At 52.1% G+C, this 57,671-nt stretch carries 52 protein-coding genes, 1 tRNA gene, 1 rRNA gene and 1 other annotated feature (1 of these 55 running past the window's edge); of the genes, 1 reads left to right on the forward strand and 53 read right to left on the reverse strand.

Translation table 11 applies throughout. From position 1 onward, the window contains the following. The 52 genes from RB298_RS01390 to RB298_RS01645 all read right to left on the reverse strand — a co-directional run. Nucleotides 1-202 (reverse strand): 16S ribosomal RNA (locus RB298_RS01390); the annotation flags it as partial. 442 nt (nt 203-644) lie between these two features. Continuing rightward, nucleotides 645-2,387, reverse strand: coding sequence for a LysM peptidoglycan-binding domain-containing protein (locus RB298_RS01395; protein ID WP_096775416.1), 1,743 nt, complete (start codon nt 2,385-2,387; stop codon nt 645-647). A gap of 163 nt (nt 2,388-2,550) precedes the next feature. Beyond that, the gene (gene ilvE, locus RB298_RS01400) at nt 2,551-3,435 is read right to left on the reverse strand and encodes a branched-chain-amino-acid transaminase (protein WP_015734030.1); all 885 of its coding nucleotides are present in this window, start codon (nt 3,433-3,435) and stop codon (nt 2,551-2,553) included. Beyond that, entirely contained in the window at nt 3,436-4,323 is an 888-nt protein-coding gene (pheA, locus tag RB298_RS01405; protein ID WP_009594007.1) for a prephenate dehydratase, read from the reverse strand. Continuing rightward, nucleotides 4,320-5,288 carry a homoserine kinase gene (gene thrB / locus RB298_RS01410; RefSeq protein WP_486045386.1) on the reverse strand — a complete coding sequence of 323 codons (969 nt, stop codon included), beginning with the start codon at nt 5,286-5,288 and terminating at the stop codon, nt 4,320-4,322. The genes pheA and thrB overlap by 4 nt, the downstream gene beginning before the upstream one ends. Beyond that, complete coding sequence (thrC, locus tag RB298_RS01415; protein ID WP_009594024.1) at nt 5,285-6,358, reverse strand: threonine synthase; 1,074 nt, start codon at nt 6,356-6,358, stop codon at nt 5,285-5,287. The genes thrB and thrC overlap by 4 nt, the downstream gene beginning before the upstream one ends. 61 nt (nt 6,359-6,419) lie before the next feature. After that, complete coding sequence (locus RB298_RS01420; RefSeq protein ID WP_015734027.1) at nt 6,420-7,706, reverse strand: homoserine dehydrogenase; 1,287 nt, start codon at nt 7,704-7,706, stop codon at nt 6,420-6,422. Between the two features lie 58 nt (nt 7,707-7,764). Beyond that, the gene (locus tag RB298_RS01425; protein ID WP_009594028.1) at nt 7,765-8,202 is read right to left on the reverse strand and encodes an ACT domain-containing protein; all 438 of its coding nucleotides are present in this window, start codon (nt 8,200-8,202) and stop codon (nt 7,765-7,767) included. A gap of 236 nt (nt 8,203-8,438) precedes the next feature. Continuing rightward, nucleotides 8,439-9,098 carry a hypothetical protein gene (locus RB298_RS01430; RefSeq protein ID WP_096775414.1) on the reverse strand — a complete coding sequence of 220 codons (660 nt, stop codon included), beginning with the start codon at nt 9,096-9,098 and terminating at the stop codon, nt 8,439-8,441. 48 nt (nt 9,099-9,146) lie between these two features. Continuing rightward, nucleotides 9,147-9,896 (reverse strand): hypothetical protein, encoded by a 750-nt coding sequence (locus RB298_RS01435; RefSeq protein ID WP_486045389.1) that lies wholly within the window; start codon nt 9,894-9,896, stop codon nt 9,147-9,149. A gap of 24 nt (nt 9,897-9,920) precedes the next feature. Next, nucleotides 9,921-10,679, reverse strand: coding sequence for a hypothetical protein (locus tag RB298_RS01440; protein WP_486045391.1), 759 nt, complete (start codon nt 10,677-10,679; stop codon nt 9,921-9,923). Nucleotides 10,680-10,699: 20 nt separating this feature from the next. Further along, nucleotides 10,700-12,007, reverse strand: a complete 1,308-nt coding sequence (locus RB298_RS01445) for an SPFH domain-containing protein (protein WP_096775412.1) — start codon at nt 12,005-12,007, stop codon at nt 10,700-10,702. A 279-nt stretch (nt 12,008-12,286) separates the two neighbouring features. Beyond that, nucleotides 12,287-13,597, reverse strand: coding sequence for a GTPase ObgE (obgE, locus tag RB298_RS01450; protein WP_096775411.1), 1,311 nt, complete (start codon nt 13,595-13,597; stop codon nt 12,287-12,289). 13 nt (nt 13,598-13,610) lie between these two features. Further along, the gene (locus RB298_RS01455) at nt 13,611-14,351 is read right to left on the reverse strand and encodes a Spo0B domain-containing protein (RefSeq protein WP_228468774.1); all 741 of its coding nucleotides are present in this window, start codon (nt 14,349-14,351) and stop codon (nt 13,611-13,613) included. Nucleotides 14,352-14,521: 170 nt separating this feature from the next. Beyond that, nucleotides 14,522-14,833: a 50S ribosomal protein L27 gene (gene rpmA / locus RB298_RS01460; protein ID WP_015734021.1), complete on the reverse strand. Its 312-nt coding sequence runs from the start codon at nt 14,831-14,833 to the stop codon at nt 14,522-14,524. 17 nt (nt 14,834-14,850) lie between these two features. After that, entirely contained in the window at nt 14,851-15,183 is a 333-nt protein-coding gene (locus RB298_RS01465) for a ribosomal-processing cysteine protease Prp (protein ID WP_015734020.1), read from the reverse strand. Nucleotides 15,184-15,196: 13 nt separating this feature from the next. Then, nucleotides 15,197-15,508, reverse strand: a complete 312-nt coding sequence (gene rplU, locus RB298_RS01470) for a 50S ribosomal protein L21 (protein WP_006208810.1) — start codon at nt 15,506-15,508, stop codon at nt 15,197-15,199. A gap of 161 nt (nt 15,509-15,669) precedes the next feature. Continuing rightward, entirely contained in the window at nt 15,670-16,905 is a 1,236-nt protein-coding gene (locus RB298_RS01475; RefSeq protein ID WP_486045395.1) for an Rne/Rng family ribonuclease, read from the reverse strand. Nucleotides 16,906-17,023: 118 nt separating this feature from the next. Continuing rightward, complete coding sequence (locus tag RB298_RS01480) at nt 17,024-17,887, reverse strand: M50 family metallopeptidase (protein ID WP_192569324.1); 864 nt, start codon at nt 17,885-17,887, stop codon at nt 17,024-17,026. Next, complete coding sequence (locus tag RB298_RS01485; RefSeq protein WP_486045397.1) at nt 17,880-18,788, reverse strand: peptidoglycan DD-metalloendopeptidase family protein; 909 nt, start codon at nt 18,786-18,788, stop codon at nt 17,880-17,882. The genes RB298_RS01480 and RB298_RS01485 overlap by 8 nt, the downstream gene beginning before the upstream one ends. A gap of 172 nt (nt 18,789-18,960) precedes the next feature. Further along, the gene (gene minD / locus RB298_RS01490) at nt 18,961-19,755 is read right to left on the reverse strand and encodes a septum site-determining protein MinD (RefSeq protein ID WP_009594006.1); all 795 of its coding nucleotides are present in this window, start codon (nt 19,753-19,755) and stop codon (nt 18,961-18,963) included. 3 nt (nt 19,756-19,758) lie between these two features. After that, the gene (locus RB298_RS01495; protein ID WP_015734015.1) at nt 19,759-20,421 is read right to left on the reverse strand and encodes a septum site-determining protein MinC; all 663 of its coding nucleotides are present in this window, start codon (nt 20,419-20,421) and stop codon (nt 19,759-19,761) included. A gap of 85 nt (nt 20,422-20,506) precedes the next feature. Then, the gene (mreD, locus tag RB298_RS01500) at nt 20,507-21,031 is read right to left on the reverse strand and encodes a rod shape-determining protein MreD (RefSeq protein WP_090910437.1); all 525 of its coding nucleotides are present in this window, start codon (nt 21,029-21,031) and stop codon (nt 20,507-20,509) included. Nucleotide 21,032: 1 nt separating this feature from the next. Then, nucleotides 21,033-21,908 carry a rod shape-determining protein MreC gene (gene mreC / locus RB298_RS01505; protein WP_090910438.1) on the reverse strand — a complete coding sequence of 292 codons (876 nt, stop codon included), beginning with the start codon at nt 21,906-21,908 and terminating at the stop codon, nt 21,033-21,035. 57 nt (nt 21,909-21,965) lie between these two features. Then, nucleotides 21,966-23,000 carry a rod shape-determining protein gene (locus RB298_RS01510; protein WP_009593998.1) on the reverse strand — a complete coding sequence of 345 codons (1,035 nt, stop codon included), beginning with the start codon at nt 22,998-23,000 and terminating at the stop codon, nt 21,966-21,968. A gap of 38 nt (nt 23,001-23,038) precedes the next feature. Further along, nucleotides 23,039-23,728: a RadC family protein gene (gene radC / locus RB298_RS01515; protein ID WP_009593994.1), complete on the reverse strand. Its 690-nt coding sequence runs from the start codon at nt 23,726-23,728 to the stop codon at nt 23,039-23,041. An 84-nt stretch (nt 23,729-23,812) separates the two neighbouring features. Next, nucleotides 23,813-24,424 carry a Maf family protein gene (locus RB298_RS01520; protein WP_192569327.1) on the reverse strand — a complete coding sequence of 204 codons (612 nt, stop codon included), beginning with the start codon at nt 24,422-24,424 and terminating at the stop codon, nt 23,813-23,815. Nucleotides 24,425-24,449: 25 nt separating this feature from the next. Then, nucleotides 24,450-24,692, reverse strand: a complete 243-nt coding sequence (locus tag RB298_RS01525) for a DUF4321 domain-containing protein (RefSeq protein WP_486045402.1) — start codon at nt 24,690-24,692, stop codon at nt 24,450-24,452. A 127-nt stretch (nt 24,693-24,819) separates the two neighbouring features. After that, nucleotides 24,820-26,214, reverse strand: a complete 1,395-nt coding sequence (locus tag RB298_RS01530; RefSeq protein WP_486045404.1) for an SPOR domain-containing protein — start codon at nt 26,212-26,214, stop codon at nt 24,820-24,822. 205 nt (nt 26,215-26,419) lie between these two features. After that, nucleotides 26,420-27,796, reverse strand: coding sequence for a UDP-N-acetylmuramate--L-alanine ligase (murC, locus tag RB298_RS01535; protein ID WP_036662695.1), 1,377 nt, complete (start codon nt 27,794-27,796; stop codon nt 26,420-26,422). A 6-nt stretch (nt 27,797-27,802) separates the two neighbouring features. Beyond that, nucleotides 27,803-29,206: a bifunctional folylpolyglutamate synthase/dihydrofolate synthase gene (locus RB298_RS01540; protein WP_096775435.1), complete on the reverse strand. Its 1,404-nt coding sequence runs from the start codon at nt 29,204-29,206 to the stop codon at nt 27,803-27,805. Between the two features lie 8 nt (nt 29,207-29,214). Continuing rightward, nucleotides 29,215-31,884 (reverse strand): valine--tRNA ligase, encoded by a 2,670-nt coding sequence (locus tag RB298_RS01545; RefSeq protein WP_486045406.1) that lies wholly within the window; start codon nt 31,882-31,884, stop codon nt 29,215-29,217. 111 nt (nt 31,885-31,995) lie between these two features. Beyond that, nucleotides 31,996-32,294, reverse strand: a binding site (T-box leader). Nucleotides 32,295-32,323: 29 nt separating this feature from the next. Further along, nucleotides 32,324-32,518, reverse strand: a complete 195-nt coding sequence (locus RB298_RS01550) for a hypothetical protein (RefSeq protein WP_009594017.1) — start codon at nt 32,516-32,518, stop codon at nt 32,324-32,326. 24 nt (nt 32,519-32,542) lie between these two features. Continuing rightward, nucleotides 32,543-33,892 carry a LysM peptidoglycan-binding domain-containing protein gene (locus RB298_RS01555; RefSeq protein ID WP_486045408.1) on the reverse strand — a complete coding sequence of 450 codons (1,350 nt, stop codon included), beginning with the start codon at nt 33,890-33,892 and terminating at the stop codon, nt 32,543-32,545. 163 nt (nt 33,893-34,055) lie between these two features. Then, the gene (locus RB298_RS01560; RefSeq protein ID WP_192569330.1) at nt 34,056-34,964 is read right to left on the reverse strand and encodes an RluA family pseudouridine synthase; all 909 of its coding nucleotides are present in this window, start codon (nt 34,962-34,964) and stop codon (nt 34,056-34,058) included. Further along, nucleotides 34,961-36,256 (reverse strand): glutamate-1-semialdehyde 2,1-aminomutase, encoded by a 1,296-nt coding sequence (gene hemL / locus RB298_RS01565; RefSeq protein WP_486045411.1) that lies wholly within the window; start codon nt 36,254-36,256, stop codon nt 34,961-34,963. The genes RB298_RS01560 and hemL overlap by 4 nt, the downstream gene beginning before the upstream one ends. A gap of 36 nt (nt 36,257-36,292) precedes the next feature. Then, on the reverse strand, nt 36,293-37,291 hold the full coding sequence (gene hemB, locus RB298_RS01570) for a porphobilinogen synthase (protein WP_096775398.1): 999 nt from the start codon (nt 37,289-37,291) through the stop codon (nt 36,293-36,295). Nucleotides 37,292-37,346: 55 nt separating this feature from the next. After that, on the reverse strand, nt 37,347-38,906 hold the full coding sequence (gene cobA, locus RB298_RS01575; protein ID WP_486045413.1) for a uroporphyrinogen-III C-methyltransferase: 1,560 nt from the start codon (nt 38,904-38,906) through the stop codon (nt 37,347-37,349). Between the two features lie 4 nt (nt 38,907-38,910). Further along, nucleotides 38,911-39,867, reverse strand: coding sequence for a hydroxymethylbilane synthase (gene hemC, locus RB298_RS01580; RefSeq protein ID WP_145038565.1), 957 nt, complete (start codon nt 39,865-39,867; stop codon nt 38,911-38,913). 3 nt (nt 39,868-39,870) lie between these two features. After that, nucleotides 39,871-40,527: a precorrin-2 dehydrogenase/sirohydrochlorin ferrochelatase family protein gene (locus RB298_RS01585; RefSeq protein WP_096775395.1), complete on the reverse strand. Its 657-nt coding sequence runs from the start codon at nt 40,525-40,527 to the stop codon at nt 39,871-39,873. 6 nt (nt 40,528-40,533) lie between these two features. After that, nucleotides 40,534-41,364: a cytochrome c biogenesis protein CcsA gene (ccsA, locus tag RB298_RS01590; RefSeq protein ID WP_009594011.1), complete on the reverse strand. Its 831-nt coding sequence runs from the start codon at nt 41,362-41,364 to the stop codon at nt 40,534-40,536. Nucleotides 41,365-41,382: 18 nt separating this feature from the next. Then, the gene (hemA, locus tag RB298_RS01595; RefSeq protein ID WP_009594030.1) at nt 41,383-42,789 is read right to left on the reverse strand and encodes a glutamyl-tRNA reductase; all 1,407 of its coding nucleotides are present in this window, start codon (nt 42,787-42,789) and stop codon (nt 41,383-41,385) included. 340 nt (nt 42,790-43,129) lie between these two features. Continuing rightward, nucleotides 43,130-43,528: an adenosylmethionine decarboxylase gene (gene speD / locus RB298_RS01600; protein ID WP_006208786.1), complete on the reverse strand. Its 399-nt coding sequence runs from the start codon at nt 43,526-43,528 to the stop codon at nt 43,130-43,132. A gap of 355 nt (nt 43,529-43,883) precedes the next feature. Further along, nucleotides 43,884-44,474, reverse strand: coding sequence for a hypothetical protein (locus RB298_RS01605; protein ID WP_015734002.1), 591 nt, complete (start codon nt 44,472-44,474; stop codon nt 43,884-43,886). 213 nt (nt 44,475-44,687) lie between these two features. Continuing rightward, nucleotides 44,688-45,332 (reverse strand): ribosome biogenesis GTP-binding protein YihA/YsxC, encoded by a 645-nt coding sequence (yihA, locus tag RB298_RS01610; RefSeq protein WP_096775393.1) that lies wholly within the window; start codon nt 45,330-45,332, stop codon nt 44,688-44,690. 17 nt (nt 45,333-45,349) lie between these two features. Beyond that, a complete protein-coding gene (gene lon, locus RB298_RS01615; protein WP_486045418.1) occupies nt 45,350-47,686 on the reverse strand; it encodes an endopeptidase La in 2,337 nt (778 codons plus the stop codon). An 84-nt stretch (nt 47,687-47,770) separates the two neighbouring features. Further along, nucleotides 47,771-49,480 carry an ATP-dependent protease LonB gene (gene lonB / locus RB298_RS01620; protein WP_374705900.1) on the reverse strand — a complete coding sequence of 570 codons (1,710 nt, stop codon included), beginning with the start codon at nt 49,478-49,480 and terminating at the stop codon, nt 47,771-47,773. Between the two features lie 691 nt (nt 49,481-50,171). After that, nucleotides 50,172-51,281: a flavodoxin-dependent (E)-4-hydroxy-3-methylbut-2-enyl-diphosphate synthase gene (gene ispG, locus RB298_RS01625; RefSeq protein ID WP_009590416.1), complete on the reverse strand. Its 1,110-nt coding sequence runs from the start codon at nt 51,279-51,281 to the stop codon at nt 50,172-50,174. 114 nt (nt 51,282-51,395) lie between these two features. Then, a complete protein-coding gene (clpX, locus tag RB298_RS01630) occupies nt 51,396-52,661 on the reverse strand; it encodes an ATP-dependent protease ATP-binding subunit ClpX (RefSeq protein WP_009590414.1) in 1,266 nt (421 codons plus the stop codon). A 14-nt stretch (nt 52,662-52,675) separates the two neighbouring features. Beyond that, nucleotides 52,676-53,266 carry an ATP-dependent Clp endopeptidase proteolytic subunit ClpP gene (gene clpP, locus RB298_RS01635; RefSeq protein ID WP_009590407.1) on the reverse strand — a complete coding sequence of 197 codons (591 nt, stop codon included), beginning with the start codon at nt 53,264-53,266 and terminating at the stop codon, nt 52,676-52,678. Nucleotides 53,267-53,540: 274 nt separating this feature from the next. Next, entirely contained in the window at nt 53,541-54,863 is a 1,323-nt protein-coding gene (gene tig, locus RB298_RS01640) for a trigger factor (RefSeq protein ID WP_036662679.1), read from the reverse strand. Nucleotides 54,864-55,008: 145 nt separating this feature from the next. Then, the gene (locus RB298_RS01645) at nt 55,009-55,851 is read right to left on the reverse strand and encodes a hypothetical protein (protein ID WP_192569334.1); all 843 of its coding nucleotides are present in this window, start codon (nt 55,849-55,851) and stop codon (nt 55,009-55,011) included. 361 nt (nt 55,852-56,212) lie between these two features. Here RB298_RS01645 and RB298_RS01650 point away from each other — a divergent pair. Then, nucleotides 56,213-56,286: transfer RNA gene (locus RB298_RS01650), tRNA-Arg, on the forward strand. A gap of 724 nt (nt 56,287-57,010) precedes the next feature. Here RB298_RS01650 and RB298_RS01655 read toward each other — a convergent pair. Continuing rightward, nucleotides 57,011-57,671, reverse strand: the 3' portion of a protein-coding gene (locus RB298_RS01655) for a DEAD/DEAH box helicase family protein (protein ID WP_486045422.1). 2,141 nt of this gene lie beyond the right edge of the window; the window shows 661 of its 2,802 coding nt (coding positions 2,142-2,802); its start codon lies off the right edge, out of view; the stop codon is at nt 57,011-57,013.

The following is a 57,671-nucleotide window of genomic DNA, read 5'->3' on the forward strand; positions in this document are numbered from 1 at the left end:
CACAATGCTGCAAAATAAATTATCCGGTATTAGCTACCGTTTCCGGTAGTTATCCCAGTCTTGAGGGCAGGTTGCCTACGTGTTACTCACCCGTCCGCCGCTAACCATCAGGAGTGCAAGCACTCCATCAGGTCCGCTCGACTTGCATGTATTAGGCACGCCGCCAGCGTTCGTCCTGAGCCAGGATCAAACTCTCCAATAAAGTTTGACTTGCTCATTTATTAACTGACGAGAATTTGTTCAATTCTCTATTTCAACGTCCCACCGAAGTGGTTCGTTTTACTCACTCGTTGTTCAGTTTTCAAAGATCAACTTCTTCGTCGCCAGCGAATCTCGTTCGCATCAGCAACTCTTATAATATATCATGTTTGTTTCGATAATGCAAGAGGTTTTTTTAGGAAGTTTTTAATTTCATTCATCACTCTCGGCTGACCTCTGTTCCAGCGCAACCTTGCGTTTCGCGACTGGATTTATAATGTATCATATTTATCGATTCGAAGGCAATACACAATTTATTCCAAACAACAATTCTTTTATATTGCCTGCTAGCGATGAAGAGATTCATAGACAATTCATCGTACAGCAAACAAAAAGAGACCGAAAATCGGCCCCCTCTTGTTTAACTATAATCACAACACAATGATTTAACCCCTTATCCAAGGATTGTCGCGCTTGGTTCTGGCAGAAGATTGCGGCTTGCGCGATTTCTTGGCTGCCGGTCCTGTTTTGGCTTGCTGACGATGGACTTTGGCTTTCGGCTTGTTATTCTCTTCAATGCCGGCCTCTCCGGATATGGATGGCCCCGTACCGTTTTCAAATTCACTGCTAACCGTCACATTGCTTTGCTTCGTTTCGAAAGGAGCAGTAGCATTGAATTCGGAATCGATCGGCTGGTCATTTTGTCGATCATTCCAGTTCGGTTCATATGGATTTACAAATGAAGGATAGGCTCCATGTGTTCCCATAGGTACAGACGGAGAGCCGTATGCACCAGCATTGTAGTTCATTCCCCCCTGCCACGGTTGGTACGGTGCCCCCATGTCAGGCGCGTACGGACGATGCCCATGTTGTGGGTACCCGAAATGCGGCATGTGATGGTGTGAACCCACTTCTCCCCCGTGGCATCCGCAAGGAGACGGAACATAACCATATGTCATTGCGGTATGATGATGCTCAGGATATGGATGGTAGTCGGAAACCATATTCCCTGTATAAGATTCCGTGATCGAGAACTGGGAATATTCCATGCTCATCGGCTGTTCAGAAAGACCCGGATATCCTGAAACTGTACTTTCCCAGCCTTCATTGTAGGAAACAGGCATCGCTTCCTGCGGCATGTTGTGATACGGATGGACGGCATTGCCATAATCGGCGCCCGGCCATTTCATAGGCTCATGACACCCGCAGGGACCTTCATGAAGACCGAATGGAGGCATTGCAAATGCGGGTGCCTCTTTAAAAGGAAACTCCGGACACGGATGAGGCATCATCTGCATCGGCATCTGGGCAAAAGGCGGACATGGTTCGGCTATGGGATGAACAGGATGCGGTAACGGCATGGTTTTGACAGGATACGTATACTCCGGCTCCATAGGTTTATATGGAGATATGAATTCTGGTTTAAACTCTGGCTTGAACTCCGGTTTGTATTCTGGTTTGTATTCTGGTTTGAATTCTGGTTTAAACTCTGGCATGATTACGGGCATTTTAAATTCCGGCATCACTTCCGGTTTTTTCACCTCTGGCATAATCTCTGGTTTCTTGATTTCCGGCATGATGATCGGCTTCTTGATCTCAGGTAATATCTCCGGTTTGTATTCCGGTTCCATTTTCTTAGGCTCCTCGGGGAAAGGCGAAATCTCCGGAAGCTTCGGCAGAATCGGCGGCTCAGGCTCCTTAACCTCAGGAACGACCGGAGGCTGCTCGATCGGCGCTGTTATTTCTTCCTTAACTCCGGTGTAATCCTTGCTGCCGGGTTTCTTCTTGCCTGCAGCTGCACCGCTGCCACTGCTCATGGAAACCCCGTCATCAACGCCGGACTCCATAGAACCGCCTGATGAAGGGATGTTGACGACTTCTCCCACCAGCAGGGCATTCGGATTTTTAAGCTGCGGATTGGCATTGATGATTTCCTTCAGAGTGACTCCCCATGCCTTGGACAGTTTCCAGAGGGAGTCTCCCTGCTTTACCGTATGCTTATGGATAATGGGTTGGCTGCCGTCGGGGACCTGAACGGGCTCAGTCGGAACTTTGATCTTGGCACCGACATCGAGCTTATTCGGATCCACCAGCTGTGGATTGGCATCGATGATTTTCGCTAAAGGTACGTCGTATTTTTTGGACAGCTCATATAGGGTGTCGCCTTCCTTGACGATGTGTATCTTCACGCCGCTAAAACCTCCTACACTCTTCTAGGCGTCATGTAATTCGCCCGCTTTCGTTACTACATCCTATGCACGGAATAGGCGATTGACATCCCTCTGGGCAAAAAAAATCCTTTCATCGACATGAAAGGATGGTTTAAGTCGTTTATTTAGTTGTCCTGAAACCCTAGGATTCCCATACTTTATAACCGTCTTGATCCACAATTTTGCGGAATTCCTCCAGCAATTGCAGCGTAACGGGACCAGCCTGGCCTTTTCCGATGATCCGTCCGTCGATTTCGCGGGCCGCAATGACCTCAGCAGCCGTGCCCGTAAAAAATACTTCGTCCGCAATATATACGTCATGCATGCTGAACGGCTCTTCCTTCAGTTTAATGCCGAGTTTCTCGCATAAATCGATAATGGCCTGGCGCGTAATGCCTTCGAGTGCGCCAAGATAGCACGGAGGCGTAGTGACCACGCCGTTTTTGACGATGAAAATGTTGTCCCCGGAGCCTTCCGTCACATATCCCTGCGCGTTCATCATAATAGCCTCATCCGCTCCCGCAAAGTTGGATTGGATCTTCACGAGGATATTGTTCAAATAGTTCAAGGATTTGATTTTCGGGTTAAGCGCATCCGGTATGTTACGCCGCTGGGCAACGGAGACGGCCTTCAGGCCATTGAGATAAGCTTCTTCTGAATAAATCGCCAGCTGCTCCACAATGATCAACACGGTCGGTTTAGGGCAGCGGCGCGGATCCAGCCCCAAATTGCCGGCACCGCGGGATACCACGATACGGATATACCCATTCCGCATGTCATTGCGTCGAATGGTCTCGGCCATTGCCTCCAGCAGTTCTTCATATGCCAGGGGGATGACTAAATCGATGGACTTGGCGGAATCATACAGCCGGTCCAAGTGCTCTTTGCACTTAAAGATGTTGCCGTTATATATTCGAATGCCTTCGAATATGCCGTCTCCGTACAGAAACCCATGGTCAAAAACGGATACTTTAGCATTCTCTTTCGTGACATATTCTCCATCTAAATAGATCCATTGCTCCGACATTTACTTAACCTCCATTTTCTCACTCTCATAGGCGTAGCCCGGATAAGAGCCCAGCACTCGAACCAGACATCCCAGCGCTTCAATCTCTCCCATGGCGGCAACCAACAGAACGGAATCCGCTGCGGCCATGACATCGATATAAAAATAGTAATTACCGAGCTTCTTCTTCGTTGGACGGGATTCGATCCGCGACAGGTTCAGGCGACGCCACGCAAAAGCGGAAAGCACCTGATGCAGCGCTCCCGGCACGTCTTCTGGAAGCGTTACGAGAATGCTGGTCTTGATATGTTCCGGCGAACGGTTGACCAATATCGGCTCGCGTCCGATCAGCACAAACCGTGTGTAATTGTTATCATGGTCGGTAATACGCTCGGCAAGCACGTTTAATTCGTGGGTAGCCGCGCCTAGCGAAGTGCCAATTGCCGCCCATCCCCGGCCGGGGTTCTCCTTTACGATCTTAACCCCTTCGGAGGTGCTGCCCACTTGCTCCAACTCAGCCTGCGGTGCAGCCTTCGCTAGGAACTGACGACACTGGGCTGTCGCAACTTGGTGGGACCAGATCTTTTTGATCTGACTGTAATCCATCGTTCCGTCACTTGAACGGAATTCGGCAGCATTACCGATCAGGTTCTGGATGGAGGGATAGACCCACTCCACCTGCATCGGCAGATCCACCTCATTGACCAGCCAATCCATATGAAGGCTTACGGAGCCTTCAATGGTGTTCTCGATCGGGATCACGCTGTAATCGCTTTTTCCTTCTACTGTTGACATAAATACATCAGAGATCAGTTTATGGTGGACAAATTCCACCGGCTCGCCATTTAGGAGATAAAGTATCGCTTCATGAGATACCGATCCTGAGGGCAACAAGGCTATTTTTTTCATGCGGTAACTTCCCCTCTAATCATATCCAAAAAGGATCTATTATTAATATCATCCAAGAGCTGGACGCCTTCCGCAACTGGATTCAATGGGTAGCACGAAGACTGGATGCCTTCCGCCTTCATCGTCTCCGTGAGATACGCGCCCAATTCTTCTGCACGCGGTTCGTTCCGGTCCACCAGCGCAATCATCGTCGGACCCGCTCCGCTCAGCGCGATGCCGAGTGCTCCATGATCAGGCGCATCGGCCAAAATCTTGGACATTCCCGGTACAAGCGGCGCACGATATGGCTGATGAATCCGGTCTTTCATCGCGGCACGAATCAAGTCCAGTCTGCCTGCCGAAAGAGCAGCGGTCATTAAGGAGGACCGACTAATATTATATACAGCATCCGCTAAACTGACCTGGGCGGGCAGCGCTTCCCTTGCTTTGGATGTCGCCAGCTCGAAATCGGGAATCACCACGAGCGTTCCAAGGTCCGCCGGAGGTTCAATGCGCATATAATCCGCATGGGATCCATCCCATACGGCGGCAATGATTCCTCCAAATAAAGAAGCCCCCACATTATCAGGATGCTTCTCAAGATTCGTCGCCATATCAAAAAGCTTGGAATCCGGCAGTGGTGACCCGATTAGAGCGTTGGCTGCAGCCAGCGCGCCTACGATCGCCGATGCGCTGCTGCCAAGGCCGCGGGTAAGCGGAATTTCGGAATACATGGAAATCTCGAGATCAGGAACTGCCTGTCCCGCTTCTTCAAAAACCATTTGAGCCACCTTATAGATCAGGTTGCTCTTATCGGTCGGCAGACCGCCCATCTCATCGCCATGAAGATGGAACACGGTCTTCTCCGACGCTTTCATCTCGATCCAGGAATACAGGGACAATGCCATGCCGAGCGTATCGAATCCGGGTCCCAAATTAGCCGTGCTGGCCGGAACCTTCACCCGGACGCCTTGGGACAAACTCATACCCGCGCAGCTCCTTCAAGCTTAGCAATGGCATCCATTACGGCCGATTCCGTATCCGATACGACGAGCGGTTCGGCGTTCACGGTAGAAATCGCGATATTCGGATCTTTCAGCCCATGTCCTGTCAGCACACAGACAACGGATTCCCCACCTTTAAAATATCCCTCTCGCTTCATTTTATAAACGCCTGCGATGGAGGCGGCCGATCCTGGCTCGGCAAAAATCCCCTCACGCGATGCGATTTTGCGGTATGCTTCCAAGATTTCCTCGTCCGTGACGTAATTAATTTGTCCGCCGGATTCCTCAGCCGCGGCAACCGCGGTTTTCCAGCTGGCCGGGTTCCCGATGCGGATGGCCGTCGCTACCGTTTCCGGATTCGGAATAGGCTCACCCTTGACGATAGCCATGGCGCCTTCCGCCTCGAACCCAAGCATCTTCGGCAGGGAAGTGGATTTACCCGCTGCGTGGTATTCTTTAAATCCTTTCCAGTAAGCGGAGATGTTCCCCGCATTGCCGACCGGAATGGCCAGTACGTCCGGAGCTTTGCCCAACTGGTCAACGACTTCGAATGCAGCCGTCTTCTGGCCTTCGATACGATAAGGATTCACGGAGTTTACCAGCGAAATCGGGTGCTTGGCCGTGATCTCGCGAACGATTTCCAGCGCGCGGTCAAAGTTCCCTTCAATCGCGATCACCTTCGCTCCGTAAATCATCGCCTGCGCGAGCTTGCCCAGCGCGATATTGTTGTTCGGAATGATCACGATGCAGTTTAATCCGCCGCGAGCGGCATAAGCAGCAGCCGCAGCCGATGTATTGCCCGTCGAAGCGCACATGATGGTACGGCTTCCTTCTTCCATTGCTTTCGCGACGGCCATGACCATCCCGCGGTCTTTGAATGAACCTGTCGGGTTCAGCCCTTCGAATTTGAAATGCAAATCGATTCCGAGCTCTTCGGATAGATTCACGGCTTTGATGAGCGGGGTATTCCCTTCCTTAAGCGTTAGCAGCGGGGTACGCTCATTTACCGGCAAATATTCTCTGTAGGTTTGCAGCAATCCTTCATACGGCATCTCTCATGTTCTCCTTTTCTTATGAAAAAATTATATATGTTGATTTAATGGATGCTAATCCTTATCCTTCAACGCGGTAAACACTTTTGATTCGGCGAATGACTTCCAGGCCTTCAAAGTGATTCAGCACTTCGTCCATGCTGGCTTTGCTCGCATTGTGCGTAACGATGATTATCTCTGCGTCCGGGTTGTGCTCGTTCGGCTGCTGAACAACGGACTCCAAGCTAACGTTATATTGAGCGAACACCTGCGTTATTTGCGCCAGCACTCCTGCTTTATCGTCCACATGAAGCAGGATGAAATTCTTGTACATGATCTGCTCATCGGTTTTGAGCTTCTTCGGTTTATAAGGAACGATGGCTTTCAGACCGTTAACGCCGAGCTTCAGATTCTTGATGACCGCCACCAGGTCTGCCACAACGGATGTCGCGGTTGGCATCTCGCCCGCGCCCGCTCCGTAGAACATCGTTTCGCCGACGGCCTCCCCGTATACATACACCGCGTTAAATACGCCGTTCACGGCGGCGATGGGATGACCTTTGCGAACCATCGTCGGCTGGACGCTGATGCTGAATTCATCGTCCTGACGCTCCGCGATACCGAGAAGTTTCATCTCGTAGCCCAGACGTTTGGCATAAGCGATATCATCTTTCGTAACCTGCGAAATGCCCTTGACGGATACATCCTGGAGCTCAACGTTCGTGCGGAAACCGAGGGTACCGAGTATTGCCATTTTGCGGGCCGCGTCCAAGCCTTCCACATCGGATGTCGGATCGGCTTCCGCGTACCCCAGCTCCTGAGCTTCTGCCAGGACATCCTCATAGGAGGCGCCTTCCTGGCTCATCTTGGTCAAGATAAAGTTGGTCGTACCGTTCACGATCCCCATGATTTTCATGATACGATCCGATGAGAAGCCTTCAATCAGCGTACGGATAATGGGAATGCCGCCGGCTACGCTTGCCTCGTAGAACACGTCGCACTGCTTTTCTTGCGCCTTGGCCAATATTTCGGCACCGTGCAGGGCCATCAGATCCTTATTGGCGGTTACGATGTGCTTGCCGCGCTCAAGCGCTTCGAGGATGTAGGTTTTCGTCTGCTCGATCCCGCCCATCACTTCAACGATGACATCAATCTCGGGATCGCGAATGACCGCCCAGGGATCTTCCGTTAATTTACTCTGATCCACATTGACGCTGCGGTACTTCTCCAAATGTTTGACGGCGATGCGCTCGATCGTAATCGGCGAACCGACCTGACTGCTCAAATCCTCCTGATGCCCCTCAACGATGCGGACAACGCCTGTTCCTACGGTTCCTAATCCCAAAAGCCCTACTTTGACCGGTTTCATTAATACACTACCTCCTGTATCCCATCACATAGATATCTATTTATTCGTCGTTTCTACCCTAACCTTGCCCTATCATCTGCACTCTTCTGACTCCGGCTATCCGCCTCAATCCGTCAAGCAGATCATCCAGCTCCTCATTCAGCCGGGAAACTTCGACGGAAATAACGACATTCGCGATTCCTTGCAGCGGGATGCTCTGATGAATGGTTAGCACGTTCCCGCCTTCACCCGCTACCAGCCCCAGCACCTCGGATAGCATGCCCGAGCGATGTTCCATATCGATGGAAATCGTTACGATTTCATCACGTTCCAATTGATTGATAGGGTGGATGCCGTCCTTGTACTTGTAAAAAGCGCTGCGGCTAAGCCCTACCTGCTCGACGGCTTCATGAACCGTCCTCACGTCTCCCGACGCCAGCAGTTTTTTCACTTGCATCGTTTTAACTACAGCCTCGGGAAGGATGTCTTCCCGGACCAGATAGTAGCGTTCCTTCACAAACGTCCTCTCCTCAAAGACTACTGTATTCGTATAGTGGACATTATACTGGATATACCCCGTAAGGGCAATACATAAGTGACCCATTTTTAGCGAGCCCGATATTTCCGGGCCAACCCTATAGCCTATACTATATCGCAATTCGAAACGGAACTCATCGGTATTCACGTCAAATTTGCAAATGATGCGTTAAAAAAACAGCCCCCGGTATTCCGGAGACTGCCGATCACTTCAAGCTAACTGGTGTATCTCATGGTCAAGCCGCAGTACTCGCACTCTTTTTCCTCATGCCGTGAAATCACGGTTCTTGCGCCGCAGCCGGAACATGCCACAGACTTGGATTCCGTCTTCGTTTGAGATTCAACGGGGTTTACCGGCTCTCTATGCAGCGAACGGATCACCAGCGCGCCATCCTCAATCTTCCCGGCAGGAAGCATGCGCTCCTTCAACATATAGTTCAAATCCCGGATCACATGGGCCGGACTTTGGTTCGCAACGATCGCGATATGCTCGATGTAAATTAGCCGCCGCTGCAAGACAGCCTCCCTGTAAATTCCGAGCAGCTTCCGGAATTTCTTGTCTAAGAAGTCGGCAGCAACCAGCAAAAACAACGCGGGGATTAATATACACAACGCCATCGCTAAATTATCGTTTAAGAACTGCTCGCTGGATTCGCTCGTCACTAAATTGATTACCAGGATAACAATATAAGTGCCGAACAATACCCATCCGACCAATCTAAGGTTCCTTCCCTGATAACTGTGATGCTGCTGCGTGGGCAGAATACGAAACGCAGCGATAATCAAAGCTAATGGAAAAAACACATACGTCAGTCCAATAATAAAATAATCGAATGAGGTAAATTGCGATTTAAAAGGCTTTACCGGAACGCTCATACGAAGTTCTCCCCAGTCTCTTCTCTTTTAAATGGTACATCCGACGTGCTATGCCACAATCACGGTACCGCAATACTCGCATTCCTTCCCCTCCACATGCGTTACGACCGTTCTTGCTCCGCAGCCGGGGCATTCCACGGATTTAGGAGCCGGATCGGACGCAGGTTCGGTTCGGGATATGGGGGCCGGACCTGCAGTCGTATCGCCCAATGAATACTGCACGCGCTGCCCGCTGCGCGAAACGAATTCGCCACGGAATGGTTCGGACTTTCTGTGCAAGGACGGGATGAGAACAACTCCGTTGTCGAGCTTTCCGTTAGGCAGCATACGCTCTTCAAACATGAACGTGATATCCCGGATCACGTGTGCAGGCGATTGTCTCGCCTCACGGGCAATATGTTCGACCTGGACGAGCCCTCGATGCAGGATGGCATTCGAATAGAATTGAAGCAAGCTGCCGAATTTCTTGTCTTCCTTATTGGCGATCACCAGCATGATCATGGCTGGGACCAGAATGATTACGCCCCAAACGACGGTGGCCGAATAGAGGCTTTCGATATCTTTGTCATCAATCGTCGCAAGAATCATGAGCAATTCTATGATTCCATAGGTAATGGCAAGCACCCAGCCGAAGAGACGGTTGTTCCTCCCCTTGCAACGGTTGTGCCGATGGGTGACAAGGACCCGAACGGCTGCCAGCACGATGGCCAGCGGAAAAAAAAGCACGGCCAACGCGATGATCGAACAATCCATTTTCATGAACTTAAGTTTAAAACGCTTCAGATTAGAAGCTCCCATATGCTATCCCCTCTATCATCTGCATTAGGTTGATCCCGCCTTTGCCTTCAGAAGCACCGTATTGCGATCCTGCACCGTTCGGAGAATATCGCGGATGATAGGAACGGTTTGCTCTGCCAGTTCCTTGCGCTGTTCAGCTTGCGCCTCGCCGATCAACGTTACTTGGTCCTCCAGCATCGCAATTTTTTGCTGAATCAACTGCTCCTCTTCATATAAGGAGGTATGTGATATGGGATCACTATAACGCAGCGTCTCTTCAAGCTCGGCGATCTGCCGTTCCAACGACGGCATGTTCTCTCCCGGCAGTTCGCTTAGCTTTCTGCGAATCTCCCCGATCCAGGCTACAGTCTCTCTCTTGACCGCGAGATGATCGCTTTCCTTTCGCTCCTGTGCGCCTGCATATTTTGCCGCCAGGAATACGAGCCCAAGAACAACGAAAAATCCAGAAAGCGTAATCAGATGAATCATGAAATACGAGGATACAGGCAGCTTAAATAAGTATCCCAGCAAAATAACCTCCAGCACAACGGACACCGTATAGATACCAATTATGATGCCGGAAGCAATATAAAATGGGGTGCCTGACGAAGCTGCCTTCCCCCTGCCGATGACAGAGCCGATAAATAGGAGAACGGCCGCTTCGGCGCATCCGACGGCAACCCCCGATATCCAAGAATTCGGCTGAAACATCCCGCCGATCCATCCAAATAAGAGGATCGTGACAAACGGAAGCGCAATGGCTGCCAGCCATGCCCCGTTTCGATCCTTGGTTCTTGTATTCACCTGATTCCCCCGCTTTCGCTTCACATCAATTTATGACCGCACTCCATGCAAAACTTCTGGCCCGGTTTGATCTCATGATCGCACCCCGGACATGTCAGCGCGTGACTCGACCCGCAGTGCGGGCAAAACTTGGCTTCGGCATCCACCAATTCTCCACATGCCCGGCAAGGCATCGGCAGCGGTGCACCGCAATCCGGACATTCGGCAGCGCCAGCCGGGTGATCATGTCCGCACTTCGGGCATGCATGGTAAGGGTCGCCGCAGTGAAGGCAGAACTTTGCATTCGGAGCCAGGGGCTGCCCGCAATCGTTGCACAGGATGGCTTTCGCCGGCGCTTCATCGGCCTGAGTCTGAAACGACTGGCCGCAGCCCGAACAGAACCGCGCTTCTTCCCCGTTCAGCATTCCGCATTTGGTGCATGCCTTCTGCTCGATTTGCTTATCGTTCTTCTCTTGAGGCTTGGCATGGTCAAACATATGGCCGACGGTCTCATACATCGGACCGACCATTCCGAGTCCCATGCCCAGCCCCGTCCCCATGGCCGCAGCCGGGCTTCCGGGATTCTTCGCCGCTCCCTCAAGCGTATTAAAGGTTCTTTCCTGATGGTAGGTATAACCGATGATATCCATCTCCGCTTTTTTTGCCAACGCTTCCTTGATTCGGACAGCTGCAGGATCATGCTCGGGTATATTGATGGAATCCACATAAAAATTCAGCAGGGTAATCCCCATCTCTTCAAATGAAGGCGCAATCGCTTCCATGATGTGCTTGGATATTTCCGCTATGTAAGCATTGATTTCCACAACGCTGATTTTTTTCCGAACGATATAGGAGGATATGATTTCCGTAATGTTGGACATCAGCACGCCGCGGTAATATTTGACCAGCGTTCCCTGATCAAAGGTTGGCAGGGTACCGACCATGGTTCCCAGAAACTTTCGCGGATCGCTGATTTGAACGCCGAATTGGCCAAAGGCTCGGAGCGATACGATGATGTTGTATTTCGGATCCTGCAGCTGGATCGGCGAGCTGGTCCCCCATTTCACGTCCAGCGAACGAAGTTTGTTCACAAACCAGACTTCTGCCGTAAAGGGAGACTTCCCTCCGAATGGAAGATTGATGACATTGGATAAAATCGGGATGTTTGCCGTACTCAGCGTATGCCGCCCTGCCGGGAAAGAGTCCAGTGCCTGCCCCCCCTTATACAGGATCGCCTCCTGCGTCTCATGAACAATAAGCTGGGTCCAGGTGCCTAACTCCTGATTCGGATAACGCCAGGCAAACACATCCGGCGGGCCTTCGTATTTTACGACTTCAATAATAGCCATAGTTCTACTCTCCTTTTTGCGCCGTTCCTTCCATCCTGAGATCTATGGAAAAGGTACTATTGTACTACTATTGTATACGATTTACCCGATAAGTGGATGCAAAATTTGGAAAGCTTGATCCGGCATTTCGAGCTAGACTCCCAGCCAATGGAATATACGGCTGCGCACGCTTGATTCACGATTTATGGGAAGCCTCCTTCGCTCACGAAAAAAAATACCGCCAAGCCTGCTGTAGACAGAACTTGCGGTATTTTTGTTATACATATATTCATCTGAACATCAATAGTAACTGCTGCCTTCGACAAATTCGAATTCGAAATCGCCGATCCGTACGATGGTGCCTTCCGTCGCGCCCCGTTTCCGCAGCTCTTCATCAATGCCCATATGACGCATCGTTCTGGCAAGCTTCAGGATCGCATCATGCGAATTCATCTGCATCCGTTTCAGCATTCGCTCAATTCGCTCACTGTGCACCACATACATTTCATTGTCTCTGGTGACGGTGAAGGAATTGTCGTTCTGCGCTTTGAATTTATACACCTTGCGCTCGGAAACTTCGGATACTTCTTCAATCGTCGGCTCATCCGGAATGCTCTCCAGCACATCGATCGTGCGGTAAAGAAGTTCCTGGATCCCCTGACGGGTCAGCGAGGAGATCGGCATCACCTCGATGTCAGGGCGAATCTCCTTCACCTTCTCTTTGAAGGCCGTTAAGTACTCCTCTGCTTCCGGCATATCCATTTTATTGGCGGCTACGATTTGCGGCCGTTCGATCAGAACCGGGTTATAGAGCCTGATCTCATCGTTGATTTTTTGCCAATCCTCGAACGGATCCCGTCCTTCCGTGCCTGCCATATCCACGACGTGGATAATGACGCGGGTTCGTTCCACGTGCCGGAGGAATTCGTGGCCAAGTCCCACGCCTTCATGGGCACCCTCAATCAGGCCAGGCAGGTCAGCCATGACGAAATTGCGCCCGTCGCCGACCTCAACCATGCCCAAATTCGGCGTGATGGTCGTGAAATGGTATGCCCCGATCTTCGGCTGAGCCGCGGATACAACAGACAACAGGGTGGATTTGCCAACGCTCGGGAATCCGACGAGACCTACATCAGCCATCACTTTAAGTTCCATGGTTACGTAGCGCTCTTCGCCCTCTTCTCCATTCTCGGCAAGCTCGGGCGCCGGATTGTTCGGCGTGGCAAAGCGGATGTTTCCGCGGCCCCCGCGGCCGCCTCTGGCAACAACAACCTGTTGACCGTGACGGGTCAAATCGCCAATCACTTCACCGGTATCGTCATCCGTTAAGATGGTACCCGGCGGAATACGGACAATCATGCTCTCCGCATTGGCCCCATGCTGGCTTTTATTGCGGCCCTTTTCCCCGCGCTTGGCCTTGAAATGCTTCTGGTAACGGAAATCCATCAACGTGCGCAGTCCTTCGTCCACCCGGAAAATCACGTCGCCGCCCTTGCCGCCGTCGCCGCCGGCAGGTCCGCCTTCAGGAACGTATTTCTCACGGCGAAACGCAATGAGCCCATCGCCGCCGTCGCCGCCTTTTACATATACTTTTGCCTTATCTACAAACATGAAATCACCTTCCTCAAGTCACAAACGGCAGATACAAGCGGTACGAGGTCTCCCCCGGCTCCGTCTGCTCCACCCGAATGCCTTCGCCTTTTACGGATTGTTCAATCTGAAGCTTCAAGCCCTCCGGGTCTCCAAAGGAACCTTCTCCTAGAGCCCATACGATCAGCTCTTGCTCCTGCTGCATAAATGTTAATGTTAACTGCCGGGTATCCCCCCATGACGCCGTTCCGCTCAATTGAAAGGCTCTCACCGTTTGAATGATCGCTTCGGTAAAAGACTCTGCCGTTTGTGGCGATACTTTGTCTTCCAGCTGTACCTGGTCCACCACTTCAACGCAGAGCTGCAGGTTGCTGCTGTACGTTCGGTATGAATGTAAATAAAAAACCAGTGAAGGAATGCCAAGCTTGGAGATCCTGCTCTCCGTCGCCATCCTGTCCTTTATTCTTTCCACAGAACCCACGGTTTTATCATGCTTCCCCAGTTGAATGTAGCCGTACAAAATTTGAAGCTCATTCATCCAATCATGACGATGGTGATTCAACATCTGAATCGCCGTCTGCTCCATATTCCGAATGATGGCTTGCTGCCTGCGCTCGTCCGATTTACGGACAAGCCATGCTCCGCAGGCAGACGCGGCGACAGCCCAAGCCGTCAACACTGCTCCTGCAGCCAAGGATGGTTTCCATACCATCCATGCCACCGGTATTACGGAGGTTAACCCCGCCACAGCTGCTATCCATTTCCAGGATTTCATCGCTTCTCCTCGTCTTTCAACAGCAATTGGTTACATTCACCAAATCCCAGTATATCATAGACTTTCAGGACGGTTCATCCCCTGGATGATCATTCTTTGCGCAATTTACAAAAAAAGAAGCCCCGGCAACGATGCCGAAAGGCTTCTTCTGTATGCAGCATAAGAAACGATTAAGCTTCAACTGCAGCCGCTACTGGAGCGACATCAACCGGGTAGACGCTCACTTTCTTGCGATCACGACCCCAACGTTCAAATTTCACAACGCCGTCAACTTTCGCAAACAAAGTATCGTCTTTACCGATACCCACGTTCGTGCCTGGATGAATTTTCGTTCCGCGTTGACGAACCAAGATGCTGCCGCCAGTCACTGCTTGACCGTCTGCACGTTTCACGCCAAGACGTTTCGATTCGCTGTCACGACCGTTCTTTGTGGAACCTACACCTTTTTTCGATGCGAATAACTGAAGATCCAATTTCAACATGTTGTCTACCTCCTTCTTCAAGTAGTCAATTCTTGTATTCTTATATACTTGCCGTACGAATCGGCAATTCCCTGTAACATAACAACCATGGATTCGAGAAGCAGTTGAACTTGGCCGGAGACGGAATCATCTGCCGTAGGCGGAAGATTCGCGCTAAGAAAGCCGCCCTTCATCCGGGTCTCCATAACGGTTCCGGTTAACGCTTCAATGGAATTCACCGTTCCCACGGTAATGCTGGAAACTCCAGCACATACAATATCTTCACCCGGATCGGCATATCCCGCGTGCCCCGTTACCTTGAAGCTATGGATCCGTCCATCTTCCCCGCGCAGTACTTGTACAGTAATCAATTACCGCACCTTCTTACGCTTGGATTTTCTCGATGGTTACTTTAGTGTAAGGTTGACGATGACCTTGCTTCTTGTGGTAGTTCTTCTTCGGCTTGTATTTGTATACAACGACCTTACGGCCTTTACCGTGCTTCTCTACCTTTGCAGTTACAGTCGCACCGGAAACAACCGGAGTTCCTGCTACCAATCCGTCCTCTTTGGAAACGGCCAGTACACGGTCGAAAGTCACGCTCTCGCCGTCACCTGCAGTCAGCTTCTCGATGAACAATACGTCGCCCTCTTGAACTTTGTATTGTTTACCGCCTGTTTCGATAATAGCGTACATTTGCTTGCACCTCCCTATGTCTCAGACTCGCCTGGTATAAAGGTGTCCGTCCCAAAAGGAACGTTCTTGTGAACCCAACCGGAGCGGTTACAGCATGTGCAGCAACCTATCACTAGACACATACCCAATGATAATATCATATTCCCCGTTCACCGTCAACATCATTCTTCGATAACCACGCCCCGGCCTCCGCAGGTTCCGCAAGGCTTGGCAAAGGGGAGAGACGAGCTTTCCCGGGCTTTTTTGCGGGTCATTTCCAGCAGTCCCAGCTTGGTCCAGCCGACCACAAAGCTCTTCGTGCGGTCTTTGCGCATAACGGCCTCCATGACTGAAACCACCTGCTGCCGGTGCTCTTCATGATCCATATCGATGAAATCCACGATAATTATGCCCCCGATATCCCAGAGGCGAAGAATCCTTGCGATCTGCTGCGCAGCCAGAAGATTCGTCTTCAGTACCGTTTCCTCGAAATTATCCCCGCCGATATATTTGGCTGTGTTCACGTCGATGATCGTCATGGCTTCGGTTTGGTCTACGACGATGGTCACGCCCTCGGGAAGCGTGATTTTCCTTGCGAAGCTGGCTCTCATCTGCTCGTCCAACCCGTACGCTTGAAAAATCGGGCCTCCTTCCGAGTAATATGTAACCTTAGGCTCCATTCCCGGAACGGTTTCCTTCAAATAAATCTTGGTTTCCTCGCCTTTCTGCTTGCTGTCGATCACAAGCTCGTCATGCAGCGGATCAAAGGCATCGCGCAGAAACCGCTGCAGCAGGCCTAAATCGCGATGCAGCAGCGCCGGAACGGGCGCAGATTCCGCCTTGTCGAGAATCCGGGCCCACTCTTTTCGCAGATACTCCAGATCTCCCTTTATGAATTCCAGGGGCTCGTCCTCCGACACCGTTCGGATGATGATTCCCTCTTCATCTGTGCGAAGCTGCTCGCCGATGCTCTTCAGCCGGGCCCTTTCCGCATCGCGTCCGATTTTCTTGGAGACGGCAACATAGTCCGCAGTCGGCATATACACCATGCATCTGCCCGGAAGCGAAAAATGCGTCGTCACCCTCGCTCCCTTGCCGCCTCTGGGTTCCTTCATGACCTGCACGATCAATTCCTGCCCCGCCGTCAGCAGCTGCGAGATCGAAGGCTTCTGCTTGGGCTGCTTCTCTAAATGCGGATGGAGCACATCATCGATATATAAAAACGCGTTCTTTTTCAGCCCGATATCTACAAAAGCCGCCTGCATCCCCGGCAGCACGTTCACGACCCTGCCTTTATAAAAGCTTCCGACAACACTTTGCTCACGACTCCGCTCAACGGCGAATTCGGCTAACCTCCCATCTTCGATGAGGGCCATCTGAATGGTCTCATGTTCACAATGAACTATCATTTGCCTCATGGCTTCACCTCTCAAATGGAAGACGATATTCTATTGTTTTATCCTAACACAATCTCTGATGACATGAATGGATAAAGAATCTTGGCCCGCCCCCCGTCTTCCTCATGATGTTTACGATTTACGCATACCAGGGCGGACCAGTTGATGCAAAATAAGAAGAGATCACATGCTGCTCCGGAACAACGGCAAGCAGGCTGCCGCGTCCGCTCATGACATAAATCAAATGATACTTCTCTCGTTTAAATAGACGCATGATATCATCCAAAGGTTTCGAAGAATCTGCAACGATTGGCTGGGCAGGACCGAGTCCGTCCAAATTCCGTTCATAAACCTCGCTCCGATTGACCAAAAATCTTAAAAACCGGTAATGGACGTTCCGATAGTCTTCGAAATTGGAATACGCCAGGAAAAGGCCGATCATCAGCACATTTAAACGAATGCCGTCTCCAGAGAATAACGGCTGCAATCCGTAACCGATCATAATTAAACTGCACAAAATGCCTGCGCGGGAAGCCCACAACAAGGTGGCATGATAAGGAGCGAGCAGGCTGATGACGGCCTGCAGCACTTTGCCGCCGTCCAGCGGCAGAATCGGAAGCAGGTTAAACAACGCGATGACGAGATTCCCTTGAATGATGTAAGACAGCAGCTGCTCGTCACCCCACCCCGCCCATTGGCAGGCCAGGGTAATGCCGATCATGATGACATTTTGCAGCGGTCCCGCAAGCGCAATGATGATCTCCTTCATCGCAGTCATCCTGCCGTCGTCTTCAATGACAGCAACGCCGCCGAACGGCAGCATCTGAATGGCTCGTACCTTGAACCCCATCGCTGCCGCGGCGGCGGCATGTCCCAATTCATGAATAAACACGATAATAAACAGGGTCAGCAACTCCAGGAAGCGACCGGTGAATACGGATGCCAGCATGACAATGACAAAGAGCGGATGCAGCGACAAGACCGTTCCCTTAAACTTAATCAAACGGAATCACTTCCGCCGGATCGACGTCACGATCCCCCTCTTTGAGTTCGAAATAAAGGGAGGGCGGGCTGCCTGTGCCTGAAGATGCCAAAGTCCCGATAATATCTCCGCCTTGGACCCAGTCATTCGCCTTAAGCCCGGTTTCCGCCAGCCTGCTGTATGTCGCCGTTCGCTCTCCCGTATGCTGTATGCGTACCGTAATCCCGTTCTCAGGATGTTCTTTAACCTCAAGGACGCGCCCGGTCTCTATACTTTTAACCGCCCGGTCCGCTAAAGAACCCCCTCCGGCTTCCAGGACGATGCCTTTCAGATCAACGGCAAAGGATTGAACCACCCTTCCCGAAAGCGGAGGAACCAGAGAGGTCCCGGCATTCACCTTCGTCGAATGCTCGTCGGTTTGTCCAAAAATCGGAATAAAGGACGGAGCGCTGCCAAAATGCTCCTCGTACCATACCTGGGCCGCCTGGAAATCCATCTCATGGCTCAGCCCTTCAATGATGAATGCCTGCGCGCGAAGGGCCCACGGCTGCTGAAATGAAAATACGCCCCATGCCAATCCAAACACCAGCGCACTGACGGCGACGCGGCGGATCAAGCCCGACAGGAACGAAGCTTTTCTTGGCGGTTCTCCCGGAGCACCGGGATCCGGCGTATCATACCAACCGCGATGCCCTTGCTTCCAAAGCCGCTCGGGATCCGGTTCATGCTCTGCGTAACGTGGGGACGGGTTCGCTATGTTGTCCTTGATGAAGCCTGTCTTTGGATTATGGGGATTAGCGGGTGTTCTATCGGGAAGCGCCGTCCAAGACGGCTTATCGTCCTGCCCCGTGAACTGCTCCCCTTCCAGCAGTTCGCGAATGCGGGCTTCTCTTCGGTTCTTGACGGAAGTTTTGATGTCCATTGTTCTCTCCCCCTTGGGGCTTGTTTTCTTACTCTATCCTATGAGGAGATGAGAGAGATTTAGAACAAGCCCTGATGAAGAGGCGGACGGGTTCTGCGAAAGCCGCTTAGACCGCCGAAGGAGAAAAACAAAAAAACCGATGCCTCCCGGCACCGGTTCTTGGTCGAAACCCTTAACCCATTCCAAAAAACTTTTTGAATTTGGTGAACATTCCTTTTTTCTGATGGATTTGCATCAGCGGAACGGTATCGCCAAGGATACGCCGGGCGATGTTTCTATAGGCGATGGCTGCCTGGGAATCCGGGTTCATCACCGTAGGCTCCCCGATGTTGGCCGCTTTAATGACCATTTCATCATCAGGCACGATACCGATCAGATCGATATTCAGCACCTGCAGCACATCTTCGATTTCGAGCATGTCCCCGGATTTCACCATATTCGGGCGAATCCGGTTCACCACGAGCTTCGGAGACTCGACATGCGAGCTCTCCAGCAGGCCGATAATCCGATCCGCGTCCCTTACGGCCGCATTCTCGGGCGTCGTGACGACAATCGCTTTGTCCGCGCCGGCGATGGCATTCTTGAATCCCTGCTCGATTCCGGCCGGACAATCGATAATGACGTATTCGAATTCCTTTTTCAATTCAAGTACGATATCTTTGACCTGCTCCGGAGAAACGGCATTCTTGTCCTTGGTCTGGGCTGCAGGAAGCATATACAGCTCATCGAAGCGCTTGTCCTTGATCAGCGCCTGGTTAAGTCGGCATCGCCCTTCCGCAACGTCGCACAAATCGTATATAATCCGGTTTTCCAGGCCCATCACGACATCCAAATTGCGAAGACCGATGTCCGTATCAACCAGACACACTTTTTTTCCGAGCAGTGCCAAAGCTGTGCCGATGTTCGCCGATGTCGTCGTTTTACCGACTCCGCCTTTACCTGAAGTTACGACGATTGCCTCTCCCATGTTCTACACCCCTTTAAACACATTAAAATCCCGACCCAAACGTGAGATGTTGCTGATCTTGTCGATCTCCATGCTTCCGTCCTTCAAATACGCAAACTCCATGACCGTTTCCCGCGTTTCCCATTCATCCGGCGGTCTGCTGATCATCTGGGAGATACGAAGCTGGGTAGGGGCAAAATACGAAGCCGCTATAATCGCTTCCTCGTTGCCCTCTACACCGGCGTGCGCGGTTCCGCGCAGAGCGCCCAATATGTAAATGTCGCCGGTGCACGTAATCGTCCCGCCTGGATTCACATCGCCGAGGAACAAGAGATCGCCGTCATGATGCAGCACCTGTCCGGAACGCACCATCCCCGTCTTAAGCGCAAGCTTTTCCTCCGGAACGAGCTCGGACGCAAGCGGCGGCGATTCCACATTGCGTATCAGCAAGTTGCCCTTTTGCTTCAATATGTCAAGAATCGTCTGCTTCTCTTCTTCGGAAATTTGCCGGGAACCCAGCTTCACATCCACATGAATGATGGGTCCGGTCAGAATATTCTGATGACTATGCTCCAGCTTATAGCGGAGCTCGCCAAGCAATTCCTCCAGCTCGCATTGATCGTCAAGCAGGAATACCAGGCCATCTTTGATGCCCTTAATCGTCACATGATTGGATTTTACAGCCATAAGCCTGTCCCTCCCATCCCTATACATTTCGCGCTCAAACCTACAAGTTCCTGCTAGTCTAGTAAAATGTCATATTGGAGAGGGTTCAGGTTGCCTTCCTTCTCTGATTCTTCGTTACCAGCTCAATCTGCTTGCGTAAGGGAACGTAAATTGCCAGAGCAAAGGCAAAATGAACAAGGAGATTGGGAAGCATATGATGAAGCAGTGACCAATTATAAGAAGTCGGGTTGAGTCGAAATACCTTATATATGCCAAAAAGCGTACTGTCAAACAACAAGCTTCCCAGAATAACAATGGTCATCATCATGGGCAGCGGCGCCCGCGGGGACTTGAAGACAAGCCCCACCAGATATGCGGATACGCCCATAGCAAACGAATAAGTGCCAATCATCTCGCCGTAATACACGATATCGTGAAGCATGCCGAATAGGAGTCCGAGCACGAGCCCCGTGTGGCGATGGTAATAAATCGATACAAAAAACAAACAAACCAACACGAAATTAGGATAAATCTGAAGCTGCAGCGAGCTTGGCGTTAACCAGAAAAACACCGTGCCCTGCAGAATGAACAGCACGAACAGCAGCAGAATCAGGATCTGTTTACGTGCCATCTTATTCCGGCTCCTCAGGCGTAAAGACAACGATCAGATACTTCCAGTCGTCAAACTTGGCCGCCGGTTCGATCGTAGCCGTTCTGCTCTGTCCGTATTGGCTTACCTGAACGCTTTTCACCTCACCGATAATCAAGCCTTGCGGTATAACGCCTCCGGCACCGGATGAGATAATTTTATCTTTGGGCTTAATCGGATCATCTTCTGTAATACGCGTCATGAGCAGCGTGTTGGTCTTCTCATCGTAGCTCTCGACAACGCCGAACGTCTTATCCTCTTTGCCGATGGCCGTGACCGAAATCGGCTGCGGATTCGGATCCTGGGCGTCCATCGTGGTCAGCAGTTTCACCGTGGAGGTGAAATTGCTCACGCTGCTGATGATGCCAACCATACCATCCACCGTGGTAACCGACATGTTTACTCTGACTCCATCACGTTCGCCCAGATCAATGACAAGCGTACGGTTGTTTGGATCCGAGTTGACGCTGAGAACCTGTGCCGTACGATATTCGTATTTGTCCCTATTTTTCTGGTTTTCGGTAAAATTAAGTTGATCCTTCAGCGCCTCGTAATTAGCTTTCATGTTGTTGTAACTGGCGCTCTCCCGGGAATATTGGGCTACCGCTCTTCGCAGTTCCTCATTCTCTTCATAGATTTCCTTCATGTTCCGTACATCTTCAAAGAAACCCGCTATATAAGCAGCGGGCTTATAAAACACACTTTGCACAAAACCGACCGTATCTTTGACGAATTTTTCAGGCCAAGATAAAGAAGCTCTCGGGCCGAGCGTAAACCCCATAATAGCGATAAACGCTACCAGCCCGATGAGCATAATGAACAAACGCTTATTGCCTAGCAGCTTAAACAGTTGCAACACCCTCTAACTTACTGTTTTCTCTCCCAACATTAGGGGTTTACACTTTTATTTTGGTTTCTACCGTTTGGAACGGACGGCAGAGCTGCTCCGGGATTTAAACAAGTGAATGTTCTCGAGCGCTTTACCTGTGCCAATGGCCACGCAATCCAGCGGATTCTCCGCAACGATGACCGGCATGCCGGTCTCTTCGGCAAGCAGCTTGTCCAGGTTGCGAAGCAATGCGCCGCCTCCCGTAAGCACGATGCCCCGATCCATAATATCCGCAGCAAGCTCCGGAGGACATTTCTCAAGGGTAACCTTAACGGCTTCAACGATGGCATTAATGGTGTCTGCCAACGCTTCGCTGATCTCATCCGATGTAATCGTGATCGTCTTCGGCAGACCCGTCACCAAGTCGCGGCCGCGAATTTCCATCGTTTCCACGGTCTCCAGCGGCATCGCGGAGCCTACTTCCATCTTGAGCAGCTCGGAAGTGCGCTCACCGATCATCAAGTTGTATTGGCGTTTGATATAAGAAATAATGGACTCGTCCATTTCATCGCCCGCAACGCGCACGGAGCGGCTGGTTACAATCCCGCCAAGGGAAATGACCGCAACCTCGGTCGTGCCTCCGCCGATATCTACGACCATGCTGCCCGTAGGCTCCCACACGGGCAAGTCTGCACCGATTGCCGCTGCAAAAGGCTCCTCGATCGTGTAGGCTTCGCGTGCACCCGCTTGCTTGGTCGCATCTTCAACCGCACGCTGCTCGACCGCCGTAATGCCGGAAGGTACGCATACCATCACGTTCGGATGGCGCGGGAAGATGGAACGCTGCTTCTGCGCTTGACGAATAAAGTATTTAATCATCGTAGCCGTTGTATCAAAATCGGCAATGACGCCGTCTTTCATCGGACGAATGGCACGAATGTTGCCTGGCGTCCGTCCAATCATTTTCTTAGCCGATTCCCCGACGGCTTCAATGCTCTTTGTATCTGTACGCAGAGCAACCACGGAAGGCTCTCTTACGACAATTCCTTTTCCACGGACATAAACCAGCGTATTTGCCGTCCCCAAATCGATTCCCAAATCTTTCGTAAAACCACCTAACATGATGTATCTCCCTTTCTTCGTCAATCTGAACTATTATATTACATCAAGCCCCGTTCCTTCAAACTTACAAACGATCCGTCCCCGATGATCAGATGATCCAGCACGTCGATCCCGACAATCTGTCCTGCCTCCACTAAGCGTGCAGTCAGCGAAATGTCCTCCGGGCTGGGCGTCGGATCTCCGCTCGGATGGTTATGCGCGCACACCAGGGATGCACTGCTGCATTTGATGGCCGCTCTGAACACCTCGCGGGGATGAACGATGGAGGCGTTAAGGCTCCCCATCGATAGCGTTTCCTGGGCAATGACATGATTTTTCGTATTTAAAAATACACAGACAAAATGCTCTTTCTGTAAATACCGCATCTGTTCACTGAGCAGTTCTGCCGCGTCATGCGGACTGCGGATAATAACCGGCTCTACATGTCTCGATGCGGCCAAGCGCCGTCCAAGCTCGATGCCAGCCTTCAGCTGAACAGCCTTGGCGGTTCCAATTCCTTTGATTTGCGTAATTTCCTCGATGCTAAGATCAACGAGCTGCCGGATGCCGCCTGCTTCCCCCAGCAGCCGCTGGGCTATATGTACGGCAGATTCCTGGCGGGTACCGGTCCGAAGCAGTATCGCCAGCAATTCTGCATGGCTTAAAGCGCTCGCCCCATATTGCATCATGCGCTCTCTTGGTCGTTCATCATGGGGGATGTCGCGCAGCAATAGCGTTGGCGACTCCATATATTCCCCTCTTTTCTAAGATTTAAATCAGCAGGTCACCGAAGCTTCCATGATTCCGTTGGCTTCGGATGCCGTGTTCTATATCTATGAATCGGTGAGTACATCCATCCCCATTTCAGACAGCATGTCCGAGAGCAGAGAAAGCGGCAGGCCGACAACGTTAAAGTAGTCGCCTTCGATTCCTTCCACGATGGTTGCACCCAGGCCTTGAATCGCATACGAGCCTGCTTTGTCGGCAGGTTCCCCGCTCTTTACGTAAGCCGCGATCGCATCATCACTTAACGATTTCATCTTTACGGTCGTCACGCGGTGAGATACCTTGGCGCGACCGGAACGCCGGTCGATGCAAGCCACTCCCGTGTAAACGAAGTGTGCCCGTCCTTGAAGCATGGACAACATCCTTGCAGCATCAGTTTGATCCTCCGGCTTCCCGAGGACATGGTCATCTACGACCACAATCGTGTCGCTTCCCACAATGATACCATCTCCCGGATCATCCGTCAGCTTTCGGAGAACCGCTTCCGCTTTGCGCAGCGCCAGTGACTCCACAATTCGCTCTGGCGACCACCCTTGCGGTGTGTCCTCGTCAGCTTCACTTGGCATAATCTCGAATGGGATACGAAGGGAGGCAATCAATTCCTGACGCCGAGGAGAGGTGGAAGCCAATATAATGCGGCGGTTTCTCTTCTCATTCAAGGGGGATAATCTCCTTTGTCATGTCTTAGAGCCTGCGGTATAACCAGACGGCAGCAATAATGCCGAGCAGACTGAGCAGGCAAAAGTTAAGTTCAAGGTTAATGTCATAACGAATAATGTCAAAATCAGCTGAAGGCGACCACTTAATCGGTGTAGTAGACGTCAGAAACGCCAGAGCCTTGACCGGTTGAAGCGCCTTGGCAAGCCATGTTCCCGTCAGCCACCCCAGCAGCAAAAACAAGATGAGCATTCCTTTATTTTTCTTCATGCATCCTCTTCCCTCGCCATTTTTTGACACCCTAATTATTATACGGTGAATCGATAAGCAATACAAACAGAAATCCGGCATGGGGAACTATTTCCAGTTCCAAGCCGGATTTGACGTAAATTTGAATTTATAGGCCATCCAGGAGTTTCTTTTGGCCCATGACATAGTTCATCATGCCTGTTTGAATCTCCCACAAATGCCCCTTGGATTGATTTTTGTTGTATTCGGAGAGCGCCGTGATCGAACTGTTCATCGACTGCTCCATGGCCGGCAGCGCGGCCCCGGTCTCCGGACCCAAGCCTGCGGCCAGCTGCTTGACCGATTGGATCCATTGCTGATGCAGATTCGTGATGGTATTCATATGCTCCGACATCGCTGCGCCGGGCTCCTGCATGCCCAGCAAGGATGCCGATAGTTGGCTAAGCTCCGATACCAGCTCCCCGCTTATCGTAAAATAGTCCGTCAGCGTCTGCTCCTCGCCAGCGAATGCCGCTGACTCTATGCCCGGCAGCGCGATCTCTCTAACGTATAATTCAACCCCTTCGGCCTTAAGCTGATTGCTGAGCAGCTTCGCTTGCTCGCGGTCGGGCGAGATGCCCGCATACACGCGGTTCTCCTCGTCCAGATCGCCGCCGGCGGCAATACCGGATTGCTGCAGTTCCCCGATCGCCTGCGCTGCCCGCTCGGGCGTGCTGAACACGCCGTATTGAAGCAGATAAAAGTTTTGCTCCGGTATATGAACAGCCGATTCGGTCATATCAGGCGTCGGTGATGCCCCCGCTCCCCCGGATGGATCGGTCGGCGCTAAGTTCCCTGGATCACTGCTCTCGAGCTGCCCCGTTGCCGGGTTCTCGCCGGCGTCGCCGCCGTTAAACATGGACAGCACCATGTACCCGAACAGTAGGCCCGTGATGACGGCGGCGGTCACGGACACCGCCATCTTCCAGAGGGAGGTGGGTTTGCGTGAGCGATAATAACCGTAATCTCCGGCAGATGTCTCATATAGATCCGACTCGGGCCCGAGATTCCAATGGGGGTCGTTCGCTTCGGGGGTCATTCTCCCGGAAAACGCATCATCATGGAGGTCGTAGAGCTCCTCGTGCACGTGATGGTATGTATCCGATTCTACAGGGGCATCAGGGGCATCGTCGTACGGCCAGCCGTTATCATGGTCCAGGCGCCGTCTTTCCTCAGCCAGCCGTCCCCTGGACCGATGATTGCGCGATGGTCTCCAGTCACGATCGTCCACGTCCCGGGTATCCCGCTCCTCCCGGAGCGGCGGAACGACGCGCAGATGATCCTGCTGAACGCTCCTCTGAGGTTCGTACGAAGTGTCCGTATCGGTAAACCGATTTGCTGCCGCTGTGTCATATTCGTCGAAGACGGAATGGCGGTCGTAGACCCGGGGGTTTTGGCCCGCCGGAACGTTTTGGTTCGCGTCGTGTTCCTCTCGCGCATGGTCTTTGTTCCTGCCCTTCGGCGGATCGTGATCGAAACGTATCGTCATCCGTGCTTTATTCATATCCACACACCTCACTTGTCCTTCTACACCTAGCTATATGATCAAGCTTGGCAACTTATGAGTATGCGAAAAACAAAAGGGCTGACCAAGAAATGATCTTGATCAGCCCTTCGTATCGTTATCGATGCTGGCTTTGTCCCCTCATAAGAGGCAAAGCCAATGCAGTCCCCTGCTGCAGCGAAGCAGCAAAGGAAGCAGGCAACCTTTATTTCTTGCCCTTAATGAACTCCGCTAAAGCCGCGCCGACCTTCCAGATGTCGCCCGCTCCCATCGTGAGAACCAGGTCGCCTTCTTTTACGCGACCTTTGAGATCGTTCAGGACATCTTCCTTCGTAGGCAAATAGCGGGCACCGGCATTGCTGTTCTGAACGATCAGCTCCACCAGCTTACCCGAGCTGATGCCCTCGATCTGCTTCTCGCCGGCAGGAGAGTAAATATCGGTGATGATCACCTCATCCGCTTCCCCGAACGCGCGGCTAAACGCATCCAGCAGGAAGAAGGTTCTCGAATACCGCTGCGGCTGGAATACGGCAATGATCCGTTTGCCCGTAGCTTTAGCGGCACTGATCGTCGCCTCGATCTCGGTCGGATGATGCGCATAGTCGTCAATCACCAGAATGCCTTCAGCTTCGCCAAGCACCTGGAAGCGGCGCTTAGCCCCGTTGAATTTGACGATGGCCTCTACAATCGCCTCGAACGAGATGCCGCTCTTCAAGCAGCATATCACCGTGGCCATGGCGTTGTAGACATTATGTTTGCCCGGTACGGACAGCTCGACGGTGCCCAGCTCCATGCCGTTATGAAGCATCGTGAAGCTGACGTGACGGTCGCCCAGCACCAGATTGGTTGCCGTATACTCCGCATCCGCATGTATGCCGTATGTGGTCACGTTGCATTTCAGGTCAGGCAAAATCGCCTGAATGTTGTTATCGTCGGCGCAAACCACGGCTGTACCGTCAGCCTTGATCTGGCTGAGGAATTGCACGTAGGCGGCCTTGAGACGATTGAAATCCCCTTCGTAATTCTCCAGGTGATCGGCTTCGATATTCAGAACGACGCCGAGCCATGGATGGTATTGCAGGAATGAACCGTCGCTCTCGTCGGCTTCGGCTACCACATGCTCGCCTTCGCCCGCTTTGGCATTCGTGCCCACGTTCATAATTTCCCCGCCGATGATAAATGTCGGATCGACTCCGCATTCTTCCATCACGAGCGCAATCATGGATGAAGTGGTTGTCTTGCCATGCGCTCCCGCTACGGCCACGCCTTTGCGTTCGTTCAAAAGACGCGCCAGCATCTGCGCACGGTGAAGGACAGGAATGTTCAGCTTCTCTGCCTCGACCCGCTCCACGTTGTCTTTGGACAATGCCGTGGAGTACACCACAAGGTCCGCGCCTTGGACTTGCTCGGCGGTATGTCCAATGTATATTTTGGCGCCCTTGGCCGCCAGCTTTTCTGTCAATTCTTGCGATGCCACGTCAGAACCCGTGACTTTATAACCCATCTCCAGCATTACTCGCGCTATGGCGCTCATCCCGTAGCCGCCAATTCCTATAAAATGAACATGTTCTGATGTATTCAACAGATATCACCAACCTTTTTCAGAATCGGAAAGGCCCAGGAGGTTGGAACGCACGTCGGCAATCAGGTACAACGTGCCCGACACCACCCCAAGATCCTCCGCTTCCGTCCGTGACTTCAACTCTTCAAGTGCGTTTTTCCAATTTGGTTCTATGATGATTTGCAGTGTATGTTTGGCGTATTTCTCCCTTACCTGCTCTACGATGTCACCAAGCGCCTTGGCGTCCAGTTTCTTCCGGAAATCCGGTTCAGTCAGGATAAGCGTATCCACTATTGGCAGTATATGCTGCAAATACGATTCATGATGCTTATTTGCCAGCATTCCCATCATTAAGTTCAGTTTCCGATACTTATAGATCTGCGGCAAGCTTTTGGCCAAGGATTCAGCCCCTTCGGGGTTGTGCGCGCCATCGAGAACAATCCGCGGGGAGGACTGTACTTGCTCCAGTCTTCCCGCCCAGAACGTATCCTTAAACCCGGCACGCAATTCTTCTTCATCCACGATAAAGGCCATGTACTGGCGAAGCACCTCCAGCGTCATCATGGCAACCGCGGCATTGGCGCATTGATGCTCGCCCTGCATCGAAATATCCAAATCCATATCCCGGAACGGTCCCTTAAAACGGAAAGTCTGGCTTTCTTCGTTCCCGCGCAGCCGTTCATAAGAGAATTGCTCGTCTACGAGGTACAGACTTGTACGGTTTTTGGCGGCCGTTTCTTTCAGAATTTCGACAGCCTCAGGCTGAGTGACCGTGCTCACCACGGGCACTCCGGGCTTGATGATGCCGGCCTTCTCCATGGCGATCTCCTGAATGGTATCTCCCAGAACGTCGGTATGGTCCATGCCGATGTTCGTGATCACCGAAATGATGGGATGAACGATATTGGTCACGTCAAGACGACCGCCAAGTCCGGTCTCCCATACCACCACGTCCGGATAAGACACCTCGCCGTAATACAGGATCGCAAGAGCCGTGGACACCTCAAACATCGTGGGCGATCCAAGCCCGGAGCCCGCAATTTCGGCAACAAGCGGCTCTAAGCGATTCGCGAGTTCCAGCAGCGTCTCTTCCGGTATGTCTTCGCCGTTATACTGAAACCGATTGGTAAACTTCGTAATATAGGGGGACGTATAGGTGCCTACCGTGAATCCCCCTTGAAGCAGAACCTTTGTTAAAAAAGCGCATGTGGAGCCTTTTCCGTTCGTTCCGGCCACGTGGATAAATTTTAATCGACGCTCCGGATGGCCGAGCAGCTCCATCAATCGCTGAATTCTATCCATGCCAGGGCGGATCCCAAACGGAATCAGCCCATTGATCCAAGCTACCGCTTCCTCATAGGTATGGAACGGAGCTGCCGCTGCAGCTGCCGATTGATCAACCATCGTTCTCACCTTCTGGTCCAGATTCATCTTGCCCATTAGCCTCTCAATTCTTCGATGCGCGCAATCACTTTGCATCGTTTGTCCGAGTAATCCGCGAGTTTCGCCCGTTCTTCCTCAATCACCTTCTCGGGTGCTTTCGATACGAAACCAGGATTGTTCAGCTTCTTCTCCACACGCTCGACTTCGCTGTTCAAGTGCTGAATTTCCTTCTCCAGACGCGTGATCTCCTGAGCGATATCGATCAGTCCGGCAAGCGGCAGATACATCTCAACACCTGTCACCACGGCGGTCATCGCTTTATCCGGCGCCTCAAGCGCAAGGGAGGACTCATATTCCGACGTGTTGCAGAAGCGGCGAATATAATCGGAATTGCGATCGATAATGCCGGCAATTTGCCCGCTTACCGGTTTCAATTGCAGTTCTACTTTTTTGCTCATCGGCACGTTCACTTCCGCCCGGATGTTACGTACGGCACGGATCACATCCATCAGCAGGTTCATTTCGGTAACAGCTTCCGTATTCTCAAACGCCTCATCATAGGTCGGCCAAGAAGCCAGCATAACGGTCTCGCCTTCATGCGGCAAATGCTGCCAGATCTCTTCGGAGATGAACGGCATGAACGGGTGAATCAAGCGCATCGTGCGGTCCAGCACATAGGCAAGCACCGACTGCGTCTTTTTCTTGGCTGCTTGATCCTCGCCATATAGGGACAGCTTGGCAAATTCGATATACCAGTCACACAGATCATCCCAGATGAAATTGTAGAGCAGTCGACCGGTTTCGCCAAATTCGTAGGCATCAATTAGACGCGTAATGTCGCGGGAAGTTTCGTTCAAACGGTGCAAAATCCACCGGTCCGCTGTTCCCAGCTCTCCGGAAATGTCGATATCCGCCGCTGTGAAGCCCTCCAGGTTCATGAGCGCAAACCGCGACGCATTCCAGATTTTGTTAGCGAAGTTACGCGCTTGCTCCACGCGTTCCCAGCGGAATCGAAGATCCTGACCCGGCGTGCTGCCGGTCGATATCATATAACGCATAGCGTCTGCGCCATACTGTTCAATAACCTCGAGCGGGTCAATGCCGTTGCCCAGCGACTTGGACATCTTGCGGCCTTCGCTATCCCGAACCAGGCCATGGATCAGCGTGTCCTTAAACGGCATTTGGCCTGTAAATTCAAGTCCTTGGAAAATCATCCGCGACACCCAGAACGGGATGATGTCGTAACCCGTTACGAGAACGCTGGTCGGATAATAACGTTTGAAATCCTCGCTGTCCTGGTCCGGCCAGCCCATGGTCGAGAACGGCCAGAGTGCGGAGCTGAACCAGGTATCCAGCACATCCTCGTCCTGTCTCAGATCATCCTCGCCCAGCTTCGCGCGGGCTTCCTCTTCATTCATGGCAACAACCACTTCGCCCGTGGATTCGGAATACCACGCCGGGATCCGGTGACCCCACCACAATTGACGGGAAATGCACCAATCGCGTACATTCTCCATCCAGTGCAGATAGGTTCGCTCGAACCGGTCAGGCACGAAGTTCACGCCCTTGCCGGATTTTTGCGCATCCACGGCTGCTTCCGCAAGCGGCTGCATCTTAACGAACCACTGCGTCGACAGGTAAGGCTCGACCACCGCACCGGATCTTTCGCTATGGCCAACCTGATGGACATGGTCTTCGATGCGAAGCAATACGCCCGATTCCTTCATGTCGCTGACGATCTGCTTGCGGCATTCTGCACGGTCAAGGCCCTGGTATTTGCCGGCAAACTCATTCATCGTTCCGGATTCATCCATTACGGTAATTTGCGGCAGGTCATGTCTCAGCCCCATCTCGAAGTCGTTCGGATCATGCGCCGGCGTAATTTTAACCGCACCGCTGCCGAAGTCCTTCTCCACGTACTCATCCGCAATAACCGGAATCTCGCGGCCCACGATAGGCAGCACCAATGTCTTGCCGATCATGTCTTTATAGCGCTCGTCTTCGGGATGAACGGCGACCGCCGTATCGCCGAGCATGGTCTCCGGACGGGTGGTTGCCACGGTAATGGAGCCGCTGCCGTCCTTCAGCGGATATTGCAGGTGATACAAATGGCCGTTGACCTCTTTGTACTCCACTTCAATATCGGACAAAGCCGTGCGGGCAGCCGGGTCCCAGTTGATGATGCGTTTGCCGCGGTAGATGAGCCCTTTATCGTAAAGCTTGACGAATACTTCCCGTACGGCTTCGGACAATCCCTCGTCGAGCGTGAAACGTTCTCTGGAGTAATCGAGGGACAGGCCGATCTTGGACCACTGATCACGGATCGTGTTTGCGTACAGGTCCTTCCATTCCCACACCTTCTCCAGGAATTTCTCGCGTCCCAGATCGTAACGGGTAACGCCTTCTTCGCGAAGCTTCTGCTCTACCTTGGTTTGCGTGGCGATGCCCGCATGGTCGGAACCGGGGAGCCACAGCGCATCGTAGCCCTGCATCCGCTTCACGCGAATCAGGATGTCCTGCAGCGTAAAGTCAAGCGCATGGCCGATATGGAGCATGCCCGTAACGTTAGGAGGAGGAATAACAATCGTGTAAGGCTCCGCGTCCGGTCGCTTGCCGGCTTCAAAAAAGCCGCCTTCCTTCCAGTACGGATACCATTTTTGTTCGGCTGCCTTCGGATCATACGTCGTCGGCATTTCTAACTGGGATTGGTTTTGTTTTTGATCCATATTTTCGTACCTCCGATACTGTTAATCAGTTTTGCTAACCCGAAACGTTTTAGCCTCCGGGCGTGTTCGTGGATATCATAGTTGGCGTGAAACAAAAAAAGCCCTTCGTCCTCAAAGGACGAAAGACTGTTCTCTCGCGGTACCACCTTTGTTTCGTGCTTACATGGTTCAGCAGCCGTTGTCCTCCCATGAAGAACATGAAAGGCTTTCGGTCAAGCACGACACTTTACGCAGATAACGGCTGCGGCCGGCGAACTCTAACCAGGGTAGCAATCGATCCTACTCTATCTCAAGTCCGCAACTCCGGGGTGACTTCGGCAAGCTGGTTCCTGCGGAATCTCACAGCGCTTGGTAGCAATTCCGCTCTCTGAAGGCCATACCTTCCTACTCTTCCCGTTCAACGTTGTTCTAGCTTTTGGAATACCTGTACATATACTATTCAAATATAACGTGGTTGTTCCATATAGTCAATATTTCGAGTGTTTCCGAACGATTTAGACATCATACCTGCCGATTCAAATAAATCCTTGTTCGCTGTAACATACAATCCAAGCTCGCTCTGCTTCCTCTCCTCCAAACCGGTTCCCCGCAGCACAAAAAGCAGGCCAAGGCTGCCTGCCTCGGCCTGCTTCATTCTAGCCCCATGACGACTTCCCGATTACTGGGGAATGTATAATACCTGACCTTCTTCCACATTCTGTTCGGACATGCGGTTATACAACAAGAGCTCTCGCGGCGTCAGTTGATAACGCTCGGCAATCACGTCGAGTGTCTCCTCACGCTGAACAATGCACATCCGGACCTTGCGGAACGGCGTTTCCTCCCGGCGGTTGCCCAGGAACAGACTCTTCCATTCCACATCCTCGGACGAAACGGCATCCACCGATTCTTCGATGGCCTCTTCCTCGTCTCGAGCTGCTTGTTCCTGATCCTGAACCGTTCTGCTCGATTGAAGCAATGAGGAGAAGCCTACGCCCGAAGCGGTGTTAGTGGTGCTGTTCTTCGCGTTGAAGGCAACCTTTAGCTCTGGTTTGGACGGAGCCTCTTCGACTTGAACGGAAACCTCCTCCTCTATCTCCTCCAACGGCTCGGCTTCCTCGGCAAAAACAGGCTGGGCTTCCTCCGTTTCCGGGGAATCCAATACCGGCAGGGCTTGAACCTCTTCGCCATTGCGCTCAGTAACGCCCGGGAAATCGGCTGCCGGTTCTTCCTGCTGCGGCTCCGGCTGGGCCGCAGCCCGTTCGAACTGCCATACACTCGGAGTCGACGGCTCAGCTGACTGAAATTCCGTCTCATTATGTAAGGCATATTCGACCGTATCTTGGGCTTCAGGGGTACTGGAGATGCTTACCGTTCGGTCCGAGTCCTGCGTATCTTGAATTTGATTCTCGTATTCCGCCCAAGATGCCAGATACTGCTGCGTGCGCGCATCCGCCTCGGACTCTTGGACTCTAGGCTGAGCCTCGCTGAAATAAGAAGGCGAAGGCGTAATCGCTTCAGCGTTGGCTCCGCCGCCTTGATACGGTTCATACGGATTGGCTGCGAACTGCTGCTCTCCGCCTGCATACATATCATTCGCTTCAGGAGCATGTACCACTGTGAATTCCTCATTGGTCCATACTTGGTCACGAGCTCCCGGAGCCGCCGCCTGGATTCCTTTGAGCGATAAAACCCCCGTTATGTTCAAGCTGCGCTTGGATAACAGATCCACGTCAAAATTCTCGATCTCGACCGCGATGTCATCCAATGACGATACGCGGTTCAGCGGGACCGTGATCTCGACCGGAATCCAATGCTCGAGCGGCTCCGACTCTCCTGCTTCGGTATCCCCTTTATACAGGCCTGCTAGAAGCAAATGGCCCCGAAGCGTGGCCTGGTCCTGCTGGCTGATCACCTGAATGTGCGGGATCAACTCCGCCTCTTCCAATTCTTCGATTCCCGGCAAATCTTCCGTCAAATTAATACGCTCGTAAATATCGAACCGCAATCCGTAGGACTGGTCAAACACGGGAATGTCCTCCTTTTTGGCATATACTATCCGTGATCTGTCATCACGGCATGAGCCTAAGTTTTGCCACTCAATTTATCTATATGCCGAAAACAGGAGAGCATGACTTTTTTGCGAATTGCGCATGGAAGTTAGCGGGCGTTCAGGGCCGCTGCAGCATCCCCTATCGGTTCGCTCCCTCTATGATTCGCTCTCGTAACTCCATCATATCCTGAGGCCACGGCGCCGGCACCTCAATGCTCTCGCCCGTAAAAGGATGATGGAACAACAGGCGTTCGCCATGCAGCGCTTGGCGCGCAAACGTCCCGGGTCCCCCGTACAAAACATCCCCCAGAAGCGGATGTCCCATATGGCTTAGATGGACCCGGATCTGATGCGTACGGCCGGTTTCAAGGCGAATGTGCAGCAGACTGGCTTTCGGATACGCTTCGGCTGAGAGAATATGCGTGATCGCGGCCTGTCCCGTTAATGAAACCCTCCGGCGGCTTGCGTGATAGCGGTCCTTGCCGATCGGGAGATCGATTCGCTTCAGCTCCTGCGATACCCTCCCTTGAACGATAGCCGCATACATTCGAACGATCTTCTTCTCGCGCATGGCCTCGTCAAGCTTCAGCTGCGCATATTCGTTCTTGGCATACAGCACCGGCCCCGTCGTATCTTTATCCAGCCGATGGATGTGACGGACTGCCGCGTGAATCCCCTCTGCTTCGTAATAGGCGGCCACGACATGATTCAGCGTTGTCTCCCGGCTTTCGTTGTCCGGATGGACCGCCAAACCGGCCGGTTTGTTCACGACCAGGCAGAAATCGTCCTCGTACAACACCTGAAGCTCCTGCCACCTCGGTTCGATGCCGTATTCCCGATAAGGAAAAAGGACCAGCCGAAGCCGGTCCCCTCTCCATTGTATCCCCTGCTCATGATGAAGCTTGCGATACAGCTTCTCGGGCATACCGACCGTTTCCAGAAGCCACTTGGCGGCGGCCTCATCCCGATCCGGCTGGCCCAACAGCACTTTGCCGGGCGTCATCTCGAGCCATTCGCCGCGTTTACTCCAGCTGCCCCCGTAGCTCATAGGCTTTTGAAGGCGTTGTAATTGGCTTCGATGGTAGCATCGATATCTTCCACCGTATGGGCCGCCGAGATGAACATGCCCTCGAATTGGGAAGGAGGCACGCTGACTCCCTCTTGCACCATCGCCGCAAAATAGCGGCGGAAACGGTCCAGGTCACTCGTCTTGGCCGTATCGAAATTCACGACCGGCGAATTCGTGAAGAATGGGCAGACCATGGAGCCGATCCGGTTGATCGTAAGCGGGATGCCGAATTCCTTGGCGTTGCGCTCGAATCCTGCCTGAAGGCGGGCCCCCCGTTCCTCCAGCTGCTCATAAACGGCAGGCGTCAACAGCTTCAGGGTGGTGTATCCGGCTGCCATGGCCAGCGGATTTCCGCTTAACGTTCCCGCCTGGTAGATCGGTCCTGCCGGAGCGATCTGATCCATCAGCTCACGCTTGCCTCCATATGCGCCGACCGGCAATCCGCCGCCGATCACCTTGCCCAGGCATGTCAAGTCAGGCGTAACGCCGTAACGTCCCTGAGCGCAGTTGAGGTCCACCCGGAATCCGGTCATCACCTCGTCGAAAATAAGGATGCTGCCATAATCGGAAGTGACCTTGCGGAGGCCTTCCAGGAATCCTGGTTGCGGCGGAACCACGCCCATATTCCCTGCCACCGGCTCAACGATGACGGCCGCGATCTCTTCGCCGAAACGCTCGAAGGCAAGCTGTACCGATTCCAGGTCGTTATAAGGAACCGCAATGGTGTTGGACGCCACGCTTTCAGGCACGCCCGGGCTGTCAGGCAGGCCTAGTGTCGCTATGCCGGATCCCGCCTTGATCAGAAGGCTGTCCGCGTGACCGTGGTAGGAGCCCTCGAATTTGATGATTTTGCTGCGCCCGGTATAACCGCGCGCCAGACGGATGGCACTCATGGTGGCTTCCGTGCCGGAATTCACCATTCGCACCACCTCGATCGACGGCACGCGCTCGCACACGAGCTTCGCCATCTTCGTTTCGAGCAGGGTTGGCGCGCCGAAGCTGGTCCCTTTGGCAGCAGTCTCCTGAAGCACTTCAACGACTTCAGGGTGTGCGTGGCCCATAATCAGCGGTCCCCAGGAACCTACATAATCGATAAAGCTGTTCCCGTCGATGTCGTATACCCGGCTGCCTTCTCCGCGATCGATATAAATCGGCGTGAGTCCTACAGATTTAAATGCACGTACCGGACTGTTGACGCCGCCCGGGATATATAACTTCGCTTCTTCGAAAGCAGAACGCGACAACTCTTCTTTTCGCAAATCTTGGCTCATTCTATGCACTCCTAACTCTTTAGTCGTTAATCGTTGCTAGCCGCGCATCCAGCGTGCCGCATCCTTCGAGAAATACGTAATGATAATGTCCGCACCGGCACGCTTCATTCCCGTCAGCAGCTCCATCACGATCGCCTGCTCGCTGATCCATCCCTGCTGAGCCGCCGCCTTGATCATGGAATACTCGCCGCTCACGTTGTAAGCGACTATCGGCAGATCAAACTGGTCTCTGAGCAATCGGACAACGTCGAGGTAAGCCATCGCCGGCTTCACCATCAGCATATCCGCGCCTTCCAGCACGTCCGTCTCCGCCTCGCGGAGCGCTTCCCTTACGTTAGCCGGATCCATTTGATAGGTTTTGCGGTCGCCGAACTGCGGAGCGGAGTCTGCGGCTTCGCGGAATGGACCGTAAAAAGCCGAAGCATACTTAACCGAATACGACATGATCGGCACATTATAAAATCCAGCTTCATCGAGTCCGGTACGAATGGCTTGGACAAAGCCGTCCATCATATTGGAAGGTGCGATGATATCCGCTCCCGCTTTCGCCTGGGAGACCGCCGTGCGAACGAGCAGCTCCAGCGACTCGTCGTTTAATACGTCGCCGCAGGTGTGACCGTCACGCTCGAAGGTATGGACCATGCCGCAGTGGCCGTGGTCGGTGAATTCGCACAGGCACGTGTCCGCAATGACCAGAAGATCGGGATGCCACGACTTAATGAGGCGGGTGGCCTCTTGGACGATTCCGTCATCCGCGAAACCGGACGTGCCTACACTGTCTTTTGTCTCAGGAATCCCGAACAGGAGCACGGCAGGAATCCCTAGATTTACGATTTCGTCCACTTCTTCCTTCAGGGTATCCAGCGAAAAATGATATACGCCCGGCATCGAGGAAATTTCGGATTTCACACCGCTGCCATAGGTCACGAAGATCGGCTGGACCAGATCCTCCGTATGAAGCACGGTCTCCCGGACCATGCTGCGAATGCCGGCATTTTGACGCAGCCGGCGATGGCGTACGATTGGAAAACTCATGACGTTGTACCTCCATAAGATGTAATTTAAATCATGTATTTAAAAGATAAGGATATTATGGCGTCGTTATACGGCGTGGATCGCTCTCGTTCCAAACACACAAGGCCTTGACCAGACTGTCGACCGTCGCTTCCTCGGCGAGGAGCGATACGTGCAGTCCGGCTTCCTCCGCGGTTTGCGCGGTCAGCGGTCCGATGCAAGCAATCGTCGATTCCTTCAGCAGATCGGCAGGCTCTGCCACGCCCATCCCCTTCAGCACTTTCAGCAGATTGGTAACCGTAGAAGAACTGGTGAACGTGACCGCATGAATGCCGCCGTCTTGAAGCAGCTTCAGCAGCTCATCATCGTCCTCGCCGCACAGCATGTTCTCGTATATCACGGCTTCCGTCACATGCAGTCCCATTTCCACAAGCTTCTCCGGCAGCCATCGGCGCGCGAGATCACCGCGAGGCAGCAGCACGCGCTGGCCCGGCTGAAGCTCCGGACCGTAAGCATCGATAAGGCCCTCCGCCTGGTAACGCTCCTTGATCACTTCGGCGGTTATACCGTAATTCCCAAGAGCATCGGCTGTTGCGGGACCTACCGCGACGATGCGCGCCGAGGCCAAGGAGCGAATATCGCGTCCATGCTCCTTCAGGTGGCGGAAGAAAAACTCGACGCCGTTTACGCTGGTGAAGAACACCCAATCATACGTACCCAGCTTGTCCAGCGCTTCTTGAATCTCGGCAAGCACCTCGCCCTTCGAGGGCATCACCGTTTCAATGACGGGAAACTCATAAGGCTCCCCGCCAAGCTCCTCGATTTGGGATACCAATGAACTGGCTTGGCTTCGGGCCCTCGTGACCAGAATCCTTTTGCCGAACAGGGGCAGCCGTTCCGCCCACTTCAAGTGCTCCCGCTGAAGCACCACCTCGCCAACGACGATGACGGCAGGCGGCTGAAAATCCGCTGCCTTGACCTTGTCCTCGATGTCTGCCAGCGTTCCCGTCAGCGTATCCTGCTCCGCCCGGGTTCCCCATCTTATTAGAGCCACCGGCGTTTCCGGAGACCTTCCATGCTTCATCAGCTGACGGCTGATATAACCGATTTTCGCCACGCCCATCATAAAAATCAAAGTCCCCGTCGCATGGGTCACCTTATCCCATTGAATCATGCGGTCCAGCTTCTCGGGGCTTTCATGTCCTGTAATGATGGATAAGGATGAGGCATGATCGCGATGCGTCACCGGAATTCCTGCATAAGCCGGCACGCTGATCGCCGAGGTGATCCCCGGGACGATCTCGTACATGATGCCATGACGATATAACAGCTCCGCTTCTTCGCCGACTCTTCCGAAGATCGTGGGATCGCCGCCCTTTAAACGGACCACCGTCTTGCCTTCCAAAGCATAATCCACCAGCAGTTGATTGATCTGTTCCTGTTTCATCGTATGCCGATCCGGAAGCTTGCCCACGTAGACCTTCTCTGCTCCGGGTTTCATCCAGCGCAGCAGCCGAGGACTGGCTAATCGGTCATACACCACGACATCCGCTTTTTCAATGCATTCTTTGCCTTTGATCGTAATCAGGCGCGCATCGCCCGGACCTGCTCCCACGAGATAAACCTTGCCTGCCATCCCCTCAACCCCTAACTTGTGCCAGTATCTTCTCCGCTCCTTTAGCTTTCAGCTTTGCAGCCACTTCCACTCCGAGCGCTTCAGGGTCGGTTCCTTCGGCGCTTTCCTTCAAGACGATTTCGCCGTCAGGAGAACCTACCATTCCTGTTAATTGTATAACGTTTTGTTCGCCGCGGGAATCTCCTGCCTCCACATTCTTCATGACGGCGTAAGCCCCGATTGGGACCTGGCATCCGCCGTTCAGTTCGCTTAGAAACTTGCGTTCCGCGGCGACGGTCCGCGCGGTTACTTCATCGTTATAAAGAGAGAGCAGATGCAGCAGCTCTTCATCGTTTTCACGGCACTCAATGCCGAGAGCGCCTTGGCCTACGGCAGGCAGACTAACTTCAACCGGCAGGTACGACGTGATCCGATCCTCCCAGCCCATGCGCTGCAGGCCCGCAGTTGCCAGAATGATGGCCTGAAACTCGCCTTCCTCCATTTTGCGAATCCGGGAATCGATGTTTCCCCTGATCCAATCGATCTGCAGATCAGGCCGATAGGCCTTGAGCTGGCTGGACCGGCGCAGACTGCTTGTCCCTACCTTGGCACCTTGAGGAAGGTCATCCAGCGTTGTCCCTTCTTTGGAGATCAGGCAGTCGCGAGGATCTTTTCTTGCGGGCACCGCCCCGGAAACCAGTCCTTCAGGCAGAACGGAAGGCATGTCCTTCATGCTGTGAACCGCCATGTCAATTTCGCCGTCCAACATGGCCTGCTCGATTTCTTTGACAAACAATCCTTTGCCGCCTACTTTGGAAAGGGTAACATCCAGTATACGGTCGCCCTTGGTGACGATTTTCTTGACCGCGAAGTCATATTCCAATCCGTGCTCCTTGGCCAAACGCTTCAAATCATCGATAACCTGTCCTGTCTGTGTCAGTGCCAGAGCACTTTGTCTACTGCCAACTACGATTGTGCGCATCCTTCATTCCTCCTGATTCTTCTCAATCCACTGCTTGATTTCGTCCGGACTCCACGGCACATAACCTCCGCGGCGAATCTCCCCGAGCATGTCCATGCGGTATGCCTTTTGCAACAGCCGCCTGCGCGCGTCGGCGGACTTCACCTCATCCTTGATCATCGAACGCATGCTATATAAAAAATCCAGATAATCCTCATACTCCGGTCCGAACCGTTCTTCGAGCTCATCGCGTATATCGCGTGCGGCCATCGGCCCTGCTCCCGACGTGGACACGGCCAGCATAAGCCTTCCCCGCCGCAGCACCGTCGGATTGATAAACGTACCGGCATCGCCATCGCTGGCTACGTTAACCAGCACGCCAAGGCGATCGGCGTCCTCGGCTATCTTCAGGTTCAGCTTGGCGTCATCCGTTGCCGCATGGACCATAAACGCGCCTGCCGGATCGTCTGGCCGGTACTTCCGTTCCGTCCATTGAAGGGCCTTCTCTCCCGCCAAATGCCGGAGCGTCTCGCTTCTTAGTACAGGACTTACAATATGTACGCTTGCCCCGGCGTTCAGCAGGGTGAGCGCTTTGCGTTCCGCCACCTTGCCTCCGCCGACGATCAAGCATAAACGTCCCCTGCAATTCAGCAGGACGGGCACATAATGGTCATGCGTCATCAGCCGTCACACTCCTGACCAACTGTGGAAAGCGGACCACGTATTCAGAAAAAAGTTCAATATAATGAATCCATACCCGATTAAAGCCCATATGGCGGCCTCCCTGCCGGACCTTCTCCACAGTCGGCGTTTGATGAAATACACCATATACATCGCTAGCGCCGTCAGCGTAGACAATACTTTGATATCCAAAAACAGGGTCCACCGCCCGGCCATGGCCACTGACATTACGGCCAAGACAAGCGACATGACCAGAATAATCGTACCGGCCATCAGCGCTTTATAAGAATACACATCCAGCTTCTCCAGACTCGGCAGCCTGCGGACCGTATCATTCCACTGCTTGTGCTTCAGCTTCCGATGGAGAAACATGTAGATCGCCGCAAACACGGCCCCGACGGTCAAAGCGGCGAAGCTGATGCTCGCCAGGGCAATATGAATCAGCAAGAGACGGTGTTCCGTCTCCCAGCTGTACAATGCATTATCTCCTGCTGTGAACCACAAACGATTGACCAGCATCACGCAAAAACCGACGAGGTTGATGAGCAGGACGGCAAATTCCGAGCGTTTCATATACGCCAGGGCAATCGAAGTGATCGAAATGCAGAAGGCCAGCAGGAACAGGAAATCAAACAGCGTAAATACCGGGAAGTGGAAATGTCCGCCCTCCATGGCCCTGATGCCGATGCCCGCGAATTGCAGCAGCGCGGTAATGACAAGAAGCCCTGTGCCTATCCGCTTCGCCACCGAATTGCGTGAAATGCAATCCGAGATATAAAACAGAAGGCTCAGGGCATAGATACAAATGCCGGTGATATAAATTATGTTTAACAGCATGGGTTATACTCACCCTCCTCAAAGGGTGGCTGGGGCCAGAGACACCTTGAGCGGCTTCTCTTCTGCCTGCTGATCTACAGCATTCTTCGTCCGTTCAGCTTTAACGGGTGCAGTTGCTTTCTTGTTGCGGCCGCGGGCTTCCTGCTCATTCTCATGGATCAAGCTTTCCAGCGCAAAGATTTGTGAAAAATAATCCAATGCCTCGCCGCCCTGCTTGCCGCCCGTCATCTCCTTGATCCGGTTGATCGGATCGTGCATCATCTGGTTGACGATGCTTTTGGTCAAACGACGGATGACTTTACGTTGGCGTTCGTCCAGCTCCGGCAGCTTGTTGAACAAGCTTTCCATCGTTTCTTCATGAATGGCGTTCGATTTCTCCTGCAAGGCCCGAATCGCCGGTCTGACACCGAGCGTCTTCAGCCATGTGTGGAATGCATCCATCTCCTCTTGAATCATCACTTCGATCTTGGCTGCTTCCACCCGGCGCATTTCCAGATTGGTTTCCACAATGCCTTCCAGATCATCGATATCGTACAGGAATACGTTGGAGAGCTCCCCGACCGCCGGATCGATGTCCCGCGGAACCGCGATATCAATCATGAACAACGGGCGGGACTGGCGTTTCTTCATGCTCTCTTTAACCCGCTCCGCATTCAGAACATATTCATTCGAGCCTGTGGAGCTAATCACAATGTCGACTTCATTCAACAAATTCTTAGCTTCGGCGATGGTGCACGGCGTTCCTTTGAACTTGCGAGCCAGTTCCTCGGCACGGCCAAGCGTGCGGTTGGCCACGATCACTTCGGCCGCGCCGTTGGCATAAAGATGCTTCACGGTAAGCTCGCTCATCTTGCCTGCACCGAGTATCATCACTTTTTTATCGTTAAATGCGCCAAAAATCCGTTTACCCAGTTCCACCGCAGCATAGCTGACCGAAACCGCGCTCTCTCCGATCGAAGTTTCCGAATGCGCCCGCTTGCCGAGCGTAACGGCCTGCTTGAATAACATGTTGAACCAAGTTCCGGTGGCATCATGCTTCTGCGACGTCAAAAAAGCATTGCGCACCTGTCCCAGGATCTGCGTCTCTCCAATGACCATGGAATCCAAACCGCAGGTAACCTTAAACAGATGGGAAATGGCTTGTTCATCTTCATATATATAGAGGTGCTGCGTAAATTCTTCACGATTAATGCCGAACCACTGTTCCATAAAACTGCGGATAAAGTAGCCGCACATATGAAGGCGGTCTACCACAACATAAATCTCAGTACGGTTGCAGGTAGCGACAATGACGCCCTCCAATACGCTCTTGGTCGAATTAAGCTGCTCTAACGCCTTAGGCATGTCTTCTTCCGAGAATGTAAAGCGTTCTCTGACTTCCACGGGCGCCGTGCGATAGTTCAACCCAACAACGACGATGTGCATTGCATGTTCACCTGCCTATTTCTCCGAGTAGTTTTGCCGTTCACAACGGACTGCCTTGACCCTGTTCATTATATCACAGTATGCTGGGCAGCCTTGTCTATTTTATGAAATGTTTATGAAATCCCCATACTTCTTCATGCCATTCTTGAACATTCCTTCCTCTAGATCGCACCTTACTATTGTGGATATAGAACACCCTAGATATACGTACTATTTTCTACGAAATCTCATTTCAGAGAACGACGGCATGGAATCTTCATGAAACTTTCCCGTCTTCACAAAATAAATAACCATGGAAATATCCATGGTTATCAGAATACGCGTTTTTTTAAGGGCTGGATTAAACGAGCTCAGCCTGTTTCATCTCAGGCGTTTCCACGGTCATTTCGCCGAGTCCGCGCACGAGTTTCTTAGCATAGCATTTTTCAGGTTTCAAAGCGGATACCAGATAGTCAATAGCCAACTGCGGATCTACTGTCTCCCCGCAGGTATAACAGTCAATCGCAGCAAAACCTCTCTCAGGGTATGTGTGAATCGAGAGATGGCTTTCCGACAGCAACACCAGCACAGTCGCACCTTGTGGTTCAAACTGCTTGGATTGGACGGACAATACCGTTGCTCCACATGCTTCAGCGGCTTCCACCATCTGAGCTTGTAAAAATTCTGCACTGTTCAGTAGTTCAAAATCGACTCCCCAAGTATCAACAGCAACGTGTCTTCCGAAAGTTGAGTATTCCATCTTCCGGTTTCCCCCTTCCTAGGAATAAAATGTTTGAAAATTTCATCCGCTAGGACCTACGTCATTCACTTCCCGAGGGAATAATCTCTCGCAACATTACATGTCCTGAGTGAATCCTGGTTCCTATTTTCTTTTCAACGAGATTAAAAATAACATCTATGACGCTTAAATGCAACACCTTTTTCGAAAATAACCCATAAATATTTTACAGCTCAATATATGTGCATTTGAACCACATGGTGTCTCCGGCCCACGAAATAAATATCACCCGCTCTATGTTACATAAACATGCATGAAACCGAATTTTTAACGATAAATACACATAAAAAAAGCGCCCCTTGCGGGGCAGCCCTCCCTAAGCTTCAAGCACGAACAGGCGCTGATTAAACCGTCGCAGCCTTTCGTCTATCGTCTTCGTAATCAGTTTATCATTCCCTGCTGCAATCCGCTGGTCCAGAAGCACGTTGATATGATGCTGAATGGATTCGATCTCTTTCTCTGCTTCATTGCTGTTAAAGAGACGCTGCAGCTCGCCTGCCGTATTCTTGTACTCATAAATGACAATGCTGTCGTTCCCGGCGACTTGCGTAATTCGATGCACCGTTCCCGCATGGTAGTCGTAGCTCATCGTAAAGCCGCGATAAATCCGATTCACTTTACCTGATCCCTTAAAAGCCGCAAACAGTTTGCGTACGGCATTCGTCAGATGGGGAGTAACCAATCGGCATGACAGCTCACAGACGTACAAGCCATTCTTGCGTTCAAAGGGCAAATGAACTTCTTCCCCGCTTTCATCTTCGAGCACGAACTCCTGCTCTCCGCTATCCATGACTTTTACCCGGTTAGTGACCCGGAAAGCTTGGGTATATTGCAGAAATTGATCCATTTGAATATCCGTCATTTGCATTGTGGCATTAACATATTCTGTGGCTAACCGCTGAGCCATAAAAATCTCCCTCAATTCTTTTAACTTACTACCATTATACAGCAGATCCAAGCGGTCTTTCCTGCCGTTCGAATGAGAATATCCATCATATTTCATAAAAAAACGGAATTAGCCGGAATCAGAGCGATATTTCCCGCAAGATGCTCACTTTCCTGTAAAGAATGCACCGATTCCCTATAGCACCCTTGAAAAAACATCACAAACCCATCCGGATCAGACATGCTCGTTGCTGTCATTCTCCGAACCCGGGTGCGGCTCTTCCTCATGATCCTTCGTTCCCATATGGGACTCCATAATGGCCCATAACTCATCTTTACCCAAACCCAGCTCGGATGAAAACATGACAAAGGAATGATAGGGCTTGAAACCGAGCGTTTCCTTCACGATCTTCACATGCTTCTGGCGGCGCGTTTTCGGAATTTTATCCGCCTTGGTCGCGACTACGCACACCGGCCGGTTGTAATGCTGCAGCCATTCATACATGCTGATATCGTCTTTTGAAGGCGGGTGACGCATGTCCACAATCAATAATACAAGCTTCAGTTCTTCCCGGCTGAGCAAATATCTTTCAATCATTTCGCCAAATGCCGCACGCTGGGTCTTGGATACCTTCGCATAACCATAGCCGGGAAAATCGACCAGATACAGGTCGTCGTTCACCCGATAATAGTTGAGCTGCTGTGTCTTCCCCGGCGTGGCGCTTGTACGAGCCAGGTTCTTACGGGATATCATACGGTTAATCAGCGATGACTTGCCCACATTGGAACGCCCTGCCAGAGCAATCTCCGGCAAGGCGTCTTCAGGATATTGGGCAGGTACGACAGCGCTGATGACAAACTCGGCTTTCGTAACTTTCATAATGTAGACTTTCCTCTCTAGTGCACTCCCGCTTGTTCAACGAGCGCATGCTCCAGAACCTGATCCATATGGGATACCGGAACGAACTCCACGTCGTTCTTTACGCTGTCAGGAATATCACGCAGGTCGCGTTCGTTATCCTTAGGGAGCAATATTTTTTTGTACCCGGCACGGTGGGCTGCCAGCGACTTCTCTTTCAAGCCGCCAATCGGCAGTACGCGTCCCCGAAGTGTAATTTCACCCGTCATGGCCACGTCACGGGCTACATGCCGTTTGGTTAAAGATGAGATAAGAGCCGTCGCAATCGTAATGCCGGCTGAAGGGCCATCCTTCGGTATGGCTCCCTCCGGGATATGGATATGGACATCAAGCTTCTCATGGAAATCCGGATCAATGCCCAGCTCTACCGCTTTCGAGCGGGTAAAACTGAAGGCGGCTTGAGCCGATTCCTTCATCACGTCACCAAGCTTGCCCGTCAGCGTCAGCTTGCCGGTACCAGGCACCACGGTTACCTCAATGGTCAGCGTTTCGCCGCCCACTTCCGTCCATGCGAGCCCCGTGACCGTACCCACTTGATCTTCAAGCTCGGCCATGCCATAACGAAACTTCGGAATGCCGAGATAATCCTTGATATCGGCAGCCTTGATCTCGATGGATTCCGATTGCTGGGTCACGATCTGCTTGGCGGCTTTGCGGCACAGCGCCGCCACTTGCTGCTCGAGATTCCGCACGCCGGATTCACGGGTATATTCCCGGATCACCTTCATCAGCGCTTCCTCGTCCAGAATCAGCTGCTCAGGCTCAAGCCCATGCTCGCTCTTCTGCTTGGGCAGTAAGTAACGGTTGGCGATTTGGAGCTTCTCCAGCTCCGTATACCCCGGAATGTTCAGCACTTCCATCCGGTCCAGGAGCGGTCTTGGAATGTTATGAAGCACGTTTGCCGTCGTGACAAACATAACGTTGGACAGGTCAAAAGGAATTTCCACGAAATGATCGCTGAACGTATTGTTCTGCTCTGGATCGAGCACTTCAAGCAGTGCGGAAGACGGGTCCCCGCGGAAATCGGATGCCATCTTGTCGATTTCATCCAGCAGGAACACGGGATTCATCGAACCCGCTGTTTTCATGCCTTGAATGATGCGGCCCGGCATAGCTCCGACATAAGTGCGCCGGTGACCGCGAATTTCCGCCTCGTCCCTTACCCCGCCTAACGAGACGCGAACGAACTTGCGCTCGAGGGAACGGGCGATGGACCGGGCAAGCGATGTTTTACCGACGCCCGGAGGGCCGACCAGGCACAAAATAGGCCCCTTCATCTTCTTCACCAGCTTCTGGACCGCCAAATATTCCAGCACGCGTTCTTTCGGCTTCTCGAGACCGTAATGATCCTCGTCCAGCACTTGCTCCGCTTTGACGATGTCCAGATCATCCTCGGTTTTGTTCGTCCACGGCAGCGCCAGCAGCCAATCCACATAGTTCCGGATAACGCCGCCTTCCGCAGAGCTCGCCGGCATTTTCTCGAGTCGGTCGATTTCCTTCTCTATCTTCTCCTGGACGCGTTCCGGCAGTTCAAGCTCCTGAAGCTGACTTCGGAGTTCCTCTACTTCCCCGGCACGGCCTTCCTTGTCGCCAAGCTCTTTCTGGATGGCCTTCATCTGTTCGCGCAAATAGTATTCCTTCTGGGTCTTCTCCATTTGCTTCTTGACCCGCTGGTTGATCTTGCGCTCCAGCTCCAGCACTTCGCGCTCGTTATTCAGTATATCTAGAAGTTTCTCGAGCCGTTTGCGAACGTCGATTGTTTCGAGAATTTCTTGCTTATCCTTGATCTTCAGCGACAAATGACTCGTAATGACGTCCGCCAGCCGTCCTGGCTCATCGATATCGGAAACGGCCGCCAGTGTCTCAGGCGTCACTTTCTTCGACAGATTGATATAATTCTCAAACTGAGACAGTACGGTTCGCATTAATGCGGAGACTTCAGGATCATGGTTCTCCTCTTCGGGAAGCTCCCGAGCGATGACCTCGTAGTATTCCTCTTGATCCGTATATTCAATAACTTCCGCCCGTTCCATACCCTCCACTAGCACACGTATGGTACCGTTTGGAAGCTTAAGCATCTGGCGTACATTCGCAACTGTGCCAATCCGAAAAATATCATCCTGCGTCGGTTCTTCAATGTTCACTTCCGATTGAGAACATAGGAGAATCAAATTGTCTTCAACCATCGCCTTTTCTAAAGCCTTTACCGATTTCTCCCGGCCTACGTCCAAGTGAAGCACCATGCTTGGATAGACCAGAAGACCTCTTAAAGGCAGTAAAGGAAAACGACGACCTTTGGATTTACTGGGTCCCATCGCTTTCGCACCTCCAATGGCTCTCAATGTTGACACTATTCCTATTTTATCAAATCTGCGTATAAAAAACCAACTATACGAGGCTTAACATCCTCCGGCATCCGTTATTTTTCCGTTGCGCGGAGGCGTGGCCTGCAGCAATGAAGCGGAAGAGGATGGAAATACCTCGTTTCCGGGAAGCTGTATCACCTCCGGAGCGAACGTACCGCCAAAGATATGCCCGAAAACTTCATCCACCGATTCCACCGGAATCACCCGCAAACCCCCGCTCAAATCCTGGAACAAGGTCTGCCAATTGTCCTTAGGGATGATCACGCGGGTCGCGCCTGCCTGGAATGCCGCCTCCACCTTGGCGATGACTCCGCCAATCGGCTTCACTTTTCCATGGATGCTTATCTCGCCGGTCATCGCTACCTTGTTATCGACTTCAACCCCTTTGATGGCCGACACGATGGCCGTAGCCATCGCAATGCCGGCGGAAGGGCCGTCGATCGGCGTTCCTCCGGGAAAATTGATATGCAGGTCATAGTTTTTGGGCGTAAAGCCCATCGAGCCCAGCACGGTCAGCACATTCTCGATCGAGCCTTTGGCCATGCTCTTGCGGCGCAGCTTGCGCGAGCCTCCGCCAAATTCCTCTTCATCCACTACCCCGGTGATATTGTAGGTACCCCGGCCCTCCTCGACAGGAACCGCAGATACTTCAATTTCTAGCAGAGCCCCCATATTCGGGCCATATACGGCCAATCCGTTAACTACCCCAATCTGCGGCTTCTCCGGTATTTTCCGGTCGGGCCTTGGCTGCAGCTGGCTGCTGCTGGCTACCCATTCAACATCCGCCGCGCGGAGGGCATCCCGCTTCTCGGTCAATGCCAGACCGGCCGCCAATTGAATCATATTGACCGCTTCCCGGCCGTTGGAGCAGTACTGCTTCACGACTTCTACCGCTTCCGGCGGAGCGTTCAGGCCAATCTTCTGAATGGCATCCTCCGCAATCTTGCCGATCTCTTCAGGCAGAAGCGGACGGAAAAAAATCTCCATGCAGCGCGAGCGAAGTGCAGGAGCAATCTCTTCCGGCGAACGTGTCGTAGCACCAACCAGGCGGAAGTCCGCCGGAAGCCCGTTTTGAAAAATATCGTGAATATAAGCGGGCGTATTGGCATCCTCTGAATTATAATATGCGCTTTCCAGCAGCACCTTGCGGTCCTCCAGCACTTTTAAAAGCTTATTCATCTGGATGGGATGCAATTCCCCAATTTCGTCAATAAACAGGATTCCCCCATGGGCCTTGGTCACCGCGCCCGGCTTCGGCTGAGGGATGCCTGCCACCCCCATGGCACCGGCGCCTTGGTAAATCGGATCATGAACAGAACCGATGAGCGGATCGGCAATTCCACGTTCATCGAAACGGGCCGTCGTTGCGTCGATCTCCGTGAATTTCGCGTCGTATTTAAACGGCGATTGCGGGTTCTTCTTGGCTTCCTCCATCACCACGCGGGCAGCAGCGGTCTTACCGACTCCCGGAGGACCGTATACGATGACATGCTGAGGATTCGCGCTGCATAGCGCGGCTTTTAAGGCGCGCAAGCCGTCCTTTTGCCCCACAATGTCATCCATGGTTTGCGGCCTTGTTTTCTCGGCGAGCGGTTTCGTTAACGATACCGACCGGAGTTTGCGGAGTTTATCCAGCTCCTTGCGCGATTCCCGGTCCACCGCTGTTTTGCTTGTCTTCTGTCCACGCAATAAATTCCAAAAATAAATGCCGATGATGACTGCAAAAAACAGCTGCACCAGCATAATCACGATACTTAAATTCACAAGTCATTCCTCCTGTACTCCATTATGTCTTCATCCAAACGTTAATACATGGTAGTATTGCCGATTCCTCGGATGGTAAAACGCAGGAGGCGGAACAAATTGTAAAAGAGGGGATGATTGAATCAGGTTGTTTTGACGAAGCCGTAAAAGTATCAAAAAGTGGATGGAGACGCTTAGGTGAGACGCTCCGCGTACGTATCGTTCCTCCGATCGCTGTTGTTTCCGAATTTCATGAATAAGAAGAACCAATGTAAAAACTCGGCAACAGCTTATCCTTCCGATGCGAGTTTTCCTGCGGAAAACTTTTAGCCGACCGCTTCGCTTCTCCGGAATCGATTCGTCCGCTCTGCTGGTGCGGCGCATGGCATCCTTCTTCATCGTGGGGGGGGGGAGAGGGGAGAGCTGAACTTCATAAAAAGAAGCTCAATAAAAGGCTCAATAAAGAGCTTAATTCCTGTAATACACACTGAGACGGACTCCTGCAATTCTTACCGTGCATCAGAAATAAACGAGCCAGGCTACTTGTTCTGTTTGTCATCAATACAGATCGTTCAAAGAAATTATAAGATATACCTTGTCTCCCCTTACAATACAACAAAACGGCAGTCTCAATTAGCCAGAGACTGCCGTTTCAATATAAGTGGTTGTTACAATAACTTAGTTATCAAGCTCAGACCGTGGATTTGTGCTTGCGCCCCGGGATTTCGCCGGTTTCCTCATACACCTTCACGATATGATCGATTTCTTTCTTAAGTTCTTCCACCATGGTGGCTTCCGGAACTTTGCGGATCATCTCTCCGTAACGGAAGAGCAAACCTTCCCCACGAGCGCCGGCAATACCGATGTCGGCTTCTCTGGCCTCACCGGGACCGTTCACGGCGCAGCCCAAGACGGAAACCTTAATCGGCACTTTAATCTTCGAGATGTACTCCTCCACCTCATTGGCGATGGAGAACAAATCGATATCCAGCCGTCCGCAAGTCGGGCAGGATACCAAGGTTGCCGCATCCGAGATCAGACCGAAGGATTTTAGAAGCTCCCGGCCAACCTTGATCTCTTCGACCGGATCGGCGCTCAAGGAAATACGCATCGTGCTGCCGATGCCTAGGGACAAGAGCGCCCCAAGACCGGCCGCGCTCTTCACGGTACCCGAGAAGAGGGTGCCCGCTTCGGTAATCCCCAGATGAAGCGGGTACGGAATCACTTCCGCCGCCTTGGTGTACGCCGCAATGGCCATCGGCACATCAGACGCTTTAAGCGAAACGATGATATCGTGGAAGTCCAGTTCTTCCAAGATGCCGATATGATACAAGGCGCTCTCTACCATGGCTTCCGGTGTCGGATACCCGTATTTTTCAAGAAGGTGATTCTCCAGGGAACCGGCATTCACCCCGATCCGAATCGGAATCCCCTTCTCCTTGCATGCCTTCACGACGGCTTCGACCTTTTCGCGCTTACCGATGTTCCCCGGATTGATCCGGACTTTATCGATACCGTTCTCGATCGCCATCAGGGCGAGCTTATAGTTAAAATGAATATCCGCCACGAGCGGGATATGAATGCGTTTCTTGATTTCTTTGATGGCAGCAGCTGCTTCCTCATTGTTTACCGTTACCCGGACGATCTGGCATCCCGCTTCCTCCAGGCGCAGTATCTCGGCAACGGTTGCCTCCACGTCTGCTGTTTTGGTGGTGCACATGCTTTGAATAATGACTTCGTTCTTTCCCCCAATGGTAAGGTTCCCCACCTTGACGGGCCGTGTGTCTTGTCTCAAAAACATGGTACGATCTCTCCCATATAACGCCAAAGCTCCACTCCAGCAAAGCCCATTTGGGCATAACTGGAAGTGGAGAATCAGCGTAGATTTATTCCACGTCTAAAACGCTATAACGCATTAGGCGCTTTCTTCTTGTTTCTTGTCGTCTTCGTTAGCTTTGGTTTGAAGCTCAGGAATCACTTTATCCCGAACGACCTGCTCCGTAATGACGCAATCCTTGATGTCATCCCTGGACGGCACTTCATACATCACGTCAAGCATGATGCTTTCGATGATGGAACGCAGTCCGCGTGCACCCGTATTGCGCTTAATGGCTTCGCGGGCAATCGCTTCAAGTGCGCCCGGCTCAAACTTGAGGTTCACGTTATCAAACTCAAGCAGCTTTTGGTACTGTTTGGTCAGCGCGTTTTTAGGCTCGGACAGAATACGGACCAATGTCGCCTCATCCAGCGGCTCGAGCGTGGACACGACCGGCAGACGGCCGACGAATTCCGGAATCAATCCGAATTTCAACAGATCCTCCGGCAGAACCATCGTCAGGTATTCACCTGGCTTAAGATCCTTTTGGCTTTCTCCGGATGCATTGAAGCCGATGACCTTTTTGCCGATCCGGCGTTTGATGTACTGCTCCAAACCGTCAAACGCACCGCCGCAAATGAACAGGATGTTCGTTGTATCGATCTGGATGAATTCCTGATGCGGATGCTTGCGTCCACCTTGCGGCGGCACGGAAGCAACGGTTCCCTCCAGAATTTTCAGGAGAGCCTGCTGAACCCCTTCACCAGAGACGTCACGCGTAATGGACGGATTCTCCGATTTGCGGGCCACTTTGTCGATCTCATCAATATAGATAATGCCGCGTTCTGCTTTTTCCACGTCATAATCCGCAGCTTGAATCAGCTTCAGCAGAATGTTCTCAACATCCTCACCCACGTAACCGGCTTCGGTCAGCGAGGTTGCGTCTGCAATAGCAAACGGCACGTTCAAAATTTTGGCCATCGTTTGCGCAAGCAAGGTTTTACCGGAACCTGTAGGTCCGAGCAGCAAAATATTACTCTTTTGCAATTCGACGTCCTCGATCTTGCTCTGGGTGTTGATGCGCTTGTAGTGATTGTAAACGGCAACCGAAAGGGATTTCTTCGCTTGATCCTGTCCGATTACGTATTGATCCAGGATATCGCGGATTTCACGCGGTTTCGGAATATCCTTCAGATCCACTTCTTCCTCGTGTCCGAGCTCTTCCTCTACGATCTCCGAACACAAGTCGATGCACTCGTCACATATATAAACACCGGGCCCCGCAACCAGCTTGCGGACCTGCTCCTGCGATTTGCCGCAGAAGGAGCACTTCAGCTGCCCTTTGTCATCGTTAAATTTAAACATGCTATTACCACCCCTTAAGATTTGGTCGGTGAAGACAGAACATCATCAATAATACCGTACGCCTTCGCTTCCTCCGCGCTCATGAAAAAGTCGCGGTCTGTATCGCGTTCGATTTTTTCAAGGGGCTGACCCGTGCGCTCCACATAGATTTGATTCAGTTTTTGTCTGGTCTTGATGATCCAATCTGCATGGATTTGGATATCGGATGCCTGACCTTGAATGCCTCCGAGCGGCTGATGAATCATCACCTCACTGTTCTCGAGAGCATATCGTTTGCCTGGCGCTCCTGCAGTAAGCAACAATGATCCCATGCTGGCGGCCATGCCGACGCAAATCGTGGATACATCAGGCTTGATCAACTGCATCGTATCATATATACCCATCCCGGCCGTTACCGAACCGCCAGGGGAATTGATGTACAAAGAGATGTCTTTTTCCGGATCTTCCGCAGCCAGAAACAGAAGCTGGGCAATAACAAGATTGGCAACATCGTCATCGATCGCACTGCTGAGGAATATAATGCGATCCTTCAGTAATCTTGAGTAGATATCGTAAGATCTTTCGCCTCGACTGGTTTGTTCAACAACCATAGGTACAAGACTCATGCGACCAACCTCTTTTCCTTGAAAAATATACTACAGCGTTACAAAAGTTATTCTAACATGTTCAAAGCACGATGTCATTTTTTAACCCTGTTTACATTCTATGAACTTGCCAAGAATTATATCCTGCCAACTTGTCTCATTATGTATGTCGAAATTTATAACCAATTCATGTCACATTTAGTAGTAAATTGGCTATTCTTAGTTAAAAATAAGGCACGCATGAAATGTACGTGCCTTATCTAATGTGAGGGCAGCTTCGGAAGCCGCCTATTTATTATTCTTCAGTTGCTTCTTTTTTCTCAACAGGAGCGCCTTCTACGCTGTTTTCCAGCAAGAAGTCGATCGTTTTGCGAAGAAGCAGTTCTTCACGAAGGCTGTCGAGGGAACCGTTAGCACCGAGGATGCTGCGGATTTCATCAGCGGAACGCTTGTACGTATCAGCCATGTTTTCCAGCTCTTTGTTGATTTCTTCTTCGGATACTTCGAGTTTCTCTTCCTTCGCGATTTGCTCCAGCACGAGGTTGTTGCGAACGCGTTTTTCAGCATCGTCCTTCATTTGGCCTTCCAGATCGGCATTGGTTTGGCCGGAGAAGCTTAGGAACATTTCCAGGTTCATGCCTTGCTGGCGAAGACGGTTGTCGAAATCGCGCATCATGTTTTGAACTTCGGATTGAATCATGGCTTCCGGAATTTCAACTTCAGCGTTTGCTGCTGCTTTTTCAACGGCTTCGTTCTCACGAACGCCTTGGGCTTCTTGCTCTTTGCGAGTCAGCAATTGCTTCTTCAGATCTTCCTTGTACTCATCAAGCGTATCGAACTCACTAACGTCTTTAGCGAATTCATCATCCAGCTCAGGAAGCTGTTTGCGTTTGATTTCGTGCACTTTCACTTTGAAGACAGCTTGTTTGTTAGCCAATTCTTCAGCATGGTAAGTTTCAGGGAATGTCACTTCCACGTCTTTGAAGTCTCCTGTAGCCATACCGATGACTTGGTCTTCAAAGCCTGGAATGAACGTGTTGCTTCCAAGCTCAAGGGAATAACGCTCAGCTTGTCCACCTTCGAAAGGAACGCCGTCGACGGAACCGTCGAAGTCGATTACAACGATATCGCCGGACTGGGAAGCACCTTCGTCGATAACGGTAAGCTCAGCATGACGTTGTTGCAGACGCTCAAGCTCTTCATTCAGTTCCTCGTCGGAAACTTCTGCAGCTACTGCAGCAACTTCGACGCCCTTGTATTCGCCAAGCTTAACTTCCGGCTTCACGGTTACTCTAGCTTTGAACTTGAAAGTTTCGCCTTTAGCGAACTGCTCGATGTCCACTTCCGGACGATCCACAGGGAAGATATCCGCTTGTTCCACAGCTTCGCTGTATACTTCCGGAAGAAGGATGTCGATTGCATCCTGATACAGGCTCTCTACGCCAAAACGCGCTTCAAAGATCGGCCGAGGCACTTTACCTTTACGGAATCCAGGTACATTTGCTTTTTTAGCTACTTTATTAAAAGCCTTGTCGAGAGCGGATGCAACGCGCTCCGCATCAACCTCAACGTCAAGAACGCCAAGGTTCTTCTCTATTTTTTCCCAAGTTGCTTTCATTTATGCTTTCCCCTCCAAAATAATTCACGTGGTCGACGCAATAATGTATCACGTACCGAATAACCACTATAGTATAAACAACATTAAATCCTTTTTCAAGGGCGAACCCTTATGCCGCGATACCGTAAACGTTTTCCAGCTCTGGCTAATCTTCCACGCCTGCAGCGACGAATTGCTTGAGAGATCGATAGGCTCCCTCATAGCGGAACCGCATGGTGTCCGTGATGCCGTAAAGCGGGCGGATTTCCTCCTCATTGCGAAAACCTTTCAGGCTCTCCGACACGATGTCATGCAGCGCTGCGGCCCATATATCGAGCGTGGCTTCTTCTTCGTCCAGCATGGAATGGTAGTCCTCCGTGCCGTAAATCGCCATGATGAACTGGGACCATAATTCCTGGGCAAAATAAAACAGCGTCGGCTCATGAACCTCGGTCTGATCCGCAACGCGCTCCAAAATCCTCGTAATCGCGTCCGGGAAGCCTCCCGGATCCAAGGGAACCGTATCGATCTCGATCTCGACGGCTTCCTGCCCGCGATGAAGGCTTACGTGCCCTTCCATCCCTCTTCTCCGGAGCGTTTGCAGCACCCGGAATTGCAGCAGGGGATGAAGCGGCGTATCATGCAGCCATTCGACCAGAATCGCGTCGATCTCCGGACGGTCCAGATAAGCGAGCTGTTCCAGCGCCAAAATGGTCTGCTCCGTCAGCGGCCCGGTCATGACCGAAGCCAGCAGCTTGTCGGCGTATCCGGCATCCTGGGCAACCTTGTCCCTGACCATCTGCCTAGCCATCTCGGACTCGTCCGGATCATCCTCGTCAGCCTCAGCATCGAAATCGACCGAACGGGGCATGGCCTGTTCCGGAAATGCGGCTTCAAGCCATTCGAGGAGCGAGTTCCACTCTTCATAGTGCCGTTCGTTCTGTCCCCCGCACTTCAGCAGAAAACGCAGCACTTCCATCGCTTCACCGTAACGTTCGTTCTCGAGCATAACCGTAAGCTGAATCTGGTAATAATCCAGCGTCTTCGGAAACAGGATGATGTTCTTATCCTCTTGTTCTTGGGAGTAAGAGTCCTTGATAAGGACACCTCCTTTCTGGTCCTGTTTTTCGTATTCGTTGATTATAGCATATGTACTGCCAAGTTTAAAAAAGGGCGTAACAGCTTGCGTGCATCATGCCCTTGGCAACATAAAGACGGCGATCCCCAGTTTTTCGTGCGTATATTTTATCAATATAACCCGATATGATACTCGAATAATCTTGCAAATCCGAAAAACTTTATGTCATAAAATAATGATTGAATTTCTCCTGTGCATGTGATAATATATTTTTTGCTTGAAAAATTTCTATGTCCCAGTAGCTCAGCTGGATAGAGCAACGGCCTTCTAAGCCGTCGGTCAGGGGTTCGAATCCCTTCTGGGACGTAAAAAGAAGACACCGTCACATGACGGTGTTTTTTTATGTCTCGTGAGGATGAGAACCCCTAGAAGGGGTTCGTCGAAGCCTACGCTTCGGGAGGATTGCTTCGCAGTCGGCCCGAAGGGCCGTATCCCTTCTGGGACGTAAAAGAAGACACCGTCACATGACGGTGGTTTTTTTATGTCCCGTGAGGATGAGAACCCCTAGAAGGGGTTCGTCGAAGCATAGACTTCTGGAGGATTGCTTCGCAGTCGGCCCGAAGGGCCGTATCCCGACTAGGAAGCTACCATCGGTAGCTTTTTTTGTATTCCAGAAGGGTGATGAACCCATACTTGAGTTTGTTGGAGCCTATGCTTCTGTAGAACCAATTCCCAATCGGCCCCAAGGGCCGTATCCCTTCTGATGCACTATCGACATTCTACATATGAACATCATGGTGGCCGATTCCAATACGACATACACCCTAACACGACTTTGGCGGACCGTAGGTTCGTTATTTCATCAAAAACGGCCCGATTTAGAAATTAGCGGACACCACAGCCGTTATTTAGCTAATTCACAGTCAAATTACCCTCATTTTCATGAATAACGGACTTCTGGTCCGCTAGCATACCTGTATGAGGGTTTTTCCCTCAATTAACGGCCCCTGGGTCCGTTAAGGCAGCGCAGCACGGTGCATCACACCCCATCCCATGACTCCCTCCACATTCCGCGAACACTCCGGATCCTCTACCTCCAAGCACTAACCCGCTCCGATTTCTTCACGAACATGGAGGACAAAGCCCGCGTTCGCGCGGTCAGGAGCATTTTTCTGCCTTCCGGCGTACGGGTGTAGACCAGCTCGGCCGGACCGATATGCTTGCGCCACAGCCGGGCAAAGCGTTCCGCATGCTCTTTTCGACGTCCGATTTCCTCCGGTACGGCATGGTAATCCCGCCTGGTCGCAAACCGGCCCCGCGATTCGCGGTACAAAAGATAACGCGGGTTCTCGATCGGGTCCAGCACCTGCTGCAGCGAATTCAGGAAAAGCGTCTTCTCCTGGGTGGTTCCGTCTTTTAGCCAACACACGACGGCTCCTCCTTCCTCCTCCGCCCTCAACCGGTGAAGGCTTGGCTCGGTTTCGACCAGCCCCATATCGTATAGCGCCGTATACACGACGAGAGCCACTTCTCGAATGCTCCGCTCCAGCGATTGATGACGCATTACCATTTTGACGGCTTTAAATATCCAAGGACTGGATACGATCAAGGCAATGGCGGCCGAGAATAGCAGGCTGAACCAAGCCGGCGCGTCCGATTGAAGCAAAACCGGCGACGTTAAGGTCTCCATGAAGGCGCCCAGCCCCAAACCAACGGCAAAAGCAAGCACGGCCTTTACCGTATGCGAGAAA

Source organism: Priestia sp. BR_2 (genome assembly GCF_041954005.1).
GTDB lineage: Bacteria > Bacillota > Bacilli > Paenibacillales > Paenibacillaceae > Paenibacillus_AQ > Paenibacillus_AQ lautus_A.

What these genes read in the sequence shown, in the direction of transcription:
- RB298_RS01435 (WP_486045389.1), bottom strand. Translation starts at nt 9,896, where the DNA reads ATGGGAGCTTCTAATCTGAAGCGTTTTAAACTTAAGTTCATGAAAATG.
- RB298_RS01545 (WP_486045406.1), bottom strand. Translation starts at nt 31,884, where the DNA reads ATGGATCAAAAACAAAACCAATCCCAGTTAGAAATGCCGACGACGTAT.
- lon (WP_486045418.1), bottom strand. Translation starts at nt 47,686, where the DNA reads ATGGGACCCAGTAAATCCAAAGGTCGTCGTTTTCCTTTACTGCCTTTA.
- RB298_RS01495 (WP_015734015.1), bottom strand. Translation starts at nt 20,421, where the DNA reads ATGGCTGTAAAATCCAATCATGTGACGATTAAGGGCATCAAAGATGGC.
- minD (WP_009594006.1), bottom strand. Translation starts at nt 19,755, where the DNA reads ATGGGAGAGGCAATCGTCGTAACTTCAGGTAAAGGCGGAGTCGGTAAA.
- RB298_RS01485 (WP_486045397.1), bottom strand. Translation starts at nt 18,788, where the DNA reads ATGGACATCAAAACTTCCGTCAAGAACCGAAGAGAAGCCCGCATTCGC.
- tig (WP_036662679.1), bottom strand. Translation starts at nt 54,863, where the DNA reads ATGAAAGCAACTTGGGAAAAAATAGAGAAGAACCTTGGCGTTCTTGAC.
- clpX (WP_009590414.1), bottom strand. Translation starts at nt 52,661, where the DNA reads ATGTTTAAATTTAACGATGACAAAGGGCAGCTGAAGTGCTCCTTCTGC.
- hemA (WP_009594030.1), bottom strand. Translation starts at nt 42,789, where the DNA reads ATGCACATCGTCGTTGTTGGGTTGAACTATCGCACGGCGCCCGTGGAA.
- RB298_RS01510 (WP_009593998.1), bottom strand. Translation starts at nt 23,000, where the DNA reads ATGTTAGGTGGTTTTACGAAAGATTTGGGAATCGATTTGGGGACGGCA.
- clpP (WP_009590407.1), bottom strand. Translation starts at nt 53,266, where the DNA reads ATGAGTCTTGTACCTATGGTTGTTGAACAAACCAGTCGAGGCGAAAGA.
- hemB (WP_096775398.1), bottom strand. Translation starts at nt 37,291, where the DNA reads ATGAGTTTTCCAATCGTACGCCATCGCCGGCTGCGTCAAAATGCCGGC.
- cobA (WP_486045413.1), bottom strand. Translation starts at nt 38,906, where the DNA reads ATGGCAGGCAAGGTTTATCTCGTGGGAGCAGGTCCGGGCGATGCGCGC.
- ccsA (WP_009594011.1), bottom strand. Translation starts at nt 41,364, where the DNA reads ATGCTGTTAAACATAATTTATATCACCGGCATTTGTATCTATGCCCTG.
- RB298_RS01525 (WP_486045402.1), bottom strand. Translation starts at nt 24,692, where the DNA reads ATGAAGAAAAATAAAGGAATGCTCATCTTGTTTTTGCTGCTGGGGTGG.
- hemC (WP_145038565.1), bottom strand. Translation starts at nt 39,867, where the DNA reads ATGCGCACAATCGTAGTTGGCAGTAGACAAAGTGCTCTGGCACTGACA.
- RB298_RS01645 (WP_192569334.1), bottom strand. Translation starts at nt 55,851, where the DNA reads ATGCTCGAGAACGAACGTTACGGTGAAGCGATGGAAGTGCTGCGTTTT.
- RB298_RS01530 (WP_486045404.1), bottom strand. Translation starts at nt 26,214, where the DNA reads ATGAATAAAGCACGGATGACGATACGTTTCGATCACGATCCGCCGAAG.
- RB298_RS01445 (WP_096775412.1), bottom strand. Translation starts at nt 12,007, where the DNA reads ATGGCTATTATTGAAGTCGTAAAATACGAAGGCCCGCCGGATGTGTTT.
- ilvE (WP_015734030.1), bottom strand. Translation starts at nt 3,435, where the DNA reads ATGTCGGAGCAATGGATCTATTTAGATGGAGAATATGTCACGAAAGAG.
- RB298_RS01455 (WP_228468774.1), bottom strand. Translation starts at nt 14,351, where the DNA reads ATGAAATCCTGGAAATGGATAGCAGCTGTGGCGGGGTTAACCTCCGTA.
- hemL (WP_486045411.1), bottom strand. Translation starts at nt 36,256, where the DNA reads ATGAGCCAAGATTTGCGAAAAGAAGAGTTGTCGCGTTCTGCTTTCGAA.
- RB298_RS01605 (WP_015734002.1), bottom strand. Translation starts at nt 44,474, where the DNA reads ATGGCTCAGCGGTTAGCCACAGAATATGTTAATGCCACAATGCAAATG.
- RB298_RS01560 (WP_192569330.1), bottom strand. Translation starts at nt 34,964, where the DNA reads ATGAGCTACGGGGGCAGCTGGAGTAAACGCGGCGAATGGCTCGAGATG.
- lonB (WP_374705900.1), bottom strand. Translation starts at nt 49,480, where the DNA reads ATGCTGGTGCAGCTGTTTTTTGCAGTCATCATCGGCATTTATTTTTGG.
- RB298_RS01430 (WP_096775414.1), bottom strand. Translation starts at nt 9,098, where the DNA reads ATGAGCGTTCCGGTAAAGCCTTTTAAATCGCAATTTACCTCATTCGAT.
- RB298_RS01475 (WP_486045395.1), bottom strand. Translation starts at nt 16,905, where the DNA reads ATGAGGCAAATGATAGTTCATTGTGAACATGAGACCATTCAGATGGCC.
- RB298_RS01540 (WP_096775435.1), bottom strand. Translation starts at nt 29,206, where the DNA reads ATGAATCTGGACCAGAAGGTGAGAACGATGGTTGATCAATCGGCAGCT.
- mreD (WP_090910437.1), bottom strand. Translation starts at nt 21,031, where the DNA reads ATGGCACGTAAACAGATCCTGATTCTGCTGCTGTTCGTGCTGTTCATT.
- obgE (WP_096775411.1), bottom strand. Translation starts at nt 13,597, where the DNA reads ATGTTTGTAGATAAGGCAAAAGTATATGTAAAAGGCGGCGACGGCGGC.
- yihA (WP_096775393.1), bottom strand. Translation starts at nt 45,332, where the DNA reads ATGAAAGTTACGAAAGCCGAGTTTGTCATCAGCGCTGTCGTACCTGCC.
- RB298_RS01585 (WP_096775395.1), bottom strand. Translation starts at nt 40,527, where the DNA reads ATGACGCATGACCATTATGTGCCCGTCCTGCTGAATTGCAGGGGACGT.
- thrC (WP_009594024.1), bottom strand. Translation starts at nt 6,358, where the DNA reads ATGCCGTATGAAGGATTGCTGCAAACCTACAGAGAATATTTGCCGGTA.
- rpmA (WP_015734021.1), bottom strand. Translation starts at nt 14,833, where the DNA reads ATGTTGAAATTGGATCTTCAGTTATTCGCATCGAAAAAAGGTGTAGGT.
- pheA (WP_009594007.1), bottom strand. Translation starts at nt 4,323, where the DNA reads ATGAAAAAAATAGCCTTGTTGCCCTCAGGATCGGTATCTCATGAAGCG.
- RB298_RS01550 (WP_009594017.1), bottom strand. Translation starts at nt 32,518, where the DNA reads ATGAAGCAGGCCGAGGCAGGCAGCCTTGGCCTGCTTTTTGTGCTGCGG.
- speD (WP_006208786.1), bottom strand. Translation starts at nt 43,528, where the DNA reads ATGGAATACTCAACTTTCGGAAGACACGTTGCTGTTGATACTTGGGGA.
- RB298_RS01420 (WP_015734027.1), bottom strand. Translation starts at nt 7,706, where the DNA reads ATGAAACCGGTCAAAGTAGGGCTTTTGGGATTAGGAACCGTAGGAACA.
- radC (WP_009593994.1), bottom strand. Translation starts at nt 23,728, where the DNA reads ATGGAGTCGCCAACGCTATTGCTGCGCGACATCCCCCATGATGAACGA.
- thrB (WP_486045386.1), bottom strand. Translation starts at nt 5,288, where the DNA reads ATGAGTTTGTCCCAAGGCGTCCGGGTGAAGGTTCCGGCCAGCACGGCT.
- rplU (WP_006208810.1), bottom strand. Translation starts at nt 15,508, where the DNA reads ATGTACGCTATTATCGAAACAGGCGGTAAACAATACAAAGTTCAAGAG.
- ispG (WP_009590416.1), bottom strand. Translation starts at nt 51,281, where the DNA reads ATGTTTTTGAGACAAGACACACGGCCCGTCAAGGTGGGGAACCTTACC.